Source organism: Nocardioides nitrophenolicus (assembly GCF_016907515.1).
Classification (GTDB): Bacteria; Actinomycetota; Actinomycetes; order Propionibacteriales; family Nocardioidaceae; genus Nocardioides; species Nocardioides nitrophenolicus.
Genome location: NZ_JAFBBY010000001.1, coordinates 4,838,379 through 4,893,776, shown reverse-complemented (window position 1 = coordinate 4,893,776; position 55,398 = coordinate 4,838,379). Strand labels below are relative to the sequence as shown.

At 72.3% G+C, this 55,398-nt stretch carries 55 protein-coding genes and 1 tRNA gene (2 of these 56 running past the window's edge); 19 read left to right on the top strand and 37 right to left on the bottom strand.

Annotated features, from left to right (window positions below; genetic code table 11):
* A protein-coding gene (gene leuS / locus JOD66_RS23570; protein WP_204839239.1) for a leucine--tRNA ligase crosses the window boundary here: on the bottom strand, positions 1-2,393 show its 5' portion. 22 nt of this gene lie to the left of the window's left edge; the window shows 2,393 of its 2,415 coding nt (coding positions 1-2,393); the start codon lies at positions 2,391-2,393; its stop codon lies beyond the left edge, outside the window.
* A 30-nt stretch (positions 2,394-2,423) separates the two neighbouring features.
* Positions 2,424-4,202, bottom strand: coding sequence for an ABC transporter ATP-binding protein (locus JOD66_RS23565; RefSeq protein ID WP_307823684.1), 1,779 nt, complete (start codon positions 4,200-4,202; stop codon positions 2,424-2,426).
* A gap of 102 nt (positions 4,203-4,304) precedes the next feature.
* Here JOD66_RS23565 and JOD66_RS23560 point away from each other — a divergent pair, with 102 nt between their 5' ends.
* Positions 4,305-5,066, top strand: a complete 762-nt coding sequence (locus JOD66_RS23560; RefSeq protein WP_204839238.1) for an SDR family NAD(P)-dependent oxidoreductase — start codon at positions 4,305-4,307, stop codon at positions 5,064-5,066.
* Between the two features lie 159 nt (positions 5,067-5,225).
* On the opposite strand, the gene JOD66_RS23555 is transcribed toward JOD66_RS23560, so the two are convergent.
* From JOD66_RS23555 to JOD66_RS23530, 6 genes are all read right to left on the bottom strand, one after another.
* Entirely contained in the window at positions 5,226-5,765 is a 540-nt protein-coding gene (locus tag JOD66_RS23555; protein ID WP_204839237.1) for a hypothetical protein, read from the bottom strand.
* Between the two features lie 2 nt (positions 5,766-5,767).
* On the bottom strand, positions 5,768-7,513 hold the full coding sequence (locus tag JOD66_RS23550; protein WP_204839236.1) for an alkaline phosphatase: 1,746 nt from the start codon (positions 7,511-7,513) through the stop codon (positions 5,768-5,770).
* Positions 7,514-7,630: 117 nt separating this feature from the next.
* Positions 7,631-8,095 carry a carboxymuconolactone decarboxylase family protein gene (locus JOD66_RS23545; RefSeq protein WP_204839235.1) on the bottom strand — a complete coding sequence of 155 codons (465 nt, stop codon included), beginning with the start codon at positions 8,093-8,095 and terminating at the stop codon, positions 7,631-7,633.
* Positions 8,092-8,403, bottom strand: coding sequence for a GNAT family N-acetyltransferase (locus JOD66_RS23540; protein WP_204839234.1), 312 nt, complete (start codon positions 8,401-8,403; stop codon positions 8,092-8,094). Before JOD66_RS23540 ends, JOD66_RS23545 begins: the two co-directional genes overlap by 4 nt.
* Positions 8,404-8,491: 88 nt before the next feature.
* On the bottom strand, positions 8,492-10,699 hold the full coding sequence (gene katG, locus JOD66_RS23535; RefSeq protein WP_204839233.1) for a catalase/peroxidase HPI: 2,208 nt from the start codon (positions 10,697-10,699) through the stop codon (positions 8,492-8,494).
* 17 nt (positions 10,700-10,716) lie between these two features.
* Positions 10,717-11,142 carry a Fur family transcriptional regulator gene (locus tag JOD66_RS23530; protein ID WP_204839232.1) on the bottom strand — a complete coding sequence of 142 codons (426 nt, stop codon included), beginning with the start codon at positions 11,140-11,142 and terminating at the stop codon, positions 10,717-10,719.
* An 88-nt stretch (positions 11,143-11,230) separates the two neighbouring features.
* On the opposite strand from JOD66_RS23530, the gene JOD66_RS23525 reads away from it, so the two are divergent.
* Positions 11,231-11,413, top strand: a complete 183-nt coding sequence (locus JOD66_RS23525) for a hypothetical protein (RefSeq protein ID WP_204839231.1) — start codon at positions 11,231-11,233, stop codon at positions 11,411-11,413.
* On the opposite strand, the gene JOD66_RS23520 is transcribed toward JOD66_RS23525, so the two are convergent.
* From JOD66_RS23520 to JOD66_RS23505, 4 genes are all read right to left on the bottom strand, one after another.
* A complete protein-coding gene (locus JOD66_RS23520; RefSeq protein WP_204839230.1) occupies positions 11,399-11,896 on the bottom strand; it encodes a flavin reductase family protein in 498 nt (165 codons plus the stop codon). The genes JOD66_RS23525 and JOD66_RS23520 overlap by 15 nt on opposite strands.
* 73 nt (positions 11,897-11,969) lie before the next feature.
* Positions 11,970-12,932 carry a collagen-like domain-containing protein gene (locus JOD66_RS29290; RefSeq protein WP_275579843.1) on the bottom strand — a complete coding sequence of 321 codons (963 nt, stop codon included), beginning with the start codon at positions 12,930-12,932 and terminating at the stop codon, positions 11,970-11,972.
* A 65-nt stretch (positions 12,933-12,997) separates the two neighbouring features.
* Positions 12,998-14,377 carry an NAD(P)/FAD-dependent oxidoreductase gene (locus tag JOD66_RS23510; protein WP_204839229.1) on the bottom strand — a complete coding sequence of 460 codons (1,380 nt, stop codon included), beginning with the start codon at positions 14,375-14,377 and terminating at the stop codon, positions 12,998-13,000.
* Between the two features lie 18 nt (positions 14,378-14,395).
* Positions 14,396-14,887 (bottom strand): DUF1877 family protein, encoded by a 492-nt coding sequence (locus JOD66_RS23505; RefSeq protein WP_204839228.1) that lies wholly within the window; start codon positions 14,885-14,887, stop codon positions 14,396-14,398.
* A 137-nt stretch (positions 14,888-15,024) separates the two neighbouring features.
* Between JOD66_RS23505 and JOD66_RS29285 the strand changes: the two genes are divergently transcribed.
* Positions 15,025-16,362: a calcium-binding protein gene (locus JOD66_RS29285; protein WP_204839227.1), complete on the top strand. Its 1,338-nt coding sequence runs from the start codon at positions 15,025-15,027 to the stop codon at positions 16,360-16,362.
* Between the two features lie 4 nt (positions 16,363-16,366).
* Here JOD66_RS29285 and JOD66_RS23495 read toward each other — a convergent pair whose 3' ends face one another.
* Positions 16,367-17,059 carry an SDR family oxidoreductase gene (locus JOD66_RS23495; RefSeq protein WP_204839226.1) on the bottom strand — a complete coding sequence of 231 codons (693 nt, stop codon included), beginning with the start codon at positions 17,057-17,059 and terminating at the stop codon, positions 16,367-16,369.
* A 1-nt stretch (position 17,060) separates the two neighbouring features.
* Complete coding sequence (locus JOD66_RS23490; RefSeq protein WP_204839225.1) at positions 17,061-18,227, bottom strand: thiolase family protein; 1,167 nt, start codon at positions 18,225-18,227, stop codon at positions 17,061-17,063.
* Positions 18,228-18,318: 91 nt separating this feature from the next.
* On the opposite strand from JOD66_RS23490, the gene JOD66_RS23485 reads away from it, so the two are divergent.
* From JOD66_RS23485 to JOD66_RS23470, 4 genes are all read left to right on the top strand, one after another.
* Positions 18,319-18,756 carry a winged helix-turn-helix transcriptional regulator gene (locus JOD66_RS23485; protein ID WP_204839224.1) on the top strand — a complete coding sequence of 146 codons (438 nt, stop codon included), beginning with the start codon at positions 18,319-18,321 and terminating at the stop codon, positions 18,754-18,756.
* Positions 18,757-18,792: 36 nt separating this feature from the next.
* Complete coding sequence (locus JOD66_RS23480) at positions 18,793-19,398, top strand: sulfite oxidase-like oxidoreductase (RefSeq protein WP_204839223.1); 606 nt, start codon at positions 18,793-18,795, stop codon at positions 19,396-19,398.
* A gap of 10 nt (positions 19,399-19,408) precedes the next feature.
* Entirely contained in the window at positions 19,409-20,125 is a 717-nt protein-coding gene (locus JOD66_RS23475) for an FAD-binding oxidoreductase (protein ID WP_307823682.1), read from the top strand.
* Positions 20,126-20,286: 161 nt separating this feature from the next.
* Positions 20,287-20,541: a hypothetical protein gene (locus JOD66_RS23470; RefSeq protein ID WP_204839222.1), complete on the top strand. Its 255-nt coding sequence runs from the start codon at positions 20,287-20,289 to the stop codon at positions 20,539-20,541.
* Positions 20,542-20,555: 14 nt separating this feature from the next.
* On the opposite strand, the gene JOD66_RS23465 is transcribed toward JOD66_RS23470, so the two are convergent.
* The gene (locus tag JOD66_RS23465; RefSeq protein ID WP_204839221.1) at positions 20,556-21,485 is read right to left on the bottom strand and encodes an AraC family transcriptional regulator; all 930 of its coding nucleotides are present in this window, start codon (positions 21,483-21,485) and stop codon (positions 20,556-20,558) included.
* A gap of 113 nt (positions 21,486-21,598) precedes the next feature.
* Between JOD66_RS23465 and JOD66_RS23460 the strand changes: the two genes are divergently transcribed.
* Complete coding sequence (locus tag JOD66_RS23460) at positions 21,599-22,339, top strand: SDR family oxidoreductase (protein WP_204839220.1); 741 nt, start codon at positions 21,599-21,601, stop codon at positions 22,337-22,339.
* Positions 22,340-22,445: 106 nt separating this feature from the next.
* Positions 22,446-23,639 (top strand): low temperature requirement protein A, encoded by a 1,194-nt coding sequence (locus JOD66_RS23455; RefSeq protein WP_204839219.1) that lies wholly within the window; start codon positions 22,446-22,448, stop codon positions 23,637-23,639.
* A gap of 49 nt (positions 23,640-23,688) precedes the next feature.
* Here JOD66_RS23455 and JOD66_RS23450 read toward each other — a convergent pair whose 3' ends face one another.
* The 17 genes from JOD66_RS23450 to JOD66_RS23370 form a co-directional block, all read right to left on the bottom strand.
* Positions 23,689-24,036 (bottom strand): VOC family protein, encoded by a 348-nt coding sequence (locus JOD66_RS23450; RefSeq protein ID WP_204839218.1) that lies wholly within the window; start codon positions 24,034-24,036, stop codon positions 23,689-23,691.
* Positions 24,033-24,257, bottom strand: coding sequence for a hypothetical protein (locus JOD66_RS23445; RefSeq protein ID WP_204839217.1), 225 nt, complete (start codon positions 24,255-24,257; stop codon positions 24,033-24,035). The genes JOD66_RS23450 and JOD66_RS23445 overlap by 4 nt, the downstream gene beginning before the upstream one ends.
* Positions 24,254-24,544 carry a hypothetical protein gene (locus JOD66_RS23440; RefSeq protein WP_204839216.1) on the bottom strand — a complete coding sequence of 97 codons (291 nt, stop codon included), beginning with the start codon at positions 24,542-24,544 and terminating at the stop codon, positions 24,254-24,256. The genes JOD66_RS23445 and JOD66_RS23440 overlap by 4 nt, the downstream gene beginning before the upstream one ends.
* Positions 24,545-24,655: 111 nt before the next feature.
* A complete protein-coding gene (locus JOD66_RS28725) occupies positions 24,656-24,778 on the bottom strand; it encodes a helix-turn-helix transcriptional regulator (protein ID WP_204839215.1) in 123 nt (40 codons plus the stop codon).
* Between the two features lie 191 nt (positions 24,779-24,969).
* Positions 24,970-25,042 (bottom strand) — tRNA-Ala (locus JOD66_RS23430).
* A 78-nt stretch (positions 25,043-25,120) separates the two neighbouring features.
* Positions 25,121-25,723: a histidine phosphatase family protein gene (locus JOD66_RS23425; RefSeq protein ID WP_204839214.1), complete on the bottom strand. Its 603-nt coding sequence runs from the start codon at positions 25,721-25,723 to the stop codon at positions 25,121-25,123.
* Positions 25,720-26,118, bottom strand: a complete 399-nt coding sequence (rsfS, locus tag JOD66_RS23420) for a ribosome silencing factor (protein ID WP_204839213.1) — start codon at positions 26,116-26,118, stop codon at positions 25,720-25,722. Before rsfS ends, JOD66_RS23425 begins: the two co-directional genes overlap by 4 nt.
* Positions 26,115-26,744, bottom strand: a complete 630-nt coding sequence (gene nadD, locus JOD66_RS23415; protein WP_307823681.1) for a nicotinate-nucleotide adenylyltransferase — start codon at positions 26,742-26,744, stop codon at positions 26,115-26,117. The genes rsfS and nadD overlap by 4 nt, the downstream gene beginning before the upstream one ends.
* Before the next feature lie 25 nt (positions 26,745-26,769).
* Entirely contained in the window at positions 26,770-26,934 is a 165-nt protein-coding gene (locus JOD66_RS23410; RefSeq protein ID WP_204839211.1) for a hypothetical protein, read from the bottom strand.
* 164 nt (positions 26,935-27,098) lie between these two features.
* Positions 27,099-27,560 (bottom strand): VTT domain-containing protein, encoded by a 462-nt coding sequence (locus tag JOD66_RS23405; RefSeq protein WP_204839210.1) that lies wholly within the window; start codon positions 27,558-27,560, stop codon positions 27,099-27,101.
* Entirely contained in the window at positions 27,557-28,219 is a 663-nt protein-coding gene (locus JOD66_RS23400; protein ID WP_204839209.1) for a CDP-alcohol phosphatidyltransferase family protein, read from the bottom strand. Before JOD66_RS23400 ends, JOD66_RS23405 begins: the two co-directional genes overlap by 4 nt.
* An 841-nt stretch (positions 28,220-29,060) precedes the next feature.
* On the bottom strand, positions 29,061-30,311 hold the full coding sequence (locus JOD66_RS23395; protein ID WP_204839208.1) for a glutamate-5-semialdehyde dehydrogenase: 1,251 nt from the start codon (positions 30,309-30,311) through the stop codon (positions 29,061-29,063).
* A 20-nt stretch (positions 30,312-30,331) separates the two neighbouring features.
* The gene (locus JOD66_RS23390; RefSeq protein WP_204839207.1) at positions 30,332-31,555 is read right to left on the bottom strand and encodes a phospholipase D-like domain-containing protein; all 1,224 of its coding nucleotides are present in this window, start codon (positions 31,553-31,555) and stop codon (positions 30,332-30,334) included.
* A gap of 296 nt (positions 31,556-31,851) precedes the next feature.
* Positions 31,852-32,814 carry an electron transfer flavoprotein subunit alpha/FixB family protein gene (locus JOD66_RS23385; RefSeq protein ID WP_204839206.1) on the bottom strand — a complete coding sequence of 321 codons (963 nt, stop codon included), beginning with the start codon at positions 32,812-32,814 and terminating at the stop codon, positions 31,852-31,854.
* 12 nt (positions 32,815-32,826) lie between these two features.
* Positions 32,827-33,600, bottom strand: coding sequence for an electron transfer flavoprotein subunit beta/FixA family protein (locus JOD66_RS23380; RefSeq protein ID WP_443678798.1), 774 nt, complete (start codon positions 33,598-33,600; stop codon positions 32,827-32,829).
* A 214-nt stretch (positions 33,601-33,814) separates the two neighbouring features.
* On the bottom strand, positions 33,815-34,192 hold the full coding sequence (locus JOD66_RS23375; RefSeq protein ID WP_307823680.1) for a hypothetical protein: 378 nt from the start codon (positions 34,190-34,192) through the stop codon (positions 33,815-33,817).
* A gap of 4 nt (positions 34,193-34,196) precedes the next feature.
* Positions 34,197-34,982, bottom strand: a complete 786-nt coding sequence (locus JOD66_RS23370; protein WP_204839204.1) for an enoyl-CoA hydratase/isomerase family protein — start codon at positions 34,980-34,982, stop codon at positions 34,197-34,199.
* 230 nt (positions 34,983-35,212) lie between these two features.
* Between JOD66_RS23370 and glgX the strand changes: the two genes are divergently transcribed.
* The gene (gene glgX / locus JOD66_RS23365; RefSeq protein ID WP_307823679.1) at positions 35,213-37,261 is read left to right on the top strand and encodes a glycogen debranching protein GlgX; all 2,049 of its coding nucleotides are present in this window, start codon (positions 35,213-35,215) and stop codon (positions 37,259-37,261) included.
* Positions 37,262-37,437: 176 nt separating this feature from the next.
* Here the strand turns inward: glgX and glgP are convergent, their stop codons facing one another.
* Positions 37,438-40,023, bottom strand: a complete 2,586-nt coding sequence (gene glgP / locus JOD66_RS23360) for an alpha-glucan family phosphorylase (RefSeq protein ID WP_204839202.1) — start codon at positions 40,021-40,023, stop codon at positions 37,438-37,440.
* Positions 40,024-40,237: 214 nt separating this feature from the next.
* Between glgP and JOD66_RS29280 the strand changes: the two genes are divergently transcribed.
* From JOD66_RS29280 to JOD66_RS23340, 4 genes are read left to right on the top strand one after another with little or no spacing between them, the layout of a single operon-like run.
* Complete coding sequence (locus tag JOD66_RS29280) at positions 40,238-41,479, top strand: molybdopterin molybdotransferase MoeA (RefSeq protein WP_204839201.1); 1,242 nt, start codon at positions 40,238-40,240, stop codon at positions 41,477-41,479.
* A gap of 34 nt (positions 41,480-41,513) precedes the next feature.
* Positions 41,514-43,520 carry an alpha-1,4-glucan--maltose-1-phosphate maltosyltransferase gene (locus tag JOD66_RS23350; RefSeq protein WP_204839200.1) on the top strand — a complete coding sequence of 669 codons (2,007 nt, stop codon included), beginning with the start codon at positions 41,514-41,516 and terminating at the stop codon, positions 43,518-43,520.
* The gene (gene treS, locus JOD66_RS23345; RefSeq protein ID WP_204839199.1) at positions 43,517-45,214 is read left to right on the top strand and encodes a maltose alpha-D-glucosyltransferase; all 1,698 of its coding nucleotides are present in this window, start codon (positions 43,517-43,519) and stop codon (positions 45,212-45,214) included. Before JOD66_RS23350 ends, treS begins: the two co-directional genes overlap by 4 nt.
* Positions 45,211-46,542, top strand: coding sequence for a maltokinase N-terminal cap-like domain-containing protein (locus JOD66_RS23340; RefSeq protein WP_307823677.1), 1,332 nt, complete (start codon positions 45,211-45,213; stop codon positions 46,540-46,542). The genes treS and JOD66_RS23340 overlap by 4 nt, the downstream gene beginning before the upstream one ends.
* Positions 46,543-46,546: 4 nt before the next feature.
* Here the strand turns inward: JOD66_RS23340 and JOD66_RS23335 are convergent, their stop codons facing one another.
* Both JOD66_RS23335 and JOD66_RS23330 read right to left on the bottom strand, forming a co-directional pair.
* On the bottom strand, positions 46,547-47,569 hold the full coding sequence (locus JOD66_RS23335) for a hypothetical protein (protein ID WP_204839198.1): 1,023 nt from the start codon (positions 47,567-47,569) through the stop codon (positions 46,547-46,549).
* A 98-nt stretch (positions 47,570-47,667) separates the two neighbouring features.
* Positions 47,668-48,432, bottom strand: coding sequence for an N-acetylmuramoyl-L-alanine amidase family protein (locus JOD66_RS23330; RefSeq protein WP_204839197.1), 765 nt, complete (start codon positions 48,430-48,432; stop codon positions 47,668-47,670).
* Between the two features lie 64 nt (positions 48,433-48,496).
* On the opposite strand from JOD66_RS23330, the gene JOD66_RS23325 reads away from it, so the two are divergent.
* From JOD66_RS23325 to JOD66_RS23315, 3 genes are read left to right on the top strand one after another with little or no spacing between them, the layout of a single operon-like run.
* On the top strand, positions 48,497-49,054 hold the full coding sequence (locus tag JOD66_RS23325; RefSeq protein ID WP_204839196.1) for a SigE family RNA polymerase sigma factor: 558 nt from the start codon (positions 48,497-48,499) through the stop codon (positions 49,052-49,054).
* Positions 49,051-50,133, top strand: a complete 1,083-nt coding sequence (locus JOD66_RS23320; RefSeq protein ID WP_204839195.1) for a hypothetical protein — start codon at positions 49,051-49,053, stop codon at positions 50,131-50,133. The genes JOD66_RS23325 and JOD66_RS23320 overlap by 4 nt, the downstream gene beginning before the upstream one ends.
* Before the next feature lie 10 nt (positions 50,134-50,143).
* Positions 50,144-50,656, top strand: a complete 513-nt coding sequence (locus tag JOD66_RS23315; protein WP_204839194.1) for a pyridoxamine 5'-phosphate oxidase family protein — start codon at positions 50,144-50,146, stop codon at positions 50,654-50,656.
* Between the two features lie 118 nt (positions 50,657-50,774).
* Here the strand turns inward: JOD66_RS23315 and JOD66_RS23310 are convergent, their stop codons facing one another.
* Positions 50,775-52,028, bottom strand: a complete 1,254-nt coding sequence (locus tag JOD66_RS23310) for a multidrug effflux MFS transporter (RefSeq protein WP_204839193.1) — start codon at positions 52,026-52,028, stop codon at positions 50,775-50,777.
* A 35-nt stretch (positions 52,029-52,063) separates the two neighbouring features.
* On the opposite strand from JOD66_RS23310, the gene glgB reads away from it, so the two are divergent.
* Together glgB and JOD66_RS23300 are read left to right on the top strand one after the other, a co-directional pair.
* Positions 52,064-53,989 (top strand): 1,4-alpha-glucan branching protein GlgB, encoded by a 1,926-nt coding sequence (glgB, locus tag JOD66_RS23305; RefSeq protein WP_204839192.1) that lies wholly within the window; start codon positions 52,064-52,066, stop codon positions 53,987-53,989.
* Between the two features lie 4 nt (positions 53,990-53,993).
* The gene (locus tag JOD66_RS23300) at positions 53,994-54,779 is read left to right on the top strand and encodes an NUDIX domain-containing protein (protein ID WP_204839191.1); all 786 of its coding nucleotides are present in this window, start codon (positions 53,994-53,996) and stop codon (positions 54,777-54,779) included.
* On the opposite strand, the gene JOD66_RS23295 is transcribed toward JOD66_RS23300, so the two are convergent.
* A protein-coding gene (locus JOD66_RS23295) for an EamA family transporter (protein WP_307823676.1) crosses the window boundary here: on the bottom strand, positions 54,703-55,398 show its 3' portion. The gene runs 243 nt beyond the window's last position; only the last 696 of its 939 coding nucleotides appear in the window; the start codon falls outside the window, past its right edge — the gene reads right to left on this strand; it ends in the stop codon at positions 54,703-54,705. The genes JOD66_RS23300 and JOD66_RS23295 overlap by 77 nt on opposite strands.

The window sequence follows — 55,398 nt, the reverse complement described above, 5'->3', positions numbered from 1 at the left end:
TTCGGCGCGCGCACGATCACCTTGCGCACCGCGCGTCCGTCGATCGCCTTCACCACCGCGGGGTCGGCGAGCGCGGCGGCCTCGAGGTCGGCCTCGCTGATGTCGGGCGCGACCTCCAGCCGGCCGCGGACCTTGCCCTGGATCTGCACGACCGCGGTCACCGCGTCCTCGACCAGCAGCGCCGGGTCGACGCTCGGCCAGGCGGCCTGGGCGACCGACGGCTCGTGACCGAGCCGGGCCCACATCTCCTCGGCGGTGTACGGCGCCACCAGGGACAGCAGGATCGCCACCGCCTCCGCGGCCTCGCGCACCGCCGGGTCGGCCGGGCCGCAGCCCGCGTCGATGGCCTTGCGGGTGGCGTTGACCAGCTCCATGGTGCGCGCGACGACCACGTTGAACCGGTAGGAGTCGAGCAGGTGCGCGGCCTCCTCGACGGTCTTGTGGGTCACCTTGCGCAGCGCCAGGTCTCCGGTGCTCGGGTCGGTGCCCGGCGCCGAGGTGACATCACCGGAGAGCCGCCAGGCGCGCTGCAGGAACTTCGCCGACCCGGCGGGCGAGACGTCCGCCCAGTCGATGTTGTCCTCCGGCGGGCTGGCGAACACCAGCGTCAGCCGGACCGCGTCGACGCCGTACTCGTCGAGCTGGGCGCCCAGCGCGACGCCGTTGCCGAGGGACTTGCTCATCTTGTGGCCGTTGTTGATGACCGTGCCCTGGGACAGGTACGCCGAGAACGGCTCGTCCCAGTCGATCAGGCCCATGTCGCGCAGCGCCTTGGTGAAGAAGCGTGCGTAGAGCAGGTGGAGCACGGCGTGCTCGGAGCCGCCGAGGTAGAAGTCCACCGGCCCCCAGGCCTTGGCCAGCGCGGGGTCGAACGCCTGTGTGCTGTCGTGGGCCGAGAGGTAGCGGAAGAAGTACCACGACGAGTCCACGAAGGTGTCCATGGTGTCGGTGTCGCGCGTGGCGGGACCACCGCACGTCGGGCAGGTGACGTTGACCCACTCGGTCGCCGCGCCCAGCGGAGAGGTGCCCTTCGGCTTCAGGTCGGCACCACGCAGCTCCGGGAGCTCGACCGGCAGCTGGTCCTCGGGGACGGCGACCTCGCCGTCGACCGGGCAGTGGATGATGGGGATCGGCGCGCCCCAGTAGCGCTGGCGCGAGAGCAGCCAGTCGCGCAGCCGGAAGTTGACCGTGCCCTCGCCGTGACCGCTCGCCTCGATGGCGGCGATCGCCTTCGAGACCTCGGCCGCCTTGTCGTAGGGCTGCTCGTCGTCGTAGACCGCGACGATCGGCAGCCCGAACTTCTCCGCGAACTCACGGTCGCGCTCGTCATGGGCGGGCACCGCCATGATCGCGCCGGTGCCGTAGTCGGCCAGGACGTAGTCGGCCGCCCAGACCGGGATCTGCTCGCCGGTCAGCGGGTTGGTGGCCGTGACGCCCAGGTCGACCCCCGTCTTGGGACGGTCGGTGGCCAGCCGGTCGATGTCGGATGCCTTGCGTACGTCGGCGACGTAGTCGGCGAGCGCCCGCGCCCGCTCCGGCGCCACCAGCTCCTGGGCCAGCCTGGCGTCCGCGGCGACCACCATGAAGGTCGCACCGACCAGGGTGTCGGGCCGGGTCGTGAAGACCGTGATCGGGTCGTGTCCCTCGACGTCGAAGGACACGTGGGCGCCCTCGGAGCGGCCGATCCAGTTGCGCTGGGCGTTGACGACCTTCGGGATCCAGGTGTCCTGCAGGTCGTCGAGGGAGTCGTAGAGCTCCTGCGCGTACGCCGTGGTCTTGAAGTACCACTGCGTCAGCTCCTTCTTGGTGACCTCGGCGCCGCACCGCTCACAGGTGCCGTCGGCCAGCACCTGCTCGTTGGCCAGCACCGTCTGGTCGTTGGGGCACCAGTTGACCGGCGAGTTCTTGCGGTAGGCCAGGCCCTGCTCGCGCAGCTTGAGGAAGAGCCACTGGGTCCACTTGTAGTACTCGGGGTCCGAGGTGTGCAGCCGCCGCGACCAGTCGAAGCTCAGGCCGTACTTCTTGAACGAGCCGAACTGCGTCTCGATGTTGGCGTAGGTGTAGGTCGCCGGGTGCTCGTCGTTCTTGATCGCGGCGTTCTCGGCGGGCAGGCCGAAGGAGTCCCAGCCCATCGGGTTGAGGACCTCGAAGCCGCGGAAGCGCTTGTAGCGGCACAGCACGTCGTGGAGGGCCATCACCTCGGCGTGACCCATGTGGAGGTCGCCGCTGGGGTAGGGGAACATGGTCAGCCCGTAGAACTTCGGCTTGTCACCGGCGAGCACCACGGCGTCGTCCGCGCGGAACGGGTCGAGCCGCTCCCAGACCGGAAGCCACTTCTCCTCGACGGCATGGACGTCGTAGTGGACCTCGGAGGATGCGACCGTTTCACTCACGGCCAAAGGATAGTCGGCCGGGGCCCCGACTCAGGCTTCGGCCTCGCCCGTCTGGACCCGCCACAGCGCGGCATAGGCGCCGTCGAGCGCGACCAGCTCGTCGTGGGTGCCCGCCTCGGCCACCCGGCCGCCGTCGAGGACCCAGATCCGGTGGGCATGACGCACCGTCGACAGGCGGTGCGCGACCACGATCGTGGTGCACCGCTCCCCCGCGACGCGCAGCGAGCGCTGGATCGCCGCCTCGGTCTCGTTGTCGACCGCGCTGGTCGCCTCGTCGAGGACCAGCAGTGCCGGCTCGCGCAGCAGCGCCCGCGCCAGCGCGATCCGCTGCCGCTGCCCGCCGGAGAGGGTCACGCCGCGCTCGCCGACCCAGGTGTCGTAGCCGTCGGCCAGCCCCTCGACGTACGACGCCACGGCGGCGGCCTCCGCCGCGGCGACCACCTGGGCGCGGGTCGCGTCGGGCCGGCCGTAGGCGATGTTGTCCGCGATCGTGCCGGAGAACAGGTAGACGTCCTGGGCGACGTAGCCCACCGACCCGCGCAGCGAGTCCCAGTCGAGCTCGCGGACGTCGCTGCCGTCGAGCAGGACGGCGCCGGAACGCGGGTCGTCGAAGCGCAGCACCAGCCGCAGCAGCGAGGACTTGCCGGCGCCGGTGGGGCCGACGATCGCGTGCGTCTCCCCCGCCGGCACGACGAGGTCCAGGTCGTGCAGCACGTCCGGGCCGTCGGCGTACCCGGCGCGGACGGAGCGCAGCTCGACCCGGCCACGGACCGGCTTCGCCAGGCGCCGCGCGCCGGCGGGCACCGTGACCGGCTCGGCGAGCAGCGCGAGGATCCGGGCGGTCGACGCGCGACCGCGCTGGTAGAGGTCGAGCACCTCGGCAACGTCGGTCATCGGCCAGAGCAGCCGCTGGGTCATGAAGACCAGGACGGAGTAGAGGCCCAGCTCCAGGTCGCCGTCGAGGGTGGCCCAGCCGCCGAGCAGCAGGGTGCAGGTGAAGCCGGCGAGGATCGCCATCCGCACCAGGGGGACGAACGCGGCCGAGGAGCGGATGGCGCGCAGGTTGGTGTCGCGGTAGGCGCCGGAGACCTGCTCGATCCGGTCCCGCTCCCGGTCCTCGGCGGTGAAGGACTTGATGGTGGCGATGCCGGCCAGGTTGGCGCTCAGGGCGCCGGACAGGTCGCCGACCTTCTCGCGCACGTCGTCGTACAGCGGCTCGAGGCGACGCTGGAAGACCAGCGAGCCGAGCACGATGACGGGGATGGGCAGGAAGGCGTAGAGCAGGAGCTGCCAGGAGGCGAGGGCGAACACGATCCCGACGAGCAGCACGTTGAGCGCGGTCTGCAGGATCGCGGGCAGGCCGATGTCGAGCATCCGCTCGAGCTGGTTGACGTCGTCGTTGAGGGTGGCGAGGGTCGCCCCGGTGGTCCGCGACTCGTGCCAGCCGAGGTGCAGGTGCTGCGCGTGGTCGTAGGCCTCGACCCGCAGGTCGTGCTCGATGGCCTGGGCCAGGCCGCGCCAGAGCACGGCGGCGGCGTACTCCGAGGCCGACTCGACCACCCAGACGACGATGTTGATGACGGCCAGCCACGCCAGCTGGGCATGGCGCGACTCGGCGCCGACCAGGCCGGCGACGAACGAGTCGGAGCCGCGGACGACGACGTCGACGGCCGCGCCGATGAGCAGCTCGGGGACCACGTCGGCGAGCTTGTTCAGCGTCGACATCGCGACCGCGAGCACGAACCGGCCGCGGTAGCGGCGGTAGCGCTGCCACAGCGCGGCCAGCGGTCGCTCGATCACCGGCTCCACCGGGCTCTCCTTCGGGTCGACGAGAAGTTAGGTAGACCTTAGTTGGTCGTCGCGCGCGCCCCGTCGGCGGGGCGGACGTGGCCCGGCCACTACCGTGCCCCCATGACCGTCACTGATCTCTTCCGCCTCGACGGCAAGGTCGCCGTCGTCACCGGCGCCAGCTCCGGGCTCGGCGTCGACTTCGCCCGGGCTCTCGCCGAGGCCGGCGCCGACGTCGTCCTCGGCGCCCGGCGCGTCGAGCGCCTCGCCGACACCGCCGCGCTCGTGGAGGCCGCCGGCCGCCGGGCCGTGTCGGTGCAGACCGACGTCGCCGACCCGGCGTCCTGCCAGGCCCTCGTCGACGCGGCGATGACCGAGCTGGGCCACGTGGACATCCTGGTCAACAACGCCGGCGTCGGGACCGCCGTACCCGCCACCCGGGAGACGCCCGAGCAGTTCACCCAGGTCATCGACATCAACCTCAACGGCAGCTACTGGATGGCCCAGGCGTGCGGGCGCGTGATGCAGCCGGGCTCGAGCATCATCAACATCTCCTCGGTGCTCGGCATCACCACCGCCGGCCTTCCCCAGGCCGCCTACGCCGCGTCGAAGGCCGGCGTCATCGGGCTGACCCGCGACCTGGCCCAGCAGTGGACCGGGCGCAAGGGAATCCGGGTCAACGCGATCGCCCCGGGCTTCTTCACCTCCGAGATGACCGACAGCTACCCGCCCGGCTACCTCGACTCCCAGCAGGCCCGGATCCCCGCCGGCCGCAAGGGCGACCCCCGCGAGCTGGCCGCCACCGTCGTCTACCTGGCCTCCGACGCCGCCGGCTATGTCACCGGCCAGACCCTCGCCGTCGACGGCGGGATGACCATCACCTGACTCTTGTTGTGCGCGACCCGGCAGAAACTGGCCCGGGATTTGCGCTGACCCGGCAGAAACTGGCGCTGGAATTGCGCTGACCCGGCAGAAACTGGCTCCATGCCGAGCCACTTTCTGCCGGGTCGGCGGGATCTAACAGCCAGTTTCTGCCGGGTCGCGCTACTCGTTGACCAGCACAGGTACGCCGACCGCCGCCGAGACCGCCTGGCCCCGCAGTCGCTTCGGTACGACGATCCGGAACGCCTCGTACTCCGAGGGCGGACCGTCCTCGTGGTGGGTCTCCTCGTCGAGGTGGTGGGTGAACCGGGCCCGCCCGATGAGCGCACCGGACGCGTCGTAGAAGCCGGCCAGCACCTGCAGCTCCAGCAGGTCCGAGACGTCGCTGGTGATGTCGAGCGAGCCGGTGACCTGGTGGCCGTCGAAGCTCAGCTCGCCGAGCCGGAAGCGGTCGTCGAACGGCCCGGGGATGTGACCCACGGTGCCGCTCGTCGCCGGGGCGGCCGAGGTGATGCCCGGCAGGTCCGGCTCGCCGGTGGGGGCCGGGAGGTCCGGGAAGGAGGTGACCATCACCGGGCTCGGGGCTGTCGACGGTTCGGACGAGGGGTCGGAGGCGGCGGAGCCGCCGCCGTTCCCGGCGCCGCCGCAGCCCGCGAGGGCGAGCGCGGCGGCGACCGAGACGGCAGTGGTGCGGAGCTTCATGGTCAGCGCACGTGGACCTTCACCGTCGGCGACGTCGACGGGTTGTAGGACGTGCTGCCGGCGTACTGCGCCTGCAGCTTGTGCTTGCCCTTCTTGAGCTTGAGCTTCACCTTGACGCTCGCGCCGGACACGGCGACGGTCTTGACCACCTTGCCCTTGTCGAGGATCTTGACCGATCCGGTCGCGGCGGCGGGGGTGACGGTGACCCGGACGGCCACCTTCTTTCCCGCCTTGACCGTCTTCGGCGCCTTGATCGCGGTGCTCGACGCGGCCTTGGCCGGGACGGCCGAGCCGTCGAGGTTGAGCGCGCTGCGGACGATGCCGAACAGGTCGGTGTTGTCGATCTCGGCGCTGATCGCGGACGAGCCGGGGCCGTAGGCGAAGATCGGGACGTCGGCGCCGGTGTGGTTGCCCGACAGGTAGCTCAGCCAGAGGCTGGCCTGCGGCGATCCGTCGGTCACGCCGACCGGGTCGTCCTTGGTGCGGAAGGTGGCCGGGGCGAACTCGGTGCGGCCGGCGTCCTTGGCCTGGTTGCTCGGCCGCGAGGGGGTCGAGTTGTTGGCGGTGTTGCCCGAGTCGACGTTGACCGGCGCGTGGTCGGCCTCGGCGTTGGTGAAGCTGCCGTGCTCGATGATGTTGAAGCCGGCGCACTCGTGGTCGGCGGTGACGATCACCAGGGTGTTGCCGTCGGCCTTGGCGAAGTCGAGCGCGACCTTGACCGCGTCGTCGAACGCCTTGATCTCCTCGAGCGTCTGCGCGGCGTCGTTGGCGTGCGAGCGCTTGTCGATGAGGGCGCCCTCGACCTGCAGGTAGAAGCCCTTGCCGCCGGTGGCGTCGCTCTTGGCCTTGAGCAGGCTGATCGCCTTGGTGGTCATCGCGGCGACGGTCGGCTCCTGGGCCTGCGCCGAGCCGGCGTTGTCCTGCTTGTACTTCTCGACGGTCAGGTTGCCCTTGTTGAACAGGCCGAAGACCTTCTGCCCGGACGCCGCCGCGAGGTCGGACTTGGTGGCGACCGTCTGGGTGCCGGGTGAGCCGAGGACGGTGTACCCGTTGGCCTTCAGCGCGTCCTCGTCGGCCTGGTCGAAGCGGCCGTTGCCGCCGCCGAGGATGACGTCGGCCACCTGGTTGCGGGCGATCTGGTCGGCGATCGGGGTGACCCGGACGTCGCTGGTCGGCAGCTCGGTGCCGGTGATCGTGGTGTCCTGGCACGCCGCGGCCGAGTACGCCGGCCCCTGGCAGCCGCGCAGCAGCGCGTGCGACATCTGGCCGGCCGGGGTGGCGTCGGTGATCTCGGCGGTCGACACGTTGCCGGTGGCGAGCCCGGCGGCGTGTGCCTGCTCCATGACGGTCGGGGCCAGGTTGCCCTTGGCGTCGACGCCGAGCGCGGCGTTGTAGGTCTTGATGCCCGACGACCACGCGGTGGCGGCCGACGCGGAGTCGGTGACCAGGTTGGGGTGGAAGTCGGCCGCACCGGGCTGGCCCGAGTTCTTCTCCACGGCGTACGTCGACACCTGGCCGACCACCGGCATGGTCTCCATGTTGAGCTTGCCGTCGGCGCCGTAGAAGCGCTGGCGGCCCGCGGTCACGTGGGTGCGGCCCATGCCGTCGCCCAGCAGGTAGATGACGTTCTTGGCCTTGCCCGGGGCCGGGTCGGCAGCGGTGGCCTGGTCGCCCAGGCCCGCCCCGACACCCACGGTGCCGGCCAGCAGCACCGCGGCCAGGGCGGTGGTCTTGATGCGAGATCGCATGCTCGGGATGTCCCTTTCCTCCGCGCCGCCGATCGGCGCGACCGCCCGGAGGCTAGGGAGCCCGCGTCAACCGATCACCAGCAGCAGTTGGCCGCGAGGGGTGCGCGAGGTGAACGACTACCGAACCGGGTGGTGGCTGGTGATCGAGATCCGGTTGAAGGCGTTCATCGTGATCGCGACCCACGCGAGCGCGCCGTAGGCCTCGTCGCCCAGCACCGCGCGGGCCTCGTCCTCGGCGTACCGTCGCTCGTCGGGCTCCGGCAGCCGGGTGATCGACTCGGCCAGCTGCAGCGCCGCACGCTCCTGCTCGCTGAACAGCGCGGTCTCCGCCCAGGCGTCGAGCACGATCAGCCGGCGCTCGGACTCCCCCGCCTCGACGGCCCGGCGCCGGTGCAGGTCGAGACAGTAGGCACAGCCGTTGATCTGCGAGACGCGGACGTTGACCAGCTCGACGATCCGCCGGTCCAGGCCGGCCGCCTCGGCCGCGGCGCCGACCTCGAGGGCGAGCGCCGCCGCGGCCTGGTACGACGTGGGGTGGGACTTGTCGAGATAGACGTCGCGGCGCCGCTCGGTCGCGCTCATGCAGCCGGGTCGGTGATGTCGTCGTACTCCGGGTGCTTGGTGATCCACCGGGCGACGTAGGGGCAGTGCGCGATGATCCGCTTGCCCTGCTCGCGGACGTCGGCCAGCGCCGCGGCCACCAGCTCGCCGGCGAGCCCGCGGCCGCCGTACGCGTCGTCGACCTCGGTGTGGACGAAGTCGACGTGGCTCTCGTCGGGCAGCCGGTACTGCGTGAAGCCCACGAGGGTCTCGCCGTCGCGGATCTCGTAGCGGTGCCTCTCGGGGACGTGGACGTAGTCGATGCCGGTGTTGTCCGGAGCGTCGGTCATGACCCCATCCTGCCGGGCGGTCCGGGAAAAGGCACGGAGGCCGCCCGGTCGGGGCGGCCTCCGCTCGATGCGTCGATGGGTCAGGCGCTCAGCGCAGGTCCCAGCGGTCCGCGTCCATTACCTTGGTCCAGGCGGCCACGAAGTCATGGACGAACTTCTCCGTCGCGTCGTCGCTGGCGTAGACCTCGGCCAGCGCCCGGAGCTCGGAGTTGGAGCCGAACACCAGGTCGTTGCGGGTGCCGGTCCAGGTCCGGCCGTCCTCGGTCGTACCGCGGAAGACCTCCTCCGACTCGTCGACAGCGGTCCACGTCGTACCGAGCTCGAGCAGGTTGACGAAGAAGTCGTTCGTCAGCTCGCCCACGCGGTCGGTGAGGACGCCGAGGTCGGAGCCGTCCCAGTTGGTGCCGAGGACACGGAGGCCGCCGATGAGGACGGTGAGCTCCGGCGCGCTGACACCGAGCAGGTTGGCCCGGTCGATGAGGGCGAACTCCGCCGGGAACTTGCTGGACTTGGCCAGGTAGTTCCGGAAGCCGTCGGCCTTCGGCTCCAGGTAGTTGGTCAGCTCGATGTCGGTCTGCTCCTGGGTCGCGTCGCCGCGCCCCGTGGTGGTCGTGACCGTGATGTCGACGCCGGCCGCCCGGGCAGCCTCCTCGACGCCCACGGACCCGGCGATCACGATGGTGTCGGCGAGCGAGGCGCCCTGCGCGGTGGCGATCTCCTGCAGCTTCGCGAGCACCGTGGCCAGCTCGGCCGGACGGTTGACGGCCCACGACCTCTGCGGCTCCAGGGCGATCCGGGCACCGTTGGCGCCGCCGCGCTTGTCGGAGCTGCGGTACGTCGACGCGGAGGCCCACGCCGTCGAGACGAGCTGCGACACGGTGAGCCCGGAGTCCGCGATCGCGGCCTTGAGCGCACCGACCTGGTCGGCCGACAGCGGCGTGCCGGCGGGGATCGGGTCCTGCCAGATGAAGTCCTCGGCAGGCACGTCGGGGCCGAGGTAGCGGGACTTCGGCCCCATGTCACGGTGGGTCAGCTTGAACCAGGCACGGGCGTAGGCGTCGGTGAACGCGGCCTGGTCCTCCTTGAACCGCAGCGAGATCTCACGGAACTCCGGGTCCTCGCGCAGCGCGAGGTCGGAGGTCAGCATCCGCGGCTCACGCTTCCCGTCGCCGAACGACTCGGGCACCAGGTCGGCGCCGCCGTTGTCCTTCGGTCGCCACTGCTTCGCGCCGGCCGGCGACTCGAAGAGCTCCCACTCGTAGGAGAAGAGGATGTGGAAGAACTCGTTGTCCCAGCGGGTGGGGTGGTAGGTCCAGGTGACCTCCAGGCCCGAGGTGATGGCGTCGATGCCCTTGCCCGAGGCGTGGGACGAGATCCACCCGAGGCCCTGGTCCTCGATCGGCGCGGCCTCCGGCTCGGGACCGACGGCCTCGGCCGGCCCGTTGCCGTGGGTCTTGCCGAAGGTGTGACCACCGGCGATGAGCGCGACGGTCTCCTCGTTGGTCATCCCCATCCGGTTGAAGGTGTCCTTGATGTCGACGGCCGACGCCAACGGGTCGGGGTTGCCGTTGGGGCCCTCCGGGTTGACGTAGATGAGACCCATCTGGACCGCGGCGAGCGGGTCCTCGAGGTCGCGCTCACCGGTGTAGCGCTCGTCGTCGAGCCACTCGGTCTCCGGGCCCCAGTAGACGTCGTCGTCGGCCTCCCAGACGTCGGGACGGCCTCCGGCGAAGCCGAAGATCGGCAGGCCCATGTCTTCCTGCGCGACGTTGCCGGCGAGGATCAGCAGGTCTCCCCAGGAGATGGACTTGCCGTACTTCTTCTTGACCGGCCACAGCAGCCGGCGCGCCTTGTCGAGGTTGCCGTTGTCGGGCCAGGAGTTGGTCGGCGCGAAGCGCTGCTGGCCGTGGCCGGCGCCCCCGCGACCGTCCTGCGCGCGGTAGGTGCCGGCGGCGTGCCAGGCCATCCGTACGAAGAGCGGGCCGTAGTGGCCGAAGTCGGCCGGCCAGAAGTCCTTGGAGTCGGTCAGCGTCGCCTTGATGTCGGCCTTCACGGCCTCGAGGTCGAGCGCCAGGAAGGCGGCCTTGTAGTCGAACTCGCCTCCGAAGGGGTCGGCGACGGCCGGGTTCTTGGCAAGGATCTTCAGGTTGAGCCGGTTCGGCCACCACTGCTGGTTGGCCGATCCCTGGGTCGGCGGGATCAGGCCGTGCATGACCGGGCACTTGCCGCCGGCCTGCTCCGCGTCTTGGGGCTCCTCCGTCACGAGGGGCTCGGTGTGCTGGGTGTTGTCGGGCATCGGGTTCCTTCCGGGACCTACTGGGGACGGGATGAGCATTCGGGGCACAGGCCCCAATAGATGACCTCGGCTTCGTCGATGACGAACCCGTGGGAGTCGGACGCGGTCAGGCACGGCACGTGGCCGACCGCGCAGTCCACGTCGGCGATCTCGCCGCAGGAGCGGCACACGACGTGGTGGTGGTTGTCGCCGGTGCGGGTCTCGTAGCGGGCGACGGACCCGGCGGGCTTGATGCTGCGCACCAGCCCGGCATGGGTCAGCGTGTGCAGCGAGTCGTAGACCGCCTGGTGGGAGACCTCCGGCAGCAGCGCGCGCGCCGCGGAGATGATGGACTCCGTGTCGGCATGCGGGTGGGCATGCACCGCCTGGAGGACGGCGAGCCGGGGTCGGGTGACCCGGAGCTCGACGTCCCGCAGCTGCTGCTGGAAGTCGGGCGCCGGCATGGGACCAGCATGCCACTTTTCTTGAACGAGTCAAGACTTCCGGACGCGTGTCGTGACTGCTCCACGAGAACCGGGGTACCGCCCGCCCATGGACATGTCACCCGCCTGGCTCATCCTCGCCGTGGCCGTCGCCGCGTTCATCGTGCTCGGCCTGCTCTGGGCCTTCGTCGCCGACCGCCGGCGCAACGAGGAGGTCGCGCACGACCCGGAGCGGATGGACCCGGAGCCCGGGCCGGACCCGCGCCACCCCCGCCGCTCAGGCGACGGCTGAGCGCAGCGCGGTCGGCACCCAGTACGCGCGGTCGTGGTGGACGAGCGGCGCGGCGGCCGGCCCGAGCGCCACCCGGTCGACCTCGAGCAGCACCAGCCAGGAGCCGCCCGCCGGGATCACGTGGCTCGGACGCCCCCGGAAGGTCGCCACGGCATCGGGCAGCACCAGCTCCCCGCCCTCCCGGACCCAGCCCTGTCGCGCCGTGAAGCGCTCGGCCTCCCGGTCGGCGTACGCCGCGGCGAGGTCGGCCTGGGTGGCGGCGAGCAGGAACACCGACAGCTCGCCGCTCCCGACCAGCCGCGGCCCCACCGTGCTGGTGCGGGCGAGCGAGAACGAGAGCAGCGGCGGGTCGGCGCTGACGGAGGCGACGCTCGACACCGTGGCGCCCACCGGCCCCGTGTCGGTCTCACCCACCACGAGGGCGACGCCGGCGGCGTGGCGGCGGAAGCCCGCCTTGAGCTGGTCGGAGAGCGATGCGGTCACGAGGGCAGGCTAGAACCTCAACTCGGCTCGAGGTCCAGGGGAGATGGCCGACGTCACACAACCAGGCCCCGGCTCAGCTGGTCGGCGCGCAGATGGCGTACACGCGCGTGTTGTTCGGCACTGTGAAGTAGATCCGGACCGCCCAGTACTGCGCCGTCGTCGCCCCGTTGGCCGCGGGAGTCCCGGCGGGGTCGGCCGCCGGGTAGGAGTCGGCGTTGAAGGTCTCCTGGGGATTGTCCGAGTAGTAGCCGCCGCCGATCGCCGACTTCCCGGGGCCGCAGTTGGCGGTGAGCGTCAGCCACGACGTCGGGGTCTGGGCGGTGTAGGTCTGCGCGACATAGCTGATCCCACTGATCGAGCCCGCGGGGCCGGTGGCGCCCGTGGCGCCCGTGGCGCCGGTCGGTCCGGTGGCGCCCGTGAATCCGGTGGCTCCGGTGGGTCCGGTCGCGCCGGTGGCCCCCGGTGCGCCGGCCGGCCCGGTGGCTCCGGTCGCGCCCACCGCACCGTCGGTGCCCGGCAGGCCGGCGGCACCCGTCGCACCCGTCGCACCGGTGGGTCCGGTGGGGCCCGCGGGCCCGATGCTCCCCGGGGCGCCGGTCGCGCCCACCGCGCCGTCGGTGCCCGGCAGGCCGGCGGCACCCGTCGCACCCGTCGCGCCGGTGGGTCCGGCCGGACCCGCCGGTCCGATGCCGCCGGTCGCACCGGTCGCACCGGTCGCACCGTCAGCCCCGGGCACGCCCTGGGGTCCCTGCGGACCCTGAGCGCCCGGCGCGCCCTGAGTCCCTGCGACGCCGGCCGGTCCCGCCGGCCCGGCCGCGCCCTTGCCCTTCGCGCCGCGCACCCAGCGGATGTGGCTCTCGCCCGGTCGGCACTCGGCGATCGTGCGGACGATCCTGATCTTGCCGGTCTCGACGCGGAAGCAGGCACTGATCACCCGGCGGTCCGACGTGGCAGCGCTGGCACTGCTCGCCGCTCCGACGGTGGTCATGGCGACGGCGGCGAGAGAGAGGGACGCGAGGGCGCGGGGGGTGGGCACGCCGCAACCCTAGGGGCAGGCGCGCCCGCCGGTGCGCCGATTCCCGAGATCGCCGTGCTCGCGGCCTACCGCCCGCTGATCCGGTCGGCGAGCGTCGCGACCCACGACGTACGCCGGGCGCCCCGGGCCTCGATCCGGTCGGCCAGCCCGTAGGCGCGGTACAGCCCGTGGATGCCCAGCCAGCGCAGCGGCTCCGGCTCCCACGACCGGGCCCGCTGGTCGACCCACGGCAGGGTGGTGCGCTCGGTCGGCTCCCCCGCGACCAGGTCGGCGAGGGTGCGACCGGCCAGGTTGGTGGCGGTGACCCCGGTGCCGACGTACCCGCCGGCCCAGCCCAGCCCGCTCGCGGCGTCGTACCCGACCGTGGCGCGCCAGTTGCGTGGGACGCCGAGGACGCCGCTCCAGGCGTGGGCGATGCCGACGTCCGCGACCTGGGGGAACCAGGAGCACAGCACGGCGCGCAGGTGCTGCACGGTGCGGTCCGGGATGTCACCGTCGAGGTCGGTCCGCGATCCGAAGCGGTAGGGGTTGCCGCGTCCGCCGATCGCGATCCGGCCGTCGGGGGTGCGCTGCGCGTAGGAGTAGACGTGGGCGAAGTCCTCGAGGGTGTCGTGGTGCGTCCACCCGATCTCCGCCCAGGCCGGGGCGGGCAGCGGGTCGGTGACGATCATCGAGGAGTTCATCGGCACCCAGGTGCGCCGCTCCCCCGCCAGCGCGGCCGTGAAGCCCTCGGTCGCCCGGATGACGTGCCGCGCCCGCACCGTGCCCCGGTCGGTCTCCACCCGACCGGCGGCGATCGCGTGGACGGTCGTGCCCTCGTGGATCCGCACGCCCCGCTCCCGCACCACCCGCGCCAGGCCGTCGGCGAGACGGGCCGGGTTGATCCGCGCGCAGTGCGGCTCCCAGATCGCGGCCTGCGTGCCCGCCACCCGGATCCGGGCGTCCGCCTCGGCCGCGGTCAGCAGCCGGGCACCCGTCTCGGGCCACCGCTCGGCGGTCCGCGCGGCCTGGCGCGCCCGGGTCGCCTGCGCGGCGTTGCGCGCGACCAGCAGGGTGCCGCCCCGGCGTACCTCGGCGTCGATGGCATGACGCCGCGCCACCCGGATCACCTCGTCGACCGCGTCGTTCATCGCCAGCTGGAAGCGGGCCACGTCGGCCCGCGGATGGGTGCGCGCGTAGCCGTCCAGCCCGCCGGTCACCGACGCCGATAGCCACCCGCCGTTGCGTCCGGACGCGCCGTAGCCGGCGAAGCGCTGCTCGACGACGCGTACGTCCAGGTCGGGGCGGAGCTCGGCGAGGTAGTACGCCGTCCACAGCCCGGTGTAGCCCGCGCCGACGACGACCACGTCGGCCTCGACGTCCCCCGGCAGCGGGTCGCGCGGCTCCGGCAGGCCGAGGCCGGCCCACCAGTACGAGACTCCACCCGTGCTGCGCGCGCCCCTCACGAACGAGAGCCTAGGCGGTCACAGGATGCTGACGACGAGATGGCTGCGCGCGGCCCGCGCCGCCCGATGGACGCCGAGCAGCAGCCCGAACGCCTCCGCCAGCTCGGCACCGAGCCGCTCGGGGTCCTCGGTCCAGATCGCCGGGTACACCTCGGCCGCCGCGAACGCCTCGAACCGCGTTGTCGCGAGCACGGCCCGCAGGTCGACCGCCTCCAACGCCGCGATGATGCCGGGCAGCTCGTCGTACTCCGTGCAGCCGACGTAGTCCTCGCCCTCGAAGACGTGCACCCCCACCACCGCCTCGCTCAGCGGATCGCCGTCGATCGGCGTGCTCGCCGACCTGCCGGTCAGCAGGAAGTGCAGGCCGTCCCACAGCTTGTCGAGGTACACCGTCGGCGCGTCCGCGGTCTCCAGCGCCTCGAGGGCGTCGGCGAGCTCGTCGGGCGGGAGCGTGACGAGGCGGTCGAGGGTGGGCTCGTCGACCTGGGTGTACGCCGCCTGGATGCCCATGCGGTGAGGCTAGCCGCCCGGATCCCCCACCGAGCTGGGAGACCCGGTCACCCCCGCACGCGGGATGGTGGCCGGCCGGCGCCCGCTCCGAGACTGGATCCGCAACGTGAGACCCACCGAGGAGCCGAGGAACGACCATGCATGCCCGAATCAGCCTGACCCTCGCCGCGATCGTCGCGGCGACCGTCGTCCCCCTCTCCACCGGGGGCGCCGGGGCCGCCGCCGCGGCCCGGCCCTCCTGCGGCGGCGTCCGCGCGACGATCGTGGGGACGCCGCGCGCCGACGTGATCCGCGGGACCCGCGGCCGGGACGTGATCGTCGGCCTGGGCGGCAACGACCGGATCCTCGGCCGCGGCGGCGCCGACCTGATCTGCGGCGGCGGCGGAGCCGACACGATCAGGTCGGGTACGTCGGGCAGGGCCCGCCTGTACGGCAACGGCGGCAATGACGACATCACGGCCAACGGCCGCGGGGACAAGGTCTCCGGCGGAGCCGGCAACGACGAGATGCGCACCGGCACCGCGCCCGGGGTGGTGGTCCGGGGCGACCTGGGCGACGACCGGGTGGTCACGGAGTCGGCGGGAGCGACCGTCTACGGCGGTGCGGGTCACGACGTACTCACCGCGAAGGCCGGCGGGGTCGCGCTGCTCGGCGAGGACGGCGACGACCAGCTGTTCGGCGCGGACGTCCCGGGCCGGGCGGACGGCGGCCCGGGCAACGACCTGATCGTGCTGGGGAGCGGCGACGATGTCCGCGTGCACGGCGGGCCGGGCAGTGACCGGCTGCTCGGTGGCGGCGGCGACGACCGGCTCGACGGCGACGACGGCGTCGACGAGTGTCAGGGCGGCCCGGGGACGGACACCTGTCACGGCGGCGCGCCCGGCGGGCCGGAGAACTCGCCGGACGACCCGGACGTCTGCGCGGCCGACGTGGAGGTCAAGATCTCCTGCCACAGCGAGGCGCTGCCGTCACGCTGGACGCTCGCCCTCGAGGGCACGTCGAACTACTCCAACGGCACCAACTACACCAGCGAGGTGTCGTGGGTGGTGAGCGTCGACGTGGAGCAGTACCTGCGCCAGGACGGCGTCAGCTGGTTCTTCACCGCGCCGACCGGCGTCACCGGCAGCTGGACCGGGACCGCGCAGAACGGCGAGTGCCGGATCGCCGGCTCCGGAGAGTTCGCCGACGGCGACCTCGGCGTCACCCTCGCGCTCGACGAGGTGAGCCACAAGTACACCTTCGAGTGGGGTGGTGTCGTCCTGCGCGAGCCGGGCCGGATCTCCTGCCCCTGGGGCGACTCCGACTACCAGCTGAGCACCCGGGCCGCCGACCGCGTGGCCTACGAGGAGTGGGACCCGGCCGACCTCACCGCTCCGCTGCAGGGCGGCAGGACGGTGCGGCCGGACGGGCCCGGCAGCGAGACCGTGGTGAGCTACACCTACCGGCTGGCGCCGACCCCGGAGCAGGCGCCCTGACCGGTCACCCCAGCTGGGGGTACAGCGCCTCGACGGGGCCGGCCAGGCCCGCCTTCACCCGGGCGCTGAGGTCGTCGGCGAGGATCTCGTAGGCGCCCGTCTCCACGCCGTCGTACGCCGAGCGCACGACGTCCGCGGGATCGAGCTTCGGCGCGTCCACCCCCTTGGTCATGGGGGTGTCGGCGTAGCCGAGATGCAGCCCGGCGACGTGGACGCCGGCCGGGGCGAGGGCGAGGCGCTGGGTGTTGGTGGCCTGCCAGAGCGCGGCCTTGCTCGCGCTGTAGGCATCACCCACCCCGAGCCAGCTCAGCACCGAGAGCACGTTGAGCACGGTGCCGCCCGAGGCCCGCAGCGCCGGCTCGAAGGCGCTGGTGACCGCGAGCGCGCCCCAGAAGTTCGTCTCGAACAGCTCGCGTGCGGCGGCCAGGTCCCCGAGCACGCTGGCGCCGTTGGCGGCACCCGCGTTGTTGACCAGCACCGTGACGTCGGCCGCCGTCTCGGCGGCGGCCGCGATCGAGCCGGCGGAGGTGACGTCGAGGACGAGCGGCACGATCCGGTCGTCGTCCCAGTCCCGCGGGCTCCGGGCGGCGGCGTACACCTTCGCGGCGCCGCGCTCGAGCGCCTGGTGGACGAAGTGCGTGCCGAGGCCGCCGTTGGCCCCGGTGACGAGGACGACGGCGCCGTCGATGGTCGGCATCTCAGATCCTCTCGATGATCGTGGCGTTGGCGAGGCCGCCGGCCTCGCACATGACCTGCAGGCCGTACCGGCCACCGCGCTGCTCGAGGACGTCGAGCAGGCTGGTCGCCAGCCGGGCGCCGGACGCGCCCAGCGGGTGACCGATGGCGAGGGCGCCGCCGTTGACGTTCACCTTGTCGAGGTCGGCGCCGGTCTCGGCCTGCCAGGCGAGGACGACCGAGGCGAACGCCTCGTTCACCTCGAACGCGTCGATGTCGTCCAGCGCGAGGCCGGCCCGGTCGAGCACCTTCCTGGTCGCCGGGATGATGCCGGTCAGCATCAGGATCGGGTCGTCCCCGACGACGGCGAACGAGTGCACCCGGGCGCGCGGCCTCAGCCCCAGGCGTGCGGCCGCCTCCTCGCTCGTGACGAGCACCGCGGCCGAGCCGTCGTTGACCGGGGAGCTGTTGCCCGCCGTCACCCGCCAGTCGATCGTCGGGTACGCCGCCGCCCACTCGTCGCTGCGGAACGCGGGCCGCAGGCCGGCGAGGGGCTCCAGCGAGGTTCCCGGGCGCACGGTCTCGTCGGTGCGCAGGTCGTTGACGTAGGCGACCTGGCCGTCGAGCAGCCCGTCCTTCCAGGCGCGGGCGGCCCGCTCGTGGGACATCGCGGAGTACTCGTCGAGCTGCGCCCGCGACAGATCCCACTTCTGCGCGATCAGCTCGGCGCTGATGCCCTGGGGCACCAGCCCACCGCCGTACCGGGCGCCGACCTGGGGGCCGGCGAAGTCCTTGCCCTGGAACTGCGAGCCGATCGGGATCCGGCTCATCGACTCGACGCCGGAGGCGACCGCGACGTCGTACGCGCCGGCGATGACGCCCTGCGCCGCGAAGTGCAGGGCCTGCTGGCTGCTGCCGCACTGGCGGTCCACGGTCACGCCGGGGACGCTCTCGGGGTAGCCGGCGGCGAGCAGCGCCCACCGGGCGGTGTTGCCGGACTGCTCACCGACCTGTCCGACGGCGCCGCTGATGACGTCGTCGATGCTCGCCGGGTCGATGCCGGTGCGCTCGACGATCGCCCGCAGCGCGATCGCGTGGAGGTCGACGGGGTGGACGTCGGCGTACGCGCCTCCTGGCTTGCCCTTGGCCAGCGGGGTGCGGACGGCGTCGACGATGACGGCTGCGGTCATGACCTGCTCCTCTGTCAGTTGGATTTTCGAACTGACCCCATGGTGACCGGGTAGGTTTGAAAACACAACCGTCTTCGCCGAGGATGTGACCATGCCGACAGCACCCGCCGACCGGTCCCCCCGGGACTGCACGATCGCCGACGCCCTCGAGGTCGTCGGCGACCGGTGGAGCCTGCTCGTCGTCCGCGAGCTGTTCTACGCCCAGCGCCGCTTCACCGAGATCGCGCGCAACACCGGCGCCCCGCGCGACATCCTCACCACCCGCCTGCGGAAGCTGGTCGAGCACGGCGTGATCGCGCGGGAGCAGTACAGCGAGCGCCCGCCGCGCTACGAGTACCGGCTCACCGAGATGGGCCGGGCCCTGTCGCCCGTGCTGCTGACGCTGAAGCAGTGGGGCCACGAGCACGTCCGCGGTGGCGAGGACCCGGTGCGCTTCGAGCACGCCTGCGGACAGGAGTTCGTGGCCGAGCTCCGCTGCGCGGCATGCGGGGACGGGCTCCACGAGGGCACGCTGACCCTCGAGTCGTAGGCTCCTCCCACCGCCACCTTGTCCAGAGGAGCAGACATGCCCGTCACGCGTGGATTCCTCGGTCGCCGGCGCGGTCACGAGGGACGACTGCCACCCGGCCAGTACGACACCGGCTCCGGCTGGCCCGTGCTGACCGCCGAGGCGACCCCCGACATCGACACCGCACGCTGGTCGCTGACCGTGGACGGGCTGGTCGAGCGGCCCACGACCTGGAGCTGGGAGGAGATCCACCGGCTGCCCACGTCGGCGTACTCCGGCGACATCCACTGCGTGACCACGTGGTCGAAGTTCGACGTCTCCTTCCGCGGGGTGAGCGTCGACGAGCTGCTCGCCGCCGCCGGGCCCCTGCCGGACGCGGCGTACGTCATGGCGCACTCGAGCACCGGCTACACGACGAACCTCCCGCTCAGCGACCTGGTGGACGGCAAGGCCTGGGTGGTCTGGGACTACGACGGCAAGCCGCTGCCGCGACAGCACGGCGGCCCGGCCCGGCTGCTGGTGCCGCACCTGTACTTCTGGAAGTCGGCGAAGTGGGTCTCCCGGCTGGAGCTCATGGCCGAGGACCGGCCCGGCTTCTGGGAGCAGAACGGCTACCACGACCGCGGCGACCCGTGGCTCGAGCAGCGCTACCAGGGCGACTGAGGAGCTGAGCGTGAGCGGATCGATCGACGACGTGCGCGCCCTCGAGACCACCTGGACGACCGGGCGGATCATCGAGAAGGAGCTCCCGACCCCCTCGACGGTGCGGCTGCGGATGCACGTCGAGGACCGGCACCGCCACCGGCCCGGGCAGCACTACCTGATCCGGCTCCGGGCACCCGACGACTACACCGCCCAGCGCTCCTACTCGATCGCCTCCGACGAGGACGACCCCCTGGTCGAGTTCCTGGTCGAGCGGCTCCCCGACGGCGAGGTCTCGGAGTTCCTGTCCGATGTCGCCGAGGTCGGCGACGTGCTGGAGATGCGCGGCCCGATCGGGCGCTGGTTCACCTGGGACACCACGACGCCGGCCCTGTGCCTGGTCGGCGGCACCGGCGTGGTCCCCGCCGTCGCCATGGCCCGCACCGCTCGCCGACTCGACCGCGGCTCGCTGCTGCGGGTGGTCGCGACCGCGCGCTCCCCGAGGGAGCTGCCCTACGCCGAGGAGCTCGCCCGGGCCGGTGCGACGCTCGCCTGGACCCGCACCGACACCGACCAGCGACCGGCGGGCCCGCCCACCGCCGACGAGCTCGCCCCGCTGCTCGTCGGCGCCGAGGTCGTGTTCGTCTGCGGCTCGGCCCGCTTCGCGGCGTACGCCGAGGACCTGCTGCTCGGCTGTGGCGTCGCGCCCGGCGCGATCCGCGTGGAGCGCTTCGGCCCCACCGGCTGAGCGAGGCCTCGATCCGTCGGCGAACGCCGCGGGCGCTTTGCTCTGGGTATCGAGGGGCGCACCGTCAGTAGTACCCCGAGGGAACGCACAGTCCACTCTGCTCCGACGGGCACACCCCGGCTCCCTGGCACCGAACCGGCCAACCATCGAAGGTGACCACGGTGAGCAACCGCCTCTACGTTCACGTCCCCATCCGGCTCCTGATCGACCACGACGACGTCTCCGAGATCCGCGCCGGCGCCTTCGCCACCAAGCAGGAGGCCCAGCAGGTGCTCGAGCACTGGCGAGCCGAGGGTCACACCAGCCCGATGGGCATCCGCAGCCTGCCGATCTGGGGCACCGCGGCCGAGTGGATCGCCGCCGGCGCCATCCCGGCCAGCGGCGTACCCGACGACATGGTGCAGCCGGTCGGCTAGGGCCACCGCCGCGCTCAGCCGGCGGCGGGCCGGAGCTCGGTCGACGTGGGAGCCGATCTGCGCGCATAGCGACGCGGGGACTCGCCGGTGTACCTGGTGAAGGCGGTGCTGAAGGCGCTGGCCGAGCCGTATCCGACCCGGCGCCCCACCTCGGCCATCCCCAGGTCGTCGTGACGGAGCAGGTCGCGCGCCACCGCCATCCGCCACGCCATCAGGTACTCCATGGGCGGCACGCCGACCTGACGGGTGAACCGGTCGAAGAAGGCCGAGCGCGACAGCATCGCGACCTCGCTCAGCTGCGAGACCGTCCAGGCGCGGTCGACGTGCTCGTGCATCTGCTGGAGGGCCGGCGCGAGCCTGCGGTCCGCCAGTCCACGGAGCAGCCCCGGCGGCGTTCGCGGGGTGACGCTGGTCCGAAGCGCCTCGACGAGGAGGACCTCGACCAGGCGTTTGAGCACCAGCTCCCGGCCCGGCCTGTCCGCGAGCGCCTCGTCCGCCACGAGGGAGACCAGCGGCGCGAAGTGCTCGATCCCCCGCACGTGCACCACCGACGGCAGCAAGGAGCTCAACAGGGTCGCGTCCGGCGAGTCGAAGACGAAGCTCCCGCCGAGGATCCGCACCTCCGGATCCTGACCCTCGGTGTAGTCGGCGTCCAGGTCGTCAGCGGTCATCAGCCGGGGATCCCACGAGACGGGATCGACCTCGCGAAAGCCCGTGAGCTCGAACGCCGGGGTGGTCGGCAGCAGCACGAAGTCGCCCTGCTCGAGGACGATCTCCTCCTCGTGCTCGACCGCCAGCCGGCAGGAGCCCTCCAGCACGACACAGAACCCGGGCTGGCCGAACGCCCGGTAGCGGACCCCCCACGCGCCGGCCCCGGCGATGCGCTTGGAGAGCACGTCGCGCGGGCGGAGCAGCTGCACGACTTCGGAGAGCGGGTCACTCATCGCGGGCCTCCTGACGGCTCACGGGGTCCTTCGGCCGAGATCTGGACTCTCGATAAAGAAGTACGGACTAGCAACTATAGATAGTCCTGAACTCGCTGCCTAGTGTCGTGGCCATGGAAACCATCCTGATCACCGGAGCCTCCTCCGGCTACGGCCTCGAGACCGCCCGCCACTTCCACGCGCAGGGATGGCGGGTCATCGCGACCATGCGCACCCCGCGCGAGGACGTCCTGCCCGCATCTGACCGCATCATCGTCCTCCCCCTCGACGTGACCGACCCCGACAGCATCGCCGCGGCCTTCGACGCGGCCGGACCCATCGACGTCCTGGTCAACAACGCGGGCATCGGAGGGATCGGGATCGTCGAGGCGACCTCCGTCGAGAAGGCCCGCGAGCTGTTCGAGACGAACACCTTCGGGGTGATGGCGACCACGAAGGCCGTGATCCCGCAGTTCCGCGAGCGCGGTTCGGGTGTCGTGGTCAACGTCACCTCCAGCGTGGTCCTGGCCGACATGCCGCTCACCGCGATGTACCGGGCCAGCAAGATGGCCACGGAGGGCTTCACCGCGTCCTTGGCCCTGGAGCTGGCGTACGTCGGCGTCCGCGCCAAGATCGTGCAGCCCGGCTACTGCCCCACGACCCGGTTCACGGCGAACGGCGGCGACGTCAGCGAGCTGATCCCACCGGCGTACGCCGGCTTCGCCGGCCCGGTCCTGGAGTCGTTCAGCGCGCAGGACGACGTCACAACGCCCCTCGACGTGGCCGAGGCGATCTGGCGCGCGGTGCACGACACCACCGGCACGCTGCACTTCCCGGCCGGCCCCGACGCCGTCGCGCTCGCACAGGCTCGCTGACCGGTCCCCCCTCGTCGACCTGCTCAGCACAAGGAAGGGACGCGTGATGTCGGCGCACAGCCAGCACGTCGGACGGCAGCATCTGCCACGACTCGGCCGTGGCCGGGTGAAGAGCAACGAGGTTCCGCTGAACCCGGTCGACGCGGGCGTGGCACCCCTCGAGCTCTACTTCGACCTCGTCTTCGTCTTCGCCATCACCCAGATCACCGTCGTGATGGCCCACGACCTGGGGGCCGAGTCGATCCTGCGGGGCGCCCTTCTCCTCGGCCTGATCTGGTCCGGCTGGGCCGGATACGCGTGGCTCGGCAATCTGGCCGTGGCTCACGCGAGCACGATGCGCAACCTGGTGCTCACGGCGATGGCGGCGATCTTCGTCCTGGCCCTGTCGATCCCCGAGGCCTTCCATGACGCCCGCCACGGACTCGACGGCCCGTGGGTCGTCGCGAGCTGCTATCTGGTCTTCCGGACGCTGCACCTGTGGATGTACTGGAGGCTCAGCGCATCCGATCCGCCCATGCGGTCGCAGTTGACCCGCTTCGCGCCCGCCGTACTGTGCGGGACCGCCCTGATGTTCTGCGCAGCGGCCACGCACGGCGCCGTCCAGACCTGGCTGTGGGTGGCTGCCCTGGCCGCGGACTTCGTGGGCATCGCCGTCGGAGGCGCTCGGGGGTGGCGGCTGCGTTCGACGTCGCACTTCAGCGAGAGGCACGGCCAGATCCTCATCATCGCCCTGGGGGAATCCATCCTGGCCATCGGCGTGGCCGTCCGAGGCGACGCGATCAGCTGGCCCATCATCGCGACCGCGGTCCTCGGACTCCTGGTGGCCACCGCACTGTGGTGGATCTACTTCGATGTCACCGCGACACAGGCCGAGCACCGCCTCCGCGACGAGCCGGCCGACACCCGCGCCAGACTGGCGGGCAACGCCTACTCGCTGCTCCATCTGCCGATGGTGCTGGGAATCGTCCTGACCGCCCTCGGGCTGAAGAAGGTGGTCCAGTACGCCGGCGCCGATGAGCACCACACACTGCGGGACCCGCTGGAGGGGTTCATCCTGCTCGCGCTGCTCGGCGGCATCATCCTGTACCTCCTGGCCCACGCCGCGTTCCGGACCGTGCTGGGCCTCGGCGTCTATCGCGGTCGCCTCCTGGCCGTGGCGGCCCTGGCTCTGCTGTGGCTCCTCGGACCGCACCTTCCCGGCCACACGATGCTGATCCTGGTCGCCGCGACCATGGCGAGCGTCATCATCGAGGAGAGCGTCACCCACGCCGGCCAGAGGAGTCTTCTCGCGGCATCCTGACCGCGGCTCGTCCGACGAGCTGGATCCCCTGGCGAGAGCCTCCTTCGGATCAGTGCGCGCCGGACACGCAGAACTCGTTGCCGTCGGGGTCGCTCAGCGTCACCCACCGGAAGCCCGGCAGCTCCCTGTCGCCGACGTGTCCCGCGCCCGCCGCCCGCAGCTCCGCGACCGCCGCGTCGAGGTCCTCGGCGACGAAGTCGACGTGCATCCGGTTCTTGCCCGGCGTCGGCTCGTCGACCCTCTGGAAGCCGAGCCGCGGCCCACTGGGGAGCGCGACGACGACGAACCAGCCCTCGTTCTCCTCGAGGACCCGGCCGCCCGTGCGGGCCGCCCACCAGCGGCCGAGGGCGAGGGCGTCGGTCGTGTCGACGGTGATCATCGCGGGGGTGAGGGTCATTCGCCGACCGTAGCGGCGAGCTCCGACACCTCAGATCTCGAAGAGGCGGAGGGCGACAGATGTTCCTTACCACTGTCGTCTCGTACCAGCAGAACGGGGGTCGTGACGAACGAGGGACCCTGGGCGCCGCCGGCGACGAGGTAGCCCTCCGCTTCCTCGAGCGCGAAGAAGGTCTCGGCGACCTCGACCTGGAGAGCCGTCAGGCGCTCGGCTCCGGTCACGAGGCCACCTGCTCGGCGCCATGGCGGGTCACGACGGACTCCCACGCCTGCCGGACCGTTGCCGATAGCACGAGCTCGTCCCACAGGTCGACCAACAAGGCCCCGTCGACGTAGGCAAGGACATCGTCCGGCCCTCCCTCACGCAGGACCAGTTCGTAGACCCGAGCGCGCTGGCGGCGGTTGCGTAGGTCGTAGCGCCGGCCTCGGTCGGACCAGTTCAGATGCAGCGGGAGCTCCACCGTCGCGACCGCCTGCTCCAACGGCAGTCGCGGCAGGCGCGTGGGCACCGAGAGGGGTCGGCCGCGCTCCCCTGCTACTTCCCGGAACTCAACGGCCGGCACCGCGGCCAGCTCGAAGCCTGCCGCGGCGAGGATCCGCTCTGCGGTGTCGAGGCTGGGTCACTTCCGCCCGTTCTCGTACGCCGACAGCGTCGGACGGGACGTGCCCGAGCGTGTCGCGAGCGCAGCCTGCGTCAGCCCCGCCGCCCGGCGGGCTGTTTCGAAGAGGGTGTGCGCGGCCACGTCCCCACGGTATCCGATCGAATACCTAGCCGACGCTCCGTTCGCTGGTGCGGCCGAGCCGTCGGGGCCTCAGAGTCCGACGTCACGGCTGGCGCTGGCACCTAGAGGGCTCGGAACTCCAGCACCGGCGAAAACGACAAAGTCCGCAGTTCAGAGACAGTTTGCGTCTCAGCCCTGCGGACTTCTACCGGTGGAGGTGAGGGGACTCGAACCCCTGACCCCCTGCATGCCATGCAGGTGCGCTACCAGCTGCGCCACACCCCCGGGGTCATCGCTCCACCCGAAGGCGGGGCAACGACGGAAATACTAGCCACACCCTCCAGCCAAGGTGAAATCGGGGGGTCACCCGTTGTACGACGCGAGCGCCCACCGCCCGGTGGTGCGCTGCTCGAGGACGACCCGGGCGCAGTTGCCGAGGGCGCGCAGGTCGCGAGCGAGCTCGAAGGGCCAGCCGAGGAAGGTGACCAGGCCGGAGCGGGTGGCGGCGCCGTGGGAGACGGCGACGCCGGTCTCGCCGGGGGCGAGGGCGGTGGCGAGGTCGGTGACGGCGGCGGCGTAGCGGGCGGCGACCTCGCGGGGGGTCTCGGCGCCGGGGATGGCGTCCCAGTCGCCGCGCTGGAAGCGGGCGAAGGCGGCGGGGTCGCGGGCGTCGAGCTCGGCGTGGGTGAGACCCTGGTAGTCGCCGAGGCGGAACTCGCGCAGCCGCTCGTCGTACGTCGGCACCAGCCCGGCCTCCTTCGCGATCGTGTCGGCGGTCTGCCGGGCGCGGGCCAGGTCGCTGGACCAGATCAGGGTCGGCTCGAGGGCCGCGATGACGGGGGCGACGGCCTCGGCCTGGGCGCGGCCGGTGGCGTCGAGCTCGACGTCGAGCTGGCCCTGGATCCGGCGCTCGGCGTTCCAGGCTGTTTGGCCGTGCCGGACCAGGACCAGGCGACGACCGGTCACTCGGCGACCGGGGGCGCCGGCGGCACCGGGCCGTGGATCTCGGCGGGGAGCTCGATGGTGGGGCAGTCGCGCCAGAGCCGCTCGAGGGCGTAGAACTCGCGCTCCTCGGAGTGCTGGACGTGGATCACGACGTCGCCGTAGTCGAGCAGCACCCAGCGGCCGTCGCGGTGTCCCTCGCGGCGGATCGGCTTGGCCTCGAGCTCGCGGAGCTTGTCCTCGATCTCCTCCACGATGGCGCGGACCTGGCGGTCGTTGGCGCCGCTGGCGAGCAGGAAGGCGTCGGTGATGGCGAGCTGCTCGCTGACGTCGAAGGCCAGCTGATCGGTCGCGAGCTTGTCGGCGGCGGCGAGCGCCGCGGCCTGGACGAGTCGGACGGCGTGGTCGGTGGCGGTCATGGGCTTTCCGTTCCGGATGCGGCCGCGTAGAGGCCGTGCTTGGTGATGTACTGGACGACGCCGTCGGGGACGAGGTACCAGACCGGCTGGCCGGCACGCTGTCGCTCACGGCAGTCGGTGGACGAGATCGCCAGCGCGGGGATCTCGACCATGGTGACCCGGTCGTGCGGGATCCGGGCCAGGGTGGCCGGGTCCATCTCGGAGCCGGGCCGGGTGCAGCCGACGAAGTGCGCCAGCGCGAACAGCTCGTCGGCGTCGCGCCAGCTGAAGATGTCGGTGAGCGCGTCGGCGCCGGTGATGAAGTACAGGTCGGCGTCGGGCCGCTCGGCGCGCAGGTCGCGCAGCGTGTCGCCCGTGTACGTCGGCCCGGCCCGGTCGATGTCGACCCGGCTGACCGTGAACCGCGGGTTGGCGGCGGTCGCGATGACCGTCATCAGGTAGCGGTGCTCGGCCGGCGCGACCTGCCGGTCGGCCTTCTGCCAGGGCTGCCCCGTGGGCACGAAGACGACCTCGTCGAGGCCGAACCAGCCCTGGACCTCGGAGGCGGCGACGAGGTGTCCGTGGTGGATGGGGTCGAAGGTGCCGCCCATCACCCCGATCCGGGTGCGGCGCGGCGCGTCCGTCACCAGGCCACCACTGTCTCGACCTGCCTCAGCTGTGGTCGCGGCCGCCGCCGAACCAGACCAGGCCGACGAGCAGGAAGAGGAGGAAGGCCAGCACGCCGGCACCGATGAACCACGGGTTCACGGCGGGCTCGCCGTGCTCCTCCGCGGCGCGGGCGACGACGAGGGCGGCCTGGCTGATCTGGCTGAGCATGGCGGCATCGTATCCAACCACCGCCGAACCCCGACATGCGGCGCGTGAATCGCCGCGCCGCCCGCCGTTTCTGCACGGAGGAGCGAGCGAGGAACGAGCGAGCGGGGGAGGAAGAAACGGCGTTGGCAGGCGGCGCGGCATGCGAGCGCAGCGAGCCAGACGAATCAGTGGAACGCGAAGTCGACACCCAGGAAGAGCAGCGTGAACCGGAGGCTGCGGCCGAGGAAGACGGTCGGGACGAACACCCACATCGGCATCTTCAGCAGCCCGCCGACGGCCGCCATCGCGAGCAGCGGCGGCACCCCGGCCGATGCGGCGATGAACATGATCCCGGCGGCGTACCAGGGCCGGCCCTGCATCCGGGCCACCCACTTCTCGTAGGACGCCTTGATCTTGGGGCTCGAGAGCTTCTTCTGGGCCCAGGCCGACTCGGCGCCGCGCCGCGCGAGCTCGTACCAGACGATCTTTCCGATGGTCGCGCCCGCGCCGGCCGCGACGCCGAGGGAGATCGCGGTGGCGACGCCGGGCCGGGCTGCTCCGGCGCCGAGGATGTAGACCTCGATGGGCAGGAACGGGAGGAGGGCGGACGCGATGCTGAAGGCGAACGTCGTCAGCCACAGGATCATGCCGCCGGCGCCCCTTCGGGGCTGGCCTCGCGCGTCGGCACCGGTACGCCGAGCTGGAGCAGCCAGCGCAGCGACACGCACTTGAGCACGAGCAGGCCGACGGCGATGATCGTGCCGAGCCACACCCAGCCGCTGACCAGCAGGATCACCGCGAAGGCGCCGGAGTTGGCGCCCTTGCCGATGCGCGACCAGTTCCACAGGTAGATCCGGCGGTCGACGACGTGGAAGTAGTTGGGGCTGCGGATCGGCCAGGCGAGGAAGGCGAGCGAGAGGTACATGTCGATGACCATGAACTCGAAGAGGTAGATCGCGATCGGGATCCCGATCCACTTCATCGGCTCGTCGCTGATCCAGCCGCCGGGCTGCAGCCACACGAGCCCGACGTACAGCGCGCCGCAGCTGAGGCGGTCGCACATCATGTCGACGACCGCCCCCATCCGGGTCTCGCAGTCGCGCCACCGGGCCCACTCGCCGTCGATGCTGTCGCCGACCCAGTAGGTGACCAGGCCGATGACGATCCAGGTCAGGCTCTGGTCGTACGCCGCCCAGACCGCGATCGCGAGCGTGATGATGGTGCGGACGAAGGTGATGATCGTGGCTCCGGTGAAGAGTCGCTCGACCGAGGGGTCGGCGTAGATCCGGTCCGGGGAGCCTGCCATGTCGCGAAACCTACCCGGTCGCACGCACTGTCCGGACGCCAGACCCCCCGGAGTACCAGGGATTCACCGGCCGGCCACCCACCGCTCCTACCCTCGCCACGTGATCTGGCTCGCCGTCCTGTTCGCGCTCGCGAGCGCGGTCACGACCGCCGTGTCGACCTCGGCCCAGCACCTCGCGGCGGGTCGTGCGCCACGGGTGGCGCTGCTGCTGGCGGCCGCGCTCGGCCCGGTCGGGTTCGGCTTCCACGTGCTGGCGCTCGACCACGGCCCGATCGGGCTGGTGCAGCCGATCGCGATCCTCGGCATCGTGCTCGCCGTCCCGCTCCGCGCGGCCCTGGTCCGGACCCGGCCGAGCCGGGCCGAGCTGGTCGCGGTGGCCGTGACCGGGCTCGCGATCGCGGCCCTGCTGCTCGCGACCGATGCCCGCGAGCGCGCGGGGCCGGTGGACGCCGGGCTCCTCGTCGTCACGGTGGCTGCCTGCGCGGTGGTGGCGGTGCTGCTGGTCGCGGTGGCGGGCGGCGTACCGAGGGCGACGGGGCGAGCCTTCCTGCTCGGCAGCGCCTCGGGGATCCTGTTCGCGCTGATGTCGGTGCTCGTCGAGGCCGACCGGCTGTACGTCGTGCTGACCGCCTGTGGCGTCGGCGGGGTCGTGGTCAACCAGCTCGCCTACCGCGCGGCCCGCCTGTCGGCGTCGATGCCGGTGCTCAACGTCGTCAACTGCCTGCTCACGCTCGGCTTCGCGCACCTCGTGCTCGGTGAGGTGCCGCATCGGACGCCGGTCTCGACCGCGGTGTCGGCGCTCGCCCTGGTCGCGATGGGCTGGGGGCTGTGGAGGTTGGCGTCAGCGGACGTGGCCGTCGCCGATGACGACGTACTTGGTCGAGGTCATCTCCGGCAGCCCCATCGGGCCGCGGGCGTGCAGCTTCTGGGTGCTGATCCCGATCTCGGCGCCGAAGCCGAACTCGCCGCCGTCGGTGAACCGGGTCGAGGCGTTGACCAGCACCGCGGCTGAGTCGACCTCGGCCACGAAGCGCCGCGAGGCCGCCAGGTCCTCGGTGACGATCGCGTCGGAGTGACCGCTGGACCAGGTGCGGATGTGGTCGAGCGCCCCGTCGAGGTCGGGGACGACGCGCGCGGCGATGTCGAGCGAGAGGTACTCGCTCGCCCAGTCCTCGTCGGTGGCCGCGACCACGCCGTCGTACGCGGCGAACGCGTCGTCGCCGTGGATGGTCACCTCGGCCTGCTGCAGCGCGGCCACGACCCGCGGCAGGAACTCCCCCGCGACGTCGGCGTGGACGAGCAGCGACTCGGCGGCGTTGCAGACGCTCGTGCGGTGGGTCTTGGCGTTGAGCACGACGGCGAGCGCCTTGTCGAGGTCGGCGGCCGCGTCGACGTAGACGTGGCAGTTGCCGACGCCGGTCTCGATCACGGGGACCGTGGACTCGTTGACGACCGACTGGATCAGGCCCGCTCCCCCGCGCGGGATGAGGACGTCGACCTGGCCGCGGGCGCGCATCAGCGCCTTGACGCTGTCGTGGGTGTCGCCGGGGACGAGCTGGACGACGTCGGGGTCGAGCCCCGAGGCCGCGACGGCGTCGCGCAGCACGGCGACGATGGCGGCATTGCTGGACCGGGCCGAGGAGGAGCCGCGCAGCAGGACGGCGTTGCCGGACTTCAGGCAGATGCCGGCCGCGTCGGCGGTCACATTGGGCCGGGCCTCGTAGATCATCCCGACGACGCCGAACGGCACCCGCACCTGGCGCAGCTCGAGCCCGTTGGCCAGCACGCTGCCGCGCACCACCTCCCCCACCGGGTCGGCCAGTCCGGCGACCTCGCGCAGCCCCTGGGCCATGCCCTCGAGCCGCTCGGTCGTCAGCCGGAGCCGGTCGATGATGTTGGCGGGCGTGCCGTCGGCCTCGGCCCGGGCGACGTCCTCGGCGTTGCCGGCGAGGATCTCGTCGGCGCGGGCGAGCAGGGCGTCGGCCATGGCGTGCAGCGTGGCGTCCTTCTGGGCACGCGTCGCCAGCGCCAGCGAGCGGCTGGCGACGCGGGCGCGCTGGGCGACCTCGCGGACCTCGACCTCGGCAGTCATGGGGTCAAGGATAGTGAGTCTCAGGCGCAGGGACGCGAGGTGGGCTTGATGCCGGGCTTGTGGGTGATCCGGGTGCTGGCGAACATCTTCTGCCACTGCGCGTCGTACGCCGCCGCGACCGTCGGGTCGTGCATCTCGAAGGTGACCTCGTCGCTGCTCAGCCCGGGGGGCGACCAGTTCTCGGAGCCGGTCCACACCATCCGGGTGGCGGCGCCGCGGAAGGTGCCGTTGACCGTGACGTACTTGAGGTGGGAGTAGCAGCGGGCGCCGAACACCATCTCGTCGCCGGCGGTGGACAGCTTCTGGCCCCAGTCCCAGTCGGCGATCCGGACCGGGATGCCGGCCTTCTGCAGGATCCTCACGACCGGACCGCTGACCACCGAGCCCACGACCGCGATGTCGCAGCCCTCGGCCCGCATCGAGGCCAGCTCCCGGGCGAGCGCCTCGCCGCGGCCGGCGTACCAGGCGTACATGTTGACCCGCACCACGGTGTGCCCCTGGCCGTCGCCGAAGCCGCCCGTCGCCGCGCAGTCGACCCGGCGCAGCCGCTTGAGCTGCGGGTCGCCGGTGCCGAGCCGCTCCACGCGGACCCGCTGGAAGTCGGCGCCGACGGTCTCGCTGGAGTACTCCAGGTGTCGCGGCTTGGCGGTCTTGTCGCGCTTGAGCTGCCGGAAGACCTCGGTCCAGGCGGCGAACAGCGCGTCGTCGTTGCTGATGGTGAGGGCGTCATTCCACTGGCCCGCCGCGGCGCCGTACCCGAGATTGCTGGAGCTGCTGATCACCACCGAGTGGGCCGCGCCCGTCTGGCTGAAGGAGTAGACCTTCATGTGCAGGTTGCCGGTGCGCGACCCGTTGCGGCAGGCGCTGGTGCAGATGTAGAGGAAGCTGTCGGCCTTGCGGTTGCCGCCGAGGCGCGCCTGCAGCCCCCGGATGGTCTTGCCGATGATGTTGTCGTTGACCACGATCTGCACGTTCACCCCGCGCCGGTGTGCCTTGAGCAGGAGCCGGGCGGTGTCGTTGCGGTCGATGTTGTACGTCGCGATCCGGATCGTCGACCCCGGCGGAGCGTGCCGGATCGCCGCGTGCACGCGGCGTACCACCTTGGTGCGCGCCTTGACCCCGCCCATCGGGTTGTTGAAGGTCGGCCCGGTCGGGGGCTGCCAGGTGTCGTCGGCGGTGGCCGCCGGCACGGGGGCGACGAGGAGGGTGGCGAGCACCAGGATCAGCGCGGCGACGGTCTTCACGCGAAGGAGACTAACTTACTTGACTTAATCATTGACGGCGCGGGTTGCCTCGGACCGAGATGTCGGGCGGTGGGAGCGCAGGGCCGGCTGTAACACGCAGTCAGCCCGTCTGGCTGGCGGTTGTCAGCAGAGACTGGCCTCCGTACGGCGTGTCGCGGCGGAGAAGCGACAGGTAGTCACGCGGACAGCGTGTTACAGCGTGTTACAGCGGATCGCCGGAGCCGCCCCGTCGTCGAAAAGCACCGCGGGACGCCGTACCGGAGTACGACGTCCCGCGGGCCGGGTGAGCGGGTGGCTCAGCCCTTGCGCTTCTCGATCTCCGCGGTCACGGCCGGGAGGACGGTGTGGAGGTCACCCACGACGCCGAAGTCGACGAGCTCGAAGATCGGCGCCTCCTCGTCCTTGTTGACGGCCACGATCGTCTTCGAGGTCTGCATGCCGGCGCGGTGCTGGATCGCGCCGGAGATGCCGTTGGCGACGTAGAGCTGCGGCGAGACGACCTTGCCGGTCTGGCCGACCTGGAAGGTGTGCGGCTTCCAGCCGGAGTCGACGGCGGCACGCGAGGCGCCGACGGCGGCACCGAGCGCGTCGGCGAGGCCCTCGACCGCGGTGAAGTCACCGCCGGTGCCGCGACCACCGGAGACCACGATCGCGGCCTCGGTGAGCTCGGGGCGACCGGTGGCCTGGCGCGGCTGCGCGGCGACGATCTGGGCGGTCTTGGCGCCGTCGGAGATCGTGGCGGCGAACTGCTCGACGGCACCCGCGCCCGCACCCTCCTCGGGGGCCGCGGCGTTGGGCTTGACCGCGATGATCGGCGTGCCCTTGACGACCTTGGCGTCGACGGTGAAGTTGCCGGCGAAGACCGACTGGGTGGTGACGATCTCCCCACCGTCGACCCGGACGTCGACGGCGTCGGTGATCAGGCCCGAGGAGAGCTTGATCGCGAGCCGGCCGGCGATCTCCTTGCCCTCGGCCGAGGCCGGGATCAGGATCGCGGCGGGCGAGGTCTTCTCGGCGAGCTGCTGCAGCACCTCGGCCTTCGGGGCCACCAGGTAGCCCTTGATCTCGGCGTCGTCGACGACGTAGACCTTCTCGGCGCCGTACGCCTTGACCGCGTCGGCGGCGGCAGCGGCCTTGTCGGCGCCGCCGATGAAGACGGCCGATGGCTCGCCGATGCGCTTGGCGATCGCGAGCAGCTCGTAGGTGGGCTTGCGGACCGCGCCGTCGACGTGGTCGACCAGAACGAGAACTTCAGACATGGCTCAGGCTCCTCAGATGAACTTCTTCGACGCGAGGAAGTCGACCAGCGCCGTGGCGCCGGAACCGTCCTCGTCCTTGACGATCTCGCCGGCGGTCCGCGGCGGGCGGGCGGTCACGTTGTCGACCTTGGTCCACGCGGCGTCGAGGCCGACCTCGGAGGCGTCCACGCCGATGTCGGCGAGGGTGAGCGCCTCGAGCGGCTTCTTCTTCGCCGCCATGATGCCCTTGAACGACGGGTAGCGCGCCTCGCCGGACTGGTCGGTCACCGAGAGGACGAGCGGCAGGGTGCCGCCGATGACCTCGGTGGCGGTGTCGCCGTCGCGCTTGATCCGGACCTGGTCGCCCTGGGTCTCGACCACGGCGGCGAGGGTGACCTGCGGCAGGCCCAGGCGCTCGGCGAGCATCGCGGGGACGACGCTCAGGCCACCGTCGGTCGACGCGAGGCCACCGACGATCAGCTCCGGGACGCCGATCTTCTCGATCGCCTTGGCGAGCACGAGCGAGGTCGCGACGGCGTCGGAGCCGGCGATCGCGTCGTCCTGCACGTGGACGGCCTTGTCGGCACCCATCTGCAGTGCCTTGCGGACCGCCGCCTCGGCCTCGGCCGGGCCCACGGTCAGCGCGGTGACCGTGATCTCCTCGTCGGCGCGCTTCTCCTTGATCTGGAGGGCCTGCTCGACGGCGTACTCGTCGAGCTCGGAGAGGAGACCGTCGACGCCGACGCGGTCGACAGTGTTGTCCGCCTCGAACTTCCGGTCACCCGTGGCGTCGGGGACGTACTTCACAAGGACGACAATGTTGGAGAGAGTCATGGTTGTGGCCGGACCGGCCCCTTCCTGTGCAACGTGAGCCCTGCCGCGTGGTCGGGCAGGGAACAGCTCTGGTCCGCTGGAGGACAGCGTCTCGCAGGCTACCGCCCGGTCACCAACGACGGGAACCTGGTCCACGTGGCGTCGGCCACACGGATCGAACCCCGGTCCGCGCCGGGCCCGCCCCCGGTCAAGGGCGGATGACGCGCTCCAGCACCCGTCCGATCACCAGGTAGACGACCGAGGCGAGGCCGTAGTTGAACAGCGCGGTCTTGACCACGGCGTTCTTGCCCTCGAACGCCTTCACCGGGTTGTCGAGGTCGAAGAAGCCCAGGTCGAACACGTCGGCGAGGTCACGCACCAGCTTGACCAGGCTGTTGTCGGCGTTCGCCTCGAGCGCGTAGGTGAACGCGGCGGCGGCGAGCACCAGCGCGAGCGCCATGCACACGATCCACACGACGCGCGCCAGGTTGTCGCGCACCCGGGCCACGGCCAGCGAGCGGCTCGCGGAGGACGTCGGCGCGTCGGCGACGCCCTCCGTCGCACCCTTGTCGTCGTCCCTGCTCACGGCGTCACCGTCCCTCGAACGTGGCCTTGCCCGGGCCGTTCTCGATGAAGGAGCGCATGCCGGTGCGGCTGTCCTCGGTCGCGAAGATCGCCGCGAAGCTGTGCCGCTCGACCTGCAGGCCGGTCTCGAGGTCGACCTCGAGCCCCCGGTCCACCGACTCCTTGATCGCCCGCAGCGCGTACGGCGCCGCCGTCGCGAACCTCGACGCCCAGGCCACCGCCTCGGCGTACACCTCGGCCGCGGGGACCACCCGGTCGACCAGGCCGATCGCGAGCGCCTCCTCGGCCTTCACGAACCGGCCGGTGTAGAGCAGGTCCTTGGCCTTGCTGGGACCGATCAGGCGGGGCAGCCGCTGGGTGCCGCCGGCGCCGGGGATGATGCCGAGCAGCACCTCCGGCTGGCCGAGCACGGCGTTGTCGGCCGCGATCCGCACGTCGGCGGCCAGCGCCAGCTCGCAGCCCCCGCCGAGGGCGTAGCCGTTGACGGCCGCCACGACCGGCTTGGGGATCCGCGCCACCGCGTTGACGGCGTCCTGCAGCTTCTGCACCCGGTCGACCATGTCGGTGTACGACATGTCGGCCATCTCCTTGACGTCGTTGCCGGCGGCGAACACCTTCTCGCCGCCCCAGACCACGACCGCGCGGACGTCGCCGCGGTCGGTGGCCTCGGCCGCGGCCAGCGCCAGCTCGTCTTGGACCTGGATGCTGATCGCGTTCATCGCCTTGGCCCGGTCGAGCCGGATCGTCCCGACACCGTCGGCAACCTCCAGGCGCACGAACTCCGCAGTCATCTGCTCCCTCTCGTCACGGCTCCGGCCCCATGGCCCTGGGCCCCCAGTCCCGCATTCTGCCGCGTCCGGACCGGCCGGGTCACGCGAACCCGTCTCCTGGGCGCGCCGTCCCGGCGCGTCGGGGCGCCACGGGCGGGCGCGGGCGGGCGCGGACAGGGCGCGAGCGGGGCGCGGGCACAATGGGCCGGGTGACCCCCGGCCTCTGGAGAACCCTCGGAGAACGAGCCCCGGTGTGGCCCGGACGGAACTGGCCGCTCGGCGCGACCTGGACGCCCGAGGCCACCAACTTCGCGGTCCACTCCCCCGCCGCGAGCGGGGTGTGGCTGTGCCTGTACGACGACGAGTCGGGCGAGCGGCGGCTGCCGCTGACCGAGCAGTCCCTCGGCATCTGGCACGGCGCGGTACCCGACATCGCGCCCGGCACCCGCTACGGATTCCGGGTCGAGGGCCCCTGGAAGCCCGAGGAGGGCCTGCGCTTCGACCCCGACACCTTGCTGCTCGACCCCTACTGCCTCGCGGTCGCCGGCGGCGAGGGAGACGCGCGCAGCGTGGTGGTCGACCCGGCGTTCGACTGGGGCGACGACAGCCCGATGCGACGCCGCTGGCGCGACACCGTGATCTACGAGCTGCACGTCAAGGGCTTCACCAAGCTCCACGACCGGATCCCCGAGGACCTGCGCGGGACCTACGCCGGGCTCGGGCACCCGGTCGTCACCGAGTACCTGCGCGATCTCGGCGTCACCGCCGTCGAGCTGCTGCCCGTCCAGCAGTTCTTCTCCGAGCCCGCGCTGCTGGAGCGCGGCAGCGTCAACTACTGGGGCTACAACCCGATCAGCTACTTCGCCCCCGACGCGGCGTACTCCGCCGCGGGCGACCGGGGCGGCCAGGTCACCGAGTTCAAGGAGATGGTGCGCGCCCTGCACGCCGCCGGCATCGAGGTGATCCTCGACGTCGTCTACAACCACACCGCGGAGGCGGGGGCCGAGGGCCCGACGTACTCCTTCCGGGGGCTCGACGACCGCGGCTTCTACCGCCGGGTGCCGTCGGCCGACGGCTTCGACGACACCTACTGGGACGTCACCGGCTGCGGCAACACCGTCAACAGCGAGGACCCGCTGGCCCTGCGGCTGATCCTCGACTCGCTGCGCTACTGGGTGACCGAGATGCACGTCGACGGCTTCCGCTTCGACCTGATGTCGGCGCTGACCCGGACCGCGGGGCCCGACGGGATCCCCGTCGACATGGCGTGCAAGCTGCTCATCGCGATCGGGCAGGACCCGGTGCTGCGGCACGTCAAGCTGATCGCCGAACCGTGGGACGTGTCGATGGACGGCTACCTCGTCGGCGGGATGCCGCCGCCGTGGGTGGAGTGGAACGACCAGTACCGCGACGCCATCCGCGACTTCTGGCGCGGCCACTCCGACGGCACCCACGCCGTCGCCACCCGGCTCGCCGGGTCCTCGGACCTGTACGCCGACGACGGCCGATCGGCGTACAACTCGGTCAACTTCGTCACCGCCCACGACGGCTTCACCGTCCGCGACCTGGTGTCGTACGACGAGAAGCACAACGAGGCCAACGGCGAGGACAACCGCGACGGCACGGACGACAACCGGTCCTGGAACCACGGCGTCGAGGGCGAGACCTCGGATCCGGAGATCGTGGCGCTACGGCGGCGGCAGGCCGCCAACCTGATGGCCACGCTGTGCCTGTCGAACGGCGTACCGATGCTCACCGCGGGCGACGAGCGCGGCCGCACCCAGCGCGGCAACAACAACGCCTACTGCCAGGACAACGAGATCTCCTGGCTCGACTGGCGGCCCGACGACGCCTGGCTCGACGTCTACGAGGTGACCCGCGCCGCGCTCAGGCTGCGCCGCGAGCACCACGCGCTGCGCCAGCGGCACTGGTTCGAGGGCCGTCCCGCCATCGTCGGCGGCCCCAAGGACCTCGCCTGGCTGCACCCGTCGGGGCGCGAGATGACCGACGAGGACTGGTACGACTCCGGCCTGCGGACGATCGGCATGTTCGTCTCCGGCCGGCCGCTGCGCGAGCCCGGCCCGCGCGGCGAGCAGCAGATCGACACGTCCTTCCTGATCTGGTTCCACGCCGGGGCCGAGGCGGTCGACGTACATCTGCCCGACAACGACTGGGTGCGCTCGGGTGCCGTCGTCCTGTCGACGGACCCGGAGCTGCCGGCGGGGACGCTGCTCGAGATCGGTGGGTTGGTGCGGATCGGCGGGCGGAGCGTCGTGGTGATGCAGGAGACCGACGACTGACGCCGACCCGGCTCGAAGTTGCTGTGGTTTTCCGCCGACCCGGCAGAAAGTCGCTCCGAGATCGCGCCGACCCGGCAGAAAGTAGCGTCAGTAACAACCACTTTCTGCCGGGTCAGCGCAAGAACAGAACCAGTTTCTGCCGGGTCAGCGCACAACCAGAGCCACTTTCTGCCGGGTCACGCGAGAGCGACGACCCCCAGCTCGGCCGGAGCAACCAGCAGCGGGTTGGCCGGGAGCACCCGGACCGTGTAGCCGAACGGCCCCGAGCGACCGAGCGCGACCTCGCCGTCGAAGCGGTGGCGGCCGCCGTCGTAGGACTCGACCAGCGTGAGCGGTACGACGGACGCCGCCACGATGTCGTCCTCGGCGTCGACCCGGCCGTGGACCAGCTGCACCTCGACGTCGTGGGGCGCGAGCTCGCCGAGCGCGACGTAGGAGCGGACGTGGAGGACGGCGCCGACCTCGGCGACGTCGCCGATGCCCTCGGCCTCGACGTGCTCGACGCGGACGCCGCCCCACGCGCCGCGCACGCGCGCCTTCCACGCGGCGAGGTCGCGGGCGCCGTTCTCGACCGCGGCCAGGGCGCGGGCGTTGGTGGCCGCGGGGGCGTAGAGCTGGGCGACGTAGTCGCGGACCATGCGGGTGGCGAGCACCTTGGGGCCGAGGTTGGCCCAGGTGGCGCGCAGCATCTCGACCCAGCCGGCGGGCACGCCCTCGTGGTCGTGGTCGTAGAAGCGCGGCGCGACCTCGTTCTCGATCAGGTCGTAGAGGGCGGCGGCCTCGAGGTCGTCACGCTGGTCGGAGTAGTCCTCCAAGCCGTCGGCGGACGGGATCGGCCAGCCGAACTCGGGCTCGTACCACTCGTCCCACCAGCCGTCGAGGATGGACAGGTTGAGGCCGCCGTTGAGCGCGGCCTTCATGCCGGACGTGCCGCAGGCCTCGTAGGGGCGCAGCGGGTTGTTGAGCCACACGTCGCAGCCGGGGTAGAGCGGCTGCGCGAGCGCGATGTCGTAGTTGGGCAGGAACACGATCCGGTGCCGGACGTCCTCGGCGTCCGCGAAGCGGACCAGCTCCTGGATCAGCCGCTTGCCGCCGTCGTCGGCAGGGTGCGCCTTGCCGGCGACGACCAGCTGGACCGGGCGCTCGGGGTGCAGCAGCAGGGCCTTGAGCCGCGCGGGGTCGCGCAGCATCAGCGTCAGTCGCTTGTACGACGGCACCCGGCGCGCGAAGCCGATGGTCAGCACGTCGGGGTCGAGCGCGTCGTCGATCCAGCCGAGCTCGGCGACCGAGGCCCCGCGCTTCTCCCAGGACTTGCGCAGCCGCCGGCGGGCGTCGTCGACCAGCCGCTGGCGCAGCAGCCGCTTGGTGCGCCACACGTCGGGGCCGGGCACCTTGTCGAAGGCGGCCCAGAACGCGGCGGCGTCGTCGCCGTCGTAGTCGGCGCCCTGCGCCTCGGCGAGCGCCGCGACCTCGGGGGCGACCCAGGTGGGCGCGTGGACGCCGTTGGTGATCGAGGTGATCGGCACCTCGGCCTCGTCGAAGGCGGGCCACAGGCCGTTGAACATGCCCCGGCTGACATGCCCGTGGAGCTGCGAGACGCCGTTGGCGCGTTGGGCGAGCCGGAAGCCCATCACGGCCATGTTGAACACGCCCGGGTCGCCGCCGTCGTAGTCCTCGGCGCCGAGGGCGAGCACCTGGTCGACGGGTACGCCGGGGGTGGCGCCGTGCTCGCCGAGGTACTGCTCCACGAGCGTGCGCGGGAAGCGGTCGATGCCGGCCGGGACCGGGGTGTGGGTGGTGAAGACCGTCGAGGCCCGGCCGGCCTCGAGCGCGGCGGCGAAGTCGAGGTCGCTGTCGGCGGTCAGCTCGCGGATCCGCTCCACGCCGAGGAAGCCGGCGTGGCCCTCGTTGGTGTGGAACACCTCGGGCGCGGGGGCGCCGGTGATCCGGGAGTACGCGCGCAGGGCACGCACGCCGCCCACGCCGAGCAGCAGCTCCTGGCGCAGCCGGTGCTCGGTGTTGCCGCCGTAGAGCCGGTCGGTGACCAGGCGGTAGGCCTCGGGGTTCTCCTCGACGTCGGTGTCGAGGAGCAGCAGCGGCACCCGGCCGACGCTGGCCACGAACACCCGGGCGAGCAGGTCCGGGCCGTCGGGCATCCGGATCGCGATCGTCGTACGGCTGCCGTCGGACTCGTGCAGCAGCGACAGCGGCAGCCCGTCGGGGTCGAGCACCGGGTAGCTCTCCTGCTGCCAGCCGTCGCGCGAGAGCGCCTGCTTGAAGTAGCCGTGGCGGTACAGCAGCCCGACGCCGACGATGGGCACACCGAGGTCGCTGGCGGCCTTGAGGTGGTCGCCGGCGAGGATGCCGAGGCCGCCGGAGTACTGCGGGAGCACGGCGGTGATGCCGTACTCCGGCGAGAAGTAGGCGATCGAGGTCGGCCAGGTGCGGTCCGGCTCGGCGGCGCTGGCACGCTGGTACCACCGGTCCTCGGAGAGGTACGACGCGAGGTCGGCCCGGGCGTCCGCGACCCGGCGGACGTAGTCGTCGTCGGCGACCAGCTCGGCCCACCGCTCGGCGCTCACCTCGCCGAGCAGCCGCAGCGGGTCGCGGCCGGCGTCCTGCCAGAGCCCGGGGTCGATCGCCTCGAAGAGCGCCTGGGTGGGTGGATGCCAGGACCAGCGCAGGTTGGCCGCGAGCTCGCCCAGCGAGGCGAGCGCGTCGGGCAGGACGGGGCGGACCGTGAACCTCCGGATCGCACGCATGGACCGACGGTAGCCAATCGCACTTGAACGATCCAAGACAGGGCGGCCGGAATCGGGATAGGTGCGACGCCGGGTTCCGCGTAACGCGCGGGCGGCCACCGCGTTGTGGTGGTAGAGACGGGCGGGGTGGAGTCATGGGGGCTGCCTCGCCCGTCGCACTTTTCCGGCCCCGGCCCGAGCCGCCGCCGTCGGGAGGCGCCCTAGGCTGGCGCCGATGACTACCGCACCCCTCCGCCCGGTCCCCGACCACCAGCGCCACGTGGCCGCTCTCCTCGCCGCGGGCCACGGCCCGGACCACCCGTGGCCGACCGAGACGGTCGCGGTGGACCAGGCCCGCGGCCGGGTGCTCGGCGCCCCGGTGAGCGCGCCGGAGCCACTGCCGGCCTTCGACAACTCCGGCATGGACGGGTACGCGGTCCGCGCGGCCGAGGTCGCGGCGGCCACCCCCGAGCACCCGGTCCGCCTCCCGGTCGGCGAGGACATCCCCGCGGGGGCGCCGGTCGGCGAGCTCGCCCCGGGGACCGTACGCCGGATCATGACCGGCGCGGCCGTGCCCGCGGGCGCCGACGCGGTGGTCGAGGTGGAGGTGACCGACGGCGGCACCGACACCGTCGAGATCCGGGAGGCCCGGCCGGCGGGCAGCTTCGTGCGCACCGCCGGGTCCGACCTGGCCCGGGGCCAGGAGGTGCTGGCGCCGGGGATCACCCTGGGCCCGGCCCAGCTGGGCGTCCTGGCGGCGCTCGGCGTCCGGGAGGTCGTCGTACGACGGCGGCCCCGGGTGCTGGTGGTGTCGACGGGCAGCGAGCTCGCCGCGGACCCGGCGCCGGGCTCCGGCCAGATCCGCGACGCCAACGGCGCGCTGCTGGCGGCCGCGGTCGAGGAGGCCGGCGGCGTGGCGGTGCGCAGGCTCTGGGTCGAGGACGACGTGCCGACCTTCCTGGCGCTGCTCGACGCCGAGCTCGCGGCCGGCGATGTCGACCTGGTCGTCACCAGCGGCGGAGTCAGCGCCGGGGCCTACGAGGTGGTCAAGGACGGGCTCGGGCCCCGCGGCGTGGAGTTCGTCAAGGTGGCCATGCAGCCCGGGATGCCGCAGGGCTCGGGCCTGCTCGACGCGACCACGCCGGTGGTCTGCCTACCCGGCAACCCGGTGAGCGCGCTGACCTCGTGGGAGGTGTTCGTGCGTCCTGCCCTGCGGCTGGCGTTCGGCCACCCGCGACCGTACCGCACCGTCGTCCGGGCCGCCCTGACCGAGCCGCTGCAGCCGCTGCGGGGCAAGCGCCAGCTGCGCCGCGCCCGCCTGGACCGCGCCGCCCGCGCGGTCGCGCCCTGGGGCCCGCCGGGCTCGGGCTTCCTCGGCTGGTTCGCCGGCGCCGACGCGTTGATCGACCTGCCCGCCGACGGCGCGCCGCTCGCCGCGGGCGACCTCGTCGACGCCTGGGACCTGACCTCTGACTAGACGCACCCCATCGGTGACTCGATAGGTTCGACGCATGGTCGGACGCATCCCCGTGATCGACGTCGAGCCGGTCCTCGAGGCCGGAGCCAACCAGGGCCGCCTGCCGGTCAAGGCCAGCCTGGGCGAGCCCTTCCCGGTCCGGGCGACCGTGTTCCGCGAGGGACACGACCGCCTGGGCGCCGAGGTGGTGCTGATCGGGCCCGACGGCGTACGACGACCACCGGTGCGGATGCAGCCGCTGCCCCCGCGCGACCGGTTCACCGTGGACCGCTACGAGGCCTGGGTGAGCGCCGACGCCGAGGGGCCGTGGTCGTTCGAGATCCACTCGTGGTCGAGTCCGCTCGGGACCTGGTTCCACGACGCCGGCATCAAGATCAGGGCCGGGGTCGACGTCGACCTGATGTTCGCCGAGGGTCGGCTGCTGTTCGAGCGTGTTCTCGCCGGCGGCGGCCTCACCAAGGCCGAGCGGAAGACGGTCACCGCGGCGATCGCCGCCGCCGGCGACGACCAGCGCCCGGTGGAGGCCCGGCTCGCGCAGCTCGAGTCCCCCGAGGTGGTCACCACCCTCGAGGCGCACCCGCTGCGCGACCTGCTGACCGTCGAGGGCCCGTTCCCGGTGTACGTCGACCGCCCGCGCGCGCTCTTCGGCAGCTGGTACGAGCTCTTCCCCCGCTCCGAGGGCGCGACCTACGACCCGGAGACCGGCGAGGTCACCAGCGGCACCTTCCGCACCGCCGCCGAGCGGCTGCCCGCCGTCGCGGCGATGGGCTTCGACGTGGTCTACCTGCCGCCGATCCACCCGATCGGCGAGGTCAACCGCAAGGGGCCCAACAACACCGTGCTGCCCGACGGCGAGCCGACTCCCCCGGACTGGAAGGGCTCTCCCTGGGCGATCGGGAGCAAGGACGGCGGCCACGACGCGGTCCACCCGGACCTCGGCACGATCGGCGACTTCGACGCCTTCGTCGCCGCGGCGAAGGCGCTCGACCTCGAGGTCGCGCTCGACCTCGCCCTGCAGTGCGCGCCCGATCACCCGTGGGTCGCGGCGCACCCGGAGTGGTTCACCACCCGCGCCGACGGCACGATCGCGTACGCCGAGAACCCGCCCAAGAAGTACCAGGACATCTACCCGGTCAACTTCGACAACGACCCGGCCGGCATCTCCGCCGAGGTGCTGCGCGTCGTGCGCCACTGGATGGCCCACGGCGTGCGGATCTTCCGGGTCGACAACCCCCACACCAAGCCGGTGGCGTTCTGGCAGTGGCTGCTGGCCGAGGTGCGGCGCACGGACCCCGACGTGCTCTTCCTCGCCGAGGCGTTCACCAAGCCGCCGATGCTGCAGACACTCGGGGCGATCGGGTTCCACCAGTCCTACACCTACTTCACCTGGCGCACCGAGAAGCCCGACGTCGAGGACTACCTGCGCGAGGTGTCGCAGGAGTCGGCGCACCGGATCCGGCCGAACTTCTTCGTCAACACGCCCGACATCCTCCACGAGTTCCTCCAGTACGGCGGCCCGGCGGCCTTCCGGATCCGGGCGGTGCTCGCGGCGATGTCCTCCCCCAGCTGGGGCATGTACGCCGGCTACGAGCTCAGCGAGCACGTCGCGGTCAAGCCGGGCAGCGAGGAGTACCTCGACTCGGAGAAGTACCAGATCCGGGTCCGGGACTGGTCCGCCGCCGACGCGAACGCGGCCGGGCTGCCGGCGTACGTCACCCGGCTCAACGAGATCCGCCGGGCCCACCCGGCGCTGCACCTGCTGCGCAACCTGCGCCTGCACCAGGCCGAGGACGACCACGTCGTGTGCTGGTCGAAACGGGCGGGCGACGACACGGTGATCGTGGTCCTCAGCCTCGACCCCCACCAGGTCCGGGAGTCGATGGTCCACCTCGACCTGGCCGCGCTCGGCCTCGAGCCCGGCACCTCGTTCACGGTCCACGACGAGCTCAGCGGGAGCGCGTGGACCTGGGGCGAGCACGACTACGTCCGGCTCGATCCCGCGCAGCCGGCGCACATCCTGACCGTGAAGGGGCACGCATGACCACGGCCGAGTCCATCGTCCTCAACGAGGAGCCCGAGTGGTTCCGGACCGCGGTCTTCTACGAGGTCCTAGTGCGCTCGTTCCGCGACTCGAACGCCGACGGCACCGGTGACTTCCAGGGCCTGACCGAGAAGCTGGACTACCTGCAGTGGCTCGGGGTCGACTGCCTGTGGGTGCCGCCGTTCTTCACCTCGCCGCTGCGCGACGGCGGGTACGACGTCGCCGACTACACCGGGATCCTGCCCGAGATCGGCACCGTCGAGGACTTCCATGCCTTCCTCGACGCCGCCCACGAGCGCGGCATCCGGGTGATCATCGACTTCGTCATGAACCACACGAGCGACGCACACCCGTGGTTCCAGGCCTCCCGCTCCGACCCGGACGGCCCCTACGGCGACTTCTACGTGTGGTCCGACACCGACGAGCTCTACCAGGACGCCCGGATCATCTTCGTCGACACCGAGCCGTCGAACTGGACCTGGGACCAGACCCGCGGCCAGTACTACTGGCACCGGTTCTTCCACCACCAGCCCGATCTCAACTTCGACAACCCCGCGGTCCACGACGCGATGCTGGAGGCGATGGCGTTCTGGCTCGACATGGGCCTCGACGGCTTCCGGCTCGACGCGGTGCCCTACCTCTACGAGCGGCCCGGGACCAACGGCGAGAACCTCCCGGAGACCCACGAGTTCCTCAAGAAGGTGCGCCGGTTCGTCGACGACAACTACCCGGGCCGGGTGCTGCTCTGCGAGGCGAACCAGTGGCCGACCGACGTGGTCGAGTACTTCGGCGATCCCGAGGTGGGCGGTGACGAGTGCCACATGGCCTTCCACTTCCCGGTGATGCCGCGCATCTTCATGGCGGTGCGGCGCGAGTCCCGCTTCCCGATCTCGGAGATAATGGACCAGACGCCGGACATCCCGGCCGGCTGCCAGTGGGGCATCTTCCTGCGCAACCACGACGAGCTGACCCTGGAGATGGTCACCGACGAGGACCGCGACTACATGTGGGGCGAGTACGCCAAGGACCCGCGGATGAAGGCCAACATCGGCATCCGCCGGCGGCTGGCCCCACTGCTCGACAACGACACCAACCAGATCGAGCTGTTCACCGCGCTGCTGCTCTCGCTGCCCGGCTCCCCCGTCCTCTACTACGGCGACGAGATCGGGATGGGCGACAACATCTGGCTCGGCGACCGCGACGGCGTGCGCACGCCGATGCAGTGGACCCCCGACCGCAACGCCGGCTTCTCCTCGGCCACCCCCGGCAAGCTGCACCTGCCGACGATCCAGGACCCGGTCTACGGCTACCAGAGCGTCAACGTCGAGGCGCAGCTGGAGAACCCGTCCTCACTGCTGCACTGGACCCGCCGGATGATCCACATCCGTCGGCAGCACGACGCCTTCGGGCTCGGCACCTTCTCCGACCTCGGCGGCTCCAACCCGACGGTGCTGTCGTACGTCCGCGAGCACGCCTCCGACGACGTCATCCTCTGCGTCAACAACCTCTCCCGCTTCCCCCAGCCGGTCGAGCTCGACCTGCGGCGGTTCGAGGGCCGGGTGCCGGTCGAGCTGCTCGGCGGCGTCCCGTTCCCCCGGATCGGCGAGCTCCCGTATCTCCTGACGCTGAGCGGGCATGGCTTCTACTGGTTCCGGTTGACGGATCCGGAGACGACCGGAAGGCCGGTGCTGTGACTGCCTCGTTCCTCGCCCCGTTCCTCGAGCGCAGCCGCTGGTTCGGCGGCAAGGGCCGGACGTTCGCGGTCACGGGCAGCCGCGAGCTGCTGCGGCTCGGGAGCGACCCCGAGCTGGTGCTGCTGCTCGTCGAGGTCACCTACGACGACGGCGGCGACCGTGAGCTCTACCAGGTCCCGCTCGCGCTGTACGACGAGCCGCAGGACCGGCTCGAGCACGCGCTGGTCGGTCGCTGGCCGGACGAGACCGGGCGACCGGCGTACGACGCCCCGCAGGACCGCGCCGCCACCGCCCACCTGCTGCGGGCCTTCGGCAACCGTCCCGGCTTCGTCCGGCTGCCCGGGCACGACCTCGACCTCGACGCCGTCGGCAGCCTGTTCAGCGGCGAGCAGTCCAACTCCTCGGTGCTCTTCGGCGAGGACTCGGTGCTCAAGCTGTTCCGCAAGGTGACGCCGGGCGAGAACCCCGACATCACGACCCACCGGGTGCTCACCGAGGCGGGCTCGCCGCACGTCGCCCAGCTCTACGGCTGGATCGAGGTCGAGGACCTCCAGCTCGGGATGCTCCAGCAGTTCCTGCGCACCGCGAGCGACGGCTGGGACCTGGCCCTGGCCAGCGTGCGCGATCTGTTCGCCGAGGCCGACCTGCACGCCGAGGAGGTGGGCGGCGACTTCGCCAGCGAGGCCGCCCGCCTCGGCAGCGCCCTCGCCGAGGTGCACGCCCAGCTCGCGGAGTCGTTCCCGACCACGTCGCTCCCCGGCGCCGACCTCGCCGCGGGCATGACCGAGCGGCTCGCGGCGGCGGTCGAGGTGGTGCCGGAGCTCGCGGCGCACGCCGACGCGGCACGTGAGGTGTTCGCGACGGTGGCGGCACTGGGCGAGGTGCCCGTCCAGCGGGTGCACGGCGACCTCCACCTCGGCCAGACCCTGCGCACCGTGCTCGGCTGGAAGCTGGTCGACTTCGAGGGCGAGCCGGCCAAGCCCCTGGCCGAGCGGGTGCTGCCCGACTCCCCCTGGCGCGACGTCGCCGGCATGCTCCGCTCCTTCGACTACGCGCCGCACGCCGTCGCCGAGTCGATGCCCGAGGAGGACCCCGACGTGCTCCACCAGCGCGGGGTGCGGGCCGACGAGTGGGCGCGACGCAACCGCAAGGCGTTCCTGGCCGCCTACCTGGGCGGTCAGCCGCTGTGGCCCGCCGCGCGAGCCCTGCTCACGTCGTACGTCATCGACAAGGCGGTCTACGAGTGCGTCTACGAGGCGCGCAACCGGCCGACCTGGCTGCCGATCCCGCTCGCGGGCGTGGCCCGGCTGACCGCCCGCCGGAGCTGAGTCGTCAGGCGCCGCGGAGCGCGGCGGCGCAGGACGGCGCGCTGCCCGGCTCGCGGGCCGCGGGGTCCTCGAGCCCGGCGAGCAGGTCGCTCCAGGTGCCGAAGTGGGCCACCTTCGTGCGGGGCGGCGCCACGACCTCGACCGGGCTGCCGTAGTCGTGATAGTCGATCCGGACCTGTACCTCGCGCATGGTCGGCTCGGCGACCAGCCCCCGCAGCTCCTTCGGCACCCCGCCACGCGAGGCCTTGAGCGCGTCGGCCACGTCGGCGAGGTCGTAGGCGATCGACGCATAGCGCCCGTTCACGCCGATGTTCGCCACGGCGCGCACCCGCGCCTTCGGGTCGATCGGCTCCGCCGTCGGCCCACCGGGCTTGGGGAGGGCCGCGGGCAGCGCCTCGTCCAGCCGGAGCTCGACGACGACCTGGTCCTCGACGCTGTCATAGCCGTTCAGCACACTTCGGTCCGAGAGGGACGGATCGAGCCGGCCGAGGGCGACCGGCTCCAGGAGCAGCAGGGCCTGATAGGGCACCCCCGCGGGTCCGCCGTCCTCGGCGCCGCCCGTCAGGTGCATCCAGCAGTCCATCGACCTGCCGTCCACCGTCATCCGGAGCCAGGTGTCCTCGCCGCGCAGGCGCATCTCGAAGCGGTTGTCCTCGTCCGGTCCGATGAGGAGCTCGGTCGCCGGCTGCGCGACGTCGAAGGAGCCCTCGATGGGGACCTCGACCTGGCCGCCCCCGATCCACCACACGTCGAACCGGGCACTGGCCTCGTCGAGGAAGCTCCGCTCCGCCTCGTCCACGAGCGCCTGCGCCTCGGCCTCGGTTCCCGGGACCACCCCCGGTCCCTCCGAGTCCTCCCGGTCGTTCTCGCGCAGCGCGTCCAGCTGCTCCGCGGTCACGTCGACGAGGCGGCCCGCCTTCCCGGCGCGCTGGTCCTCGCCCAGCTCGGCCAGGTCGCAGCCGGCGAGCATCGACGTGGCGGCCAGGGCGGCGAGCAGGGTCAGGCGCGGAAGGGAGCGGTCCGGCATGCAGGCATCCTCGCACCGGCCGCGCCGCGGGGCAGGCGTTCCCCGACACCTGTCCGCACGAGCTGGGGTCGGGCCAGGGGCATCCCCGCCGGCGGGGCTCAGCGCAGGTAGCGACGCACCGCGCCGGCGAGGGCGGCGGCGTACCGCTGCTGGCCCGCGCGCGAGGCCATCACCCGGGCGTCGGCGGCGCTGCGCATGTTGCCGAGCTCGACCATCGCGGTCGGGATCTCGGAGAGGTTGAGCGTGGCCAGGTCGCCGCGGTAGGTGAAGCCGCGGCCGCCGGCGGCGTAGCTCGCGTTGCGGAAGCCGCGGTCGTGCAGGGCGCCGCGGACGGTGCGGCCGAAGGCGGTCGAGGCGGCCCTGCCCTCGGCCTTGGCTGCGACGATCACGTGGAACCCGCGCCCGCCGCTCAGCGAGCCGTCGCCGTGGATGCTGAGCTTGAGGTCGGCCGCGCGCTCCCAGCCGGCGTACCCGGCGTTGCCGAGCCGGCCGCGTACGTCGACGCACGGGCCCCAGGCGGCGCGACTGTTCGTGGTGCGGGTCAGCACCACCGTGGCGCCCAGGGCGCGCAGCCGCTTCGCGAGCCGGCGCGCCACCCGCCAGGTGAAGGTGGCCTCGGGGAAGCCGCCGTCGGTCGCCGTGCCCGTGGTGTTGCAGGGCTTGGTCTGGCCGTTGCCCGCGGGGACCGGCTGGTCGATCTCCGCGCGGTGGCGGGAGTTGCCGAGCTGGTGCCCCGGGTCGACCACGATCACGCGGCCGGCGAGCGGCAGCGGGTCCGAGGCGACCCGTTCCGGGGCCGCGGCGACCGGGGCTGCCGGGGACAGCAGGGCGGCGAGGACTGCGAGCACCACGAGACGAGCCATGCCCGCATCATCACACCGACCCGGCCGACCCAACCGAACCGGCCGCCACCGACATCTAGAGGGCATGGAGAGTCTCGGGACCGCCCGGCCTCCGGCATCCTTCGTGCAGGAGGTGCTGGTGGACGACGAGCGGGAGTACGCCGACCTGTTCGCCGCGCTGTGGCCGCGGCTCTACCGGCTGGCGCGCGCGGTGTCCGACGACGCGGCCACCGCCGAGGACGCTGTGCAGGCGGCGTTCGCGCGGGCCTACGCCTCGTGGGGCCGGGTACGCAGGGCCGACAGCCCGGAGGCGTACCTGCGCCGGATGGTGCTCAACGAGGTCCTCGGCCTGCGTCGCAAGGCCTGGTCGCGGCGGGAGCGGCCGCACCCGGCCGTCGACACCGGGCTGGTCGCCGAGGCGCACGACGGCGCGGTGGCCGAGCGGGACCGGATGTGGGCCGCGGTCCGGGCACTCCCGCCACGGCAGCGCGCGGTCATCGTGCTGCGCTACTACGAGGACCTCAGCGAGGAGCAGATCGCCCTCGCGCTCGGCTGCTCGCGCGGCACCGTCAAGTCCCAGGCGGCGGCCGCCCTCGCCGGCCTGCGCCGCTGCGGCGCCTTCACGACAGGAGAGGACGCATGACCCTCGAGCTGAGCGACCTGCTCGCGGAGCGGATCGACGACTTCGCCGTCCCCCCGGCCGACCCGGGTGCCGCACGCGCCGCCGGGCGCCGGCTGCGGCGGCGGCGCCGGACGACGGCCGCGCTCGCCGCGACCACCGTGCTCGTCGTGGGGGCCGGCCTCGCCGTCACCCTCCCGGGCACCGGTCGCGACGGGCACGCGGTCCGCGACCCGGCGTACGCCTCGGTGGGGGCGCTGGACCTCAGCCACGGCGCCCGCGCGTACGCCGACCCCGGCGTCACCCTGTACCTCGGCGGCCGCGCGCTGCCCTACGGCGAGGTGGCCTGGCTCGACACCGACGCCGTCGCCACCGGATCGGGGATCGTCTTCTACGACGCCGGCCGGCCGATGCTGCTCGACGCGAGCGGAGAGGTGTCGCGGCTGGCCGACGGACGGCTGGACACCCCCCGGGGCTTCCACCCGACCGCGAAGGCCGACGCCGAGGCGCCGCTGGTGGCCTGGGCGACGCTGCGCGACGGCATCGCGACGATCACCGTCCACGACCTCGACACCGGCGCGGACGTGGGCTCCACGACGCTCGACTGCGGCTCCTGCGGCGACCTCGTCATCGACGGCATCGACAGCGGCCGGGTGTTCGTCCGCGACGCCACCGGCACCCGCACCTGGACCTGGGCCGACGACACCTGGCGCGACTTCGCCGCGGCGGGGACCCGGGTGGCCGACGTACGCAACGGCGTGGTGCTCTTCACCGGCCCGCGTCCCGCCGACGCCGGCGACCTGCGCCTGGTCGAGGCCCCGGGGACCGACGCCCAGCTCACCCTCGACGGCCGCTACGTCCTGTACTGGAGCAGCGTCCTCCAACCGACCAGCCCCGGCGAGGAGCCCGTCATCCTCGCCGTCGGGCCGCGCACCCCGCAGGACGGGCCCGCCTGGTACGCCGTGGACACCGACGGCACCATCCTCGTCGCGACGGCCGACCACAAGGTCTACGACTGCGTCATCGCGCCCGGCAGCTGCACCGAGCTGGGCCGGGTGAGCGGGGAGGGCGGCGACCCGGAGTTCGTCGGAGTCGACATGTGAGGATCGCCGCATGCCCGTCACCAACCCCTGGCTCGCCGGCCCGGCGCCCGACGCCGTGCTGCCCCGCGAGCAGCTCGAGGAGCGGATCCTCAACCTGCTCTCGGCCCACAACACCGCCGTGATCGCCACCGTCAACGCCGACGGCTCCCCCGCCGCCACGCCGGTGCGCTACTTCAGCCTGGGCTTCGAGATCCTCTACACCAGCTGGCACGCCTCGCCGAAGTCCCGCAACCTGGCCCGCGACCCGCGCGTCTCGGCCGGCATCGTCGCACCGCTGGTCGGTCAGGCCAGCAGTCGCGGCGCCCAGCTCTTCGGCACCGCCCGCACCCTCGACCGCGACCACCCCGACGCCGACGCCTACTGGGAGGCGGTGCGCTGGCAGTCCGACCACGTCGAGCGCGGCCGCTCGCTCGACGAGCCGCCCACCGACCCGCTGACCGTCATCACGCCGGACCGGATCGTCTACACCGAGCACTGGCTGCGGCGTGCCGGGTTCGCGCCCCGGCAGACCTGGCGCCGCTAGGCCGTCGTACCACGTGTCCCAGGGGTCACACTTGACGGGCAAAACTGTCACTTGTCGGCCGTTGCAACGCCCGACAAGCGCCGGAATCGCCGGTCGACCGGCGATTCCTGCACCCCGCCTACAGCAGCTCCACCGGCTCCCGCTCCCCCAAGACCCCCGACACCGCGCAGTCCCGCGACTCGACCGCGCAGTGCCAGGTCCAGCACAGCTGCCCCGCACCGACGCCGACGAGCGCGGCGACGGCGAACCCGAGGGCCGAGCCGCCGATCACGGGCACGAGGGCCACCGCGGTGACCGCGTTGAGCACGAGCGCCACGAAGCTGGCCAGCGACACCACGGCGCCGCGGCGGGCCGGGAAGCGGTCGAGGAGCATCAGCTGCATGGTCGGGTAGGTGATGCCGTTGCCGAGCGCGATCAGCGCGACGCCCACCACCGCCCACGGCAGCTCGTCGCCGAGACCGACCGCGGCGATGACCACGCCGACCACCCCGCCGACGAAGGAGGTCGTGCAGCCCCAGGAGACCAGCCGGCGGGCGGAGATCCGGCCCGCGGCCCGGCCGCAGAGCCAGGAGCCGAGCATCATCGAGCCGATCATCGGGACGAAGAGCTTCCAGAAGTCGAGCTCACCCTGACCGAGGACGTCGACGACGAAGATGGCGGCGCCGCCGATGTAGAGGAACTGCGCGCCGAAGATCAGCGCGGTCGCCCAGCCGAGCCGGTGGAAGGCGCCGACCCGGCCGACCTCGACCAGGCCGCCGAGGACGGCGCCGACCCGCATCGGGACCCGGCGCTCGCGCGGGTGGGTCTCGGGCAGCAGCAGGAGCACGGCCAGGATGAGCAGCACGCCCATCGCCGCCTGGAAGCCGAAGATCAGCTGCCACGGACCCCACTGGAGCAGGACCCCGCCGAGCAGCGGGCCGACGGCGGGCGCGAGGCCGAAGATGATCGCGACCCGGCTCATCAGCCGCTGCGCCTGCGGCCCGTCGAACAGGTCGCGGATCACGGTCCGGCTCACGATGGTCGCGCCGCCGGCGCTCAGGCCCTGCAGGGCGCGGCACACCAGCAGCAGCGGCAGGCTGCCGGCCACGGTGCAGCCCAGCGACGCGAGCACGTAGACCGCGATCCCGCCGACGATCACCGGACGCCGGCCGACCGCGTCGGAGAGCGGGCCGTGGAACACGCTCATCAGCGCGAACGAGGCGAGGTACACGGTGACGATGAGCTGCAGCGCGCTGGTGTCGACGTCGAGGTCGCGGCCCATCTCGGGGAAGGCCGGGAACGGCGTGTCGATGCTGAACGGACCGATCATCGAGAGCAGCGCCAGCACCGCCGGGACCAGGACCGTGTATCTCCACCCGATGCGTTCGCTCACCCGCGCATCATTGCCTACCGGCTAGACTCACCGAGATGCCGCCCGTTGAGCGCAGCACCTCCGGAAGCACCCTCGGTGACATCGACCTCCACCTGATCGGCGAGGGTCGGCACGAGCTCCTGTGGCACGTCCTCGGTGCCCACGTCCACGACGACCCCGTTCCCGGCGTGAGCTTCGTGGTCTGGGCCCCCAACGCCCGCAACGTCAGCGTCGTCGGCGACTTCAACGGCTGGGACGGCAACGCCCACCGGCTGGTCGCGGTCGGCGCCGGCCTGTGGGAGCTGTTCGTCCCCGGGGTGGAGTCCGGCGCGTCGTACAAGTACGTCGTCGAGGGCGCCGACGGGATCTGGCGCCACAAGGCCGACCCGATGGCCTTCCATGCGGAGGCGCCTCCCGCGACGGCGTCCCGCGTCTTCGCCAGCAGCCACGTCTGGCAGGACGACGCCTGGCTCGCGGCCCGCGCCGGCCGGCAGCCGGTCAACGAGCCGATGGCGACCTACGAGCTCCACCTCGGCTCCTGGAAGCGGCACCCCGACGGCTCCTTCTGGACCTACGACGAGCTGGCCGCCGACCTCCCCCACTACCTCGCCGACCTCGGGTTCACCCACGTCGAGCTGATGCCGGTCATGCAGCACCCCTTCGGCGGCTCCTGGGGCTACCACGTGACCGGCTACTTCGCGCCCGACGCCCGCTTCGGCGACCCCGACGGCTTCCGCCGCCTCGTCGACGCGCTGCACCAGGCCGGGATCGCGGTGATCCTGGACTGGGTGCCGGGGCACTTCGCGACCGACGACTGGGCCCTGGTGCGCTTCGACGGCACCCCCCTCTACGAGCACCCCGACCCCAAGCGCGGCTGGCACCCCGAGTGGGGCTCCTACATCTTCGACTTCGGGCGTCCCGAGGTCCGCAACTTCCTGGTCGCCAACGCCCTGTACTGGCTCGAGGAGTTCCACGTCGACGGCCTGCGCGTCGACGGCGTCGCCTCGATGCTCTATCTCGACTACGGCCGCAAGGACGGCGAGTGGTCGCCCAACAAGTACGGCGGCCACGAGCACCTCGAGGCGGTCCAGCTGCTCCAGGAGCTCAACGCCACGGCGTACAAGCGGGTCCCGGGGATCGTCACCATCGCCGAGGAGTCGACCGCGTGGCCGGGCGTCACCGGCGCGACCTCGGGCGGCGGACTCGGCTTCGGGTTCAAGTGGAACATGGGCTGGATGCACGACAGCCTGCGCTACCTCGCCCACGAGCCGGTCCACCGCTCCTATCACCACGGCGAGATGGCGTTCTCGCTCGTCTACGCCTTCTCCGAGAACTACGTGCTCCCGCTCAGCCACGACGAGGTGGTCCACGGCAAGGGCTCGCTGGTGCGCAAGATGCCCGGCGACCGCTGGCAGCAGCTGGCCACCCTCCGCGCCTACCTCGCCTACATGTGGGCGCATCCCGGCAAGCAGCTGGTGATGATGGGCACCGAGCTGGCCCAGGAGACCGAGTGGGCCGAGGCCCGTGAGCTGGACTGGTGGCTGCTGCAGAAGCCCGACCACGCCGCCTTCCGCGACTTCGTGCGCGACCTCAACGCCCGCTACCGCGAGCAGCCCGCGCTGTGGCGCCTCGACAACGACCCGGCCGGTTTCGCCTGGATCGACGCCCAGGACGCCGGCCACAACGTCTTCTCGTTCGTCCGCCGCTCGGGCGAGCCCGGCACGCCCGACCTGGTCTGCGTCGCCAACTTCGCCGCCGTCCCCCACGACTACCGCCTCGGCCTCCCGGTCGCGGGCGAGTGGGTGGAGCTGCTCAACACCGACGCGACGGCCTACGCCGGCAGCGGCGTCGGCAACCTCGGGGTGGTCCACGCGCGGCCGGCGGGGCCGATGGAGTCGGGCGCGCCCGGCGGCAGCCCGGCGTACGCCGATCTCGTGGTGCCCCCTCTGGCGACGCTGTGGTTGCGGGCACCCATAGGGTGACTGCGTGTCCGAGCAGCCGGAGATCACCCACGCCACCGTCGACGACGGGACCGCGCGGCTGACCTGGACCGCCGATCTCGCCGAGCGCGGCTGGCAGGCGGCCGTCGACGTGGTCCGCCGCCAGGTGGCCGCCGCCCTCGTCGACCACGACCGGGTCGAGGTCAAGGTCGCCGTGGACGACGCGGAGGGCCAGCGGATCGCGACCTGGTCGGGCCTGCGCCGCGAGGGCGTGCAGCGCCAGCGGACCGGCGACATCGTGGTCTACGCGCGCCTCGCCGACGACGTCCCGGTCCACGAGCCGGGCGGCTTCCGCGCGCTGCTCAACTCCTTCCTGCCCCGCAAGCGCGGGATCGGCCAGATGCTGGTGCGCGACTCCGACGGGTCCGACGGCGCCGAGCCGCGGGTGCTCATGTGCAACCTGACCTACAAGGCCGACTGGGACCTGCCCGGTGGGGTGGTCGAGGTCGGCGAGTCGCCACGGGTCGCGGTCGCCCGCGAGGTCGAGGAGGAGCTGGACCTCACCATCAAGGCCGGGCCGCTGCTGCTCACCGACTGGCTGCCGCCGTGGGGCGGCTGGGACGACGCGCTGTGCCTGGTCTTCGACGGCGGCGTGCACCCCGCCTCGATCGTCCAGCGGATCGTGCCCCAGGCCCGCGAGATCAAGACCGCCGACTTCCTCACCCTCGCCGAGATCGAGGAGCGGGCGGCCGACTTCACCGCCCGGCGGGTGCGGGCCGCCCTGGCGAGCCTGGCCGGGACGGGTCCGGCGTACACGGAGTCGGGACACTAGTGTCCTGAGGCCGGACCCGGCGCTGGGCCACCAGGACGCCCAGCACCAGGATCGCCCCGCCGACCAGCTCGCCGGCCGACGGCACCTCGTCGAGCAGCAGCCACGCCGAGCCGATCGCGACGGGCGGCACCAGCAGGATCCACGGCACCACCGCGGCGGACGGGTTGCGCGCCAGCAGTCCGTTGAAGATCCCGTAGCCCACGAGCGAGGCCAGGGCGGCGGTGTACGCCGTCGAGGCGAGCGCCTGCCAGCCGAACGCGCCGAGCCCGTCCGCGACCGCCGCCGGGCCGTCGACGACGAGCGACAGCGCGACCAGCGGCACGGGGACGACGAGCGCCGACCACACGGTCAGCGCCAGTCCGCCGGTGGCGCCCGAGGCGCGGGAGACGACATTGCCGATCGCCCACATCAGCGCCGCGCACAGGCACAGCAGCAGGGCGATCGCCGGGATGTGCCCGCCGCGACCGAGCCCGACGACGAGCAGGCCGGCCGCGCCGAGCACCACGCCCGCGACCTGTGGCCGGGTCGGGCGCTCGCGCAGCGCCACCGCGGCGATCAGGATCGTGAGCACGACCTGGGCCTGGAGCACCAGGCCGGCCAGCCCGGGCGGCATGCCGGC

Bases quoted from the DNA above. Each gene is read 5' to 3' on its own strand.
- JOD66_RS23400 (WP_204839209.1), bottom strand. From the start codon at position 28,219: ATGGCAGGCTCCCCGGACCGGATCTACGCCGACCCCTCGGTCGAGCGA.
- JOD66_RS23460 (WP_204839220.1), top strand. From the start codon at position 21,599: ATGGAAACCATCCTGATCACCGGAGCCTCCTCCGGCTACGGCCTCGAG.
- JOD66_RS23320 (WP_204839195.1), top strand. From the start codon at position 49,051: ATGACCCTCGAGCTGAGCGACCTGCTCGCGGAGCGGATCGACGACTTC.
- JOD66_RS23370 (WP_204839204.1), bottom strand. From the start codon at position 34,982: ATGACTGCGGAGTTCGTGCGCCTGGAGGTTGCCGACGGTGTCGGGACG.
- JOD66_RS23315 (WP_204839194.1), top strand. From the start codon at position 50,144: ATGCCCGTCACCAACCCCTGGCTCGCCGGCCCGGCGCCCGACGCCGTG.
- JOD66_RS23330 (WP_204839197.1), bottom strand. From the start codon at position 48,432: ATGGCTCGTCTCGTGGTGCTCGCAGTCCTCGCCGCCCTGCTGTCCCCG.
- JOD66_RS23465 (WP_204839221.1), bottom strand. From the start codon at position 21,485: ATGAGTGACCCGCTCTCCGAAGTCGTGCAGCTGCTCCGCCCGCGCGAC.
- JOD66_RS23505 (WP_204839228.1), bottom strand. From the start codon at position 14,887: ATGGGCATCCAGGCGGCGTACACCCAGGTCGACGAGCCCACCCTCGAC.
- JOD66_RS23410 (WP_204839211.1), bottom strand. From the start codon at position 26,934: ATGCTCAGCCAGATCAGCCAGGCCGCCCTCGTCGTCGCCCGCGCCGCG.
- JOD66_RS23450 (WP_204839218.1), bottom strand. From the start codon at position 24,036: ATGACCCTCACCCCCGCGATGATCACCGTCGACACGACCGACGCCCTC.
- JOD66_RS23335 (WP_204839198.1), bottom strand. From the start codon at position 47,569: ATGCCGGACCGCTCCCTTCCGCGCCTGACCCTGCTCGCCGCCCTGGCC.
- rsfS (WP_204839213.1), bottom strand. From the start codon at position 26,118: ATGACCGCCACCGACCACGCCGTCCGACTCGTCCAGGCCGCGGCGCTC.
- JOD66_RS23550 (WP_204839236.1), bottom strand. From the start codon at position 7,513: ATGCGATCTCGCATCAAGACCACCGCCCTGGCCGCGGTGCTGCTGGCC.
- JOD66_RS23325 (WP_204839196.1), top strand. From the start codon at position 48,497: ATGGAGAGTCTCGGGACCGCCCGGCCTCCGGCATCCTTCGTGCAGGAG.
- JOD66_RS23525 (WP_204839231.1), top strand. From the start codon at position 11,231: ATGGACATGTCACCCGCCTGGCTCATCCTCGCCGTGGCCGTCGCCGCG.
- JOD66_RS23490 (WP_204839225.1), bottom strand. From the start codon at position 18,227: ATGACCGCAGCCGTCATCGTCGACGCCGTCCGCACCCCGCTGGCCAAG.
- JOD66_RS29285 (WP_204839227.1), top strand. From the start codon at position 15,025: ATGCATGCCCGAATCAGCCTGACCCTCGCCGCGATCGTCGCGGCGACC.
- JOD66_RS23545 (WP_204839235.1), bottom strand. From the start codon at position 8,095: ATGAGCGCGACCGAGCGGCGCCGCGACGTCTATCTCGACAAGTCCCAC.
- glgP (WP_204839202.1), bottom strand. From the start codon at position 40,023: ATGCGTGCGATCCGGAGGTTCACGGTCCGCCCCGTCCTGCCCGACGCG.
- JOD66_RS23405 (WP_204839210.1), bottom strand. From the start codon at position 27,560: ATGATCCTGTGGCTGACGACGTTCGCCTTCAGCATCGCGTCCGCCCTC.
- JOD66_RS23350 (WP_204839200.1), top strand. From the start codon at position 41,514: ATGGTCGGACGCATCCCCGTGATCGACGTCGAGCCGGTCCTCGAGGCC.
- JOD66_RS23485 (WP_204839224.1), top strand. From the start codon at position 18,319: ATGCCGACAGCACCCGCCGACCGGTCCCCCCGGGACTGCACGATCGCC.
- JOD66_RS23530 (WP_204839232.1), bottom strand. From the start codon at position 11,142: ATGCCGGCGCCCGACTTCCAGCAGCAGCTGCGGGACGTCGAGCTCCGG.
- JOD66_RS23540 (WP_204839234.1), bottom strand. From the start codon at position 8,403: ATGACCGACGCTCCGGACAACACCGGCATCGACTACGTCCACGTCCCC.
- JOD66_RS23555 (WP_204839237.1), bottom strand. From the start codon at position 5,765: ATGAAGCTCCGCACCACTGCCGTCTCGGTCGCCGCCGCGCTCGCCCTC.
- JOD66_RS23560 (WP_204839238.1), top strand. From the start codon at position 4,305: ATGACCGTCACTGATCTCTTCCGCCTCGACGGCAAGGTCGCCGTCGTC.
- treS (WP_204839199.1), top strand. From the start codon at position 43,517: ATGACCACGGCCGAGTCCATCGTCCTCAACGAGGAGCCCGAGTGGTTC.
- katG (WP_204839233.1), bottom strand. From the start codon at position 10,699: ATGCCCGACAACACCCAGCACACCGAGCCCCTCGTGACGGAGGAGCCC.
- JOD66_RS23480 (WP_204839223.1), top strand. From the start codon at position 18,793: ATGCCCGTCACGCGTGGATTCCTCGGTCGCCGGCGCGGTCACGAGGGA.
- JOD66_RS23495 (WP_204839226.1), bottom strand. From the start codon at position 17,059: ATGCCGACCATCGACGGCGCCGTCGTCCTCGTCACCGGGGCCAACGGC.
- JOD66_RS23385 (WP_204839206.1), bottom strand. From the start codon at position 32,814: ATGTCTGAAGTTCTCGTTCTGGTCGACCACGTCGACGGCGCGGTCCGC.
- JOD66_RS29280 (WP_204839201.1), top strand. From the start codon at position 40,238: ATGACTACCGCACCCCTCCGCCCGGTCCCCGACCACCAGCGCCACGTG.
- JOD66_RS23395 (WP_204839208.1), bottom strand. From the start codon at position 30,311: ATGACTGCCGAGGTCGAGGTCCGCGAGGTCGCCCAGCGCGCCCGCGTC.
- glgB (WP_204839192.1), top strand. From the start codon at position 52,064: ATGCCGCCCGTTGAGCGCAGCACCTCCGGAAGCACCCTCGGTGACATC.